This window comes from Bradyrhizobium sp. 215_C5_N1_1, from assembly GCF_052075935.1.
Lineage (GTDB): Bacteria > Pseudomonadota > Alphaproteobacteria > Rhizobiales > Xanthobacteraceae > Bradyrhizobium > Bradyrhizobium barranii.
The window spans coordinates 7,503,794-7,557,939 of sequence record NZ_CP197228.1 but is presented as its reverse complement, the minus strand read 5'-3'; the positions used below and the strand labels follow the sequence as shown (position 1 = coordinate 7,557,939).

Here is a 54,146-nt window from a genome sequence, read left to right as displayed (position 1 = left end):
CAGGTCGCCCTGCTCGGTGAGGATCAGGCCGCGGGCGTGGCGGTGGAACAGCGAGACCGAGAGCTCCTGCTCCAGCGCCGACACTTGGCGGGACACCGCCGATTGCGACAGGCCGAGCTGCTCGCCCGCATGCGTGAAGCTGCCCGCTTCCGCCGCCGCGTGAAACACCTTCAGCTTGTCCCAATCCATATCCGTAAATCCGTCGCGTGTTCGAGGCATGATCTTTATTCCGCTGCAGCGCGCTCGCTGGCGCGCAGGGCCAGGAAACGTTCGGCTTCGAGAGCTGCCATGCAGCCGAGGCCGGCGGCCGTCACGGCCTGACGATAGGTCTCATCGGCGACGTCGCCGGCGGCGAACAGGCCGGGCACCGAGGTGGCGGTCGAGTTCGGGGCAACCTCGACATAGCCCGACCGTTTCAGCTTGACCTGGTCCTTCACGAGCTCGGTCGCCGGCGCGTGCCCGATGGCGATGAAGACACCGTCGGTCTTCACGTTCGTGAGTGCGCCGGTCTTGACGTTCTTCAGTCGCACATGGGTGACCTTGTTCGGGTTCTCGGTGCCGCAGATCTCGTCGACCGCCGAGTCCCAGACCACCTTGATCTTCGGGTGCTTGAACAGACGCTCCTGCAGGATGCGTTCGGCGCGGAAGTGATCGCGGCGATGCACGATGGTGACCTGCGAGGCATGGTTGGTGAGGTACAGGGCTTCCTCGACCGCGGTATTGCCGCCGCCAACCACCACGACTTCCTTGTTGCGGTAGAAGAAGCCGTCGCAGGTGGCGCAGGCCGAGACGCCGCCGCCCTGGAATTTCGTTTCTGACGGCAGCCCGAGCCAGCGCGCCTGGGCGCCGGTGGCGAGGATGACGCTGTCGGCGAGATAGACGTCGCCGCTGTCGCAGGTGAGGCGGAACGGCCGCTGCGTCGTCTCCAGCTTGGTGACCAGGTCGGAGACGATCTTGGTGCCGACATGGACCGCCTGCTTCTCCATCTGCTCCATCAGCCAGGGGCCCTGGATCACGTCGGCGAAGCCCGGATAGTTCTCGACGTCGGTGGTGATGGTGAGCTGGCCGCCCGCCTGGATCCCCTGGATCAGGATCGGCTCGAGCATCGCGCGCGCGGCGTAGATCGCCGCCGTGTAGCCGGCGGGGCCGGAGCCAATAATGACGACCTTTGCATGAACAGTGGCAGACATTTTGACGGACGCCTTTCACGGGGGATCTGCAGCGCGGGTGCGGAACGTGCCGGGAGGCGTCGCGGAAGCGCTGAAATATCAGAGCTAATCTAAGCCTTCTGGTGAGCTATGCAAGAATTGCATTCCCTGTCGGCGGATTTTTCCAACAGGGAACAAAAGTCGATTGCGCTGCACGCGCAATAAAATTGCGCAATTGCTGCGGACTGGCTATGAGGATTGCGTCAAATCCACCAATACAGCCGCAAAGGCCAGGAGTTCCAATCACGTGTCGCGGAACCTAGACGAGATCGACCTGAAAATTCTCACCGAGGTCCAGGCCGACGGTCGAATCACGAATGTCGAGCTGGCCAAGCGCGTCGGCATCTCGCCACCACCTTGCCTCCGCCGCGTCCGGGCGCTGGAGGAGGAGGGCTATATCCACGGCTATCGCGGCCTGCTCGACGCCCGCAAGCTTGGCTTCGACGTCACCGTATTCGCCGCGGTGCACCTGTCCAGCCAGGCCGAGGCGGATTTGCGTGCCTTTGAGGAGTTCGTCCGCGCCGAGCCGCTGGTGCGGGAATGCTGGATGCTCTCGGGCGAGGTCGATTTCATCCTGAAATGTGTCGCGCCAGACATGGCCACCTTCCAGGATTTCGTGACGCACCTCACCGCCGCGCCCCATGTGCGCAACGTGCGGACGTCGCTGGTGCTGCATAATTCGAAATACGAGGCGGCCGTGCCGCTTGATGTGAAGGGAAGAAGGTAAGCCTTCTCCCTCTCCCGGTTCTTGCGGGGAGAGGCACACGGCTCTCGCAATACCCCGAAACAAAAAGGCCGCGCAGGGCGCGGCCTTTTCGAAATATCATCGCGCCTTGCGGCAAATGCTTACCGCCACTCCACCTTGGTGATCTCATACGCCTTGGCGCCGCCGGGGGCGTTGACCTCGACCGTCGAACCCTTCTTCTTGCCGATCAGCGCGCGCGCGAGCGGCGAGGTGATGGAGATGCGGCCCTTCTTGGCGTCGGCCTCGACCTCGCCGACGATCTGCCACACCGTCTTCTTCTCGGTATCCTCGTCGACCAGCGTCACGGTGGCGCCGAACTTGATGGTGTCGCCCGACAGCTTGGAAATATCGATGATGTCGGCGCGCGCGAGCTTGTCCTCGAGCTCGGCGATGCGGCCCTCATTGTGGGACTGCTCTTCCTTCGCGGCATGATATTCCGCGTTCTCCGACAGGTCGCCGTGCGAGCGCGCTTCCGCAATATGCTCGATGATGCGCGGACGGTCCTCGGACTGGCGCTTCTTCAATTCTTCCCCGAGCGCGGCAAAGCCGCCCGCTGTCATCGGAACCTTTTCCATCTCTTCTCTCGTCCTTCGGCCGCGCGCCCCGGCAAGACACAGGGCGCGGCAACCTTGATTCGTCAGTACTTCCGGGGCTGAATATACGGCCACCGGAACGGTTATGTGGGTCTGGCGCCGGAACAGAACAACCACAACGGCCGGACAGTTCCTCCGGCCATTGTGGCTTCATTGCCAGTCACTTAGCGGAAGCGTCGCCGTTGCTAGCGATCAGGTTTCCGAAAAGTAGCTCTGCAGGGTACGAACCTCAAGGTCCCCGCCCAGATAGGCGCGGATGCCCTGCGCGGCCGCCACGGCCCCGGAAAGAGTGGTGTAATACGGCACTTTATGCAAGAGGGCCGCGCGCCGCAGCGAGCGGCTGTCGGCGAGCGCCTGCGGGCCCTCGGTGGTGTTGAGGACGAGCTGGACGTCGCCATTGGTGATGGCATCGACGATGTGCGGCCGTCCCTCAAGCACCTTGTTGACCCTCTCGGTCGGGATGCCCTGATCGGTCAGGAAGCGCGCCGTGCCCGATGTCGCCAGCACCTTGAAGCCGAGCGAATGCAATTCGCGAACGGCCTCGGCGATGCGCGTCTTGTCGCTCTCGCGAACCGAGACGAACACCGTGCCCTTGCGCGGCACCCGCGTGCCGCCGCCGAGCTGACTCTTGGCAAAGGCTATCGCGAAGGAGCTGTCGATGCCCATGACCTCGCCGGTCGAGCGCATCTCGGGGCCGAGCACCGTGTCGACGCCGGGGAAGCGGGCGAACGGAAACACCGATTCCTTCACGCCGACATGCTTGAAGTCCGCCTTCTTCAGCTTGAAGTCGGCGAGCTTCTCGCCGGCCATGATGCGCGCTGCGATCTTGGCGACCGGCGTGCCGACCACCTTGGCGACGAAGGGCACCGTGCGCGAGGCGCGCGGGTTGACTTCGAGCACGTAGATCTCGCCGTCCTTGATCGCGTACTGCACATTCATCAGGCCGACGACGTCGAGGCCGAGCGCCAGCTCACGCGTCTGCCGCTCCAGCTCCTCGATCATCCTGGCATCGAGCGAGTGCGGCGGCAGCGAGCAGGCGCTGTCGCCGGAATGGATGCCGGCTTCCTCGATGTGCTCCATGATGCCGACGATGAAGGTGTCCTTGCCGTCGCAAAGGCAGTCGACGTCGATCTCGGTGGCATCGGACAGATAGCGGTCGAACAGCAGCGGGTTCTTGCCGAGCACGGTGTTGATCTGCCCGGTCTTGTCGTTCGGGTAGCGCGCCTTGACGTCCGCCGGCACCAGCTCCGGCAGCGTGCCGAGCAGATAGTCGCTGAGCTGGTTCTCCTCGCGGATGATCTGCATCGCGCGGCCGCCGAGCACGTAGGACGGGCGCACCACCAGCGGCAGGCCGAGATCGGTTGCGACCAGGCGCGCCTGCTCGACCGAATAGGCGATGCCGTTCTTCGGCTGCTTCAGCCGGAGCTTGTCGAGCACGCGCTTGAAGCGGTCGCGGTCTTCGGCAAGGTCGATGGCGTCGGGCGAGGTGCCGAGGATCGGCACTTCGGCGGCTTCCAGCGCACGCGCCAGCTTCAGCGGGGTCTGGCCGCCGAACTGCACGATCACGCCGTGCAGCGTGCCGTTGGTGCGCTCCTTCGCGATGATCTCCAGCACGTCCTCGGCGGTGAGCGGCTCGAAATAGAGCCGGTCGGCGGTGTCGTAGTCGGTCGACACCGTCTCGGGGTTGCAGTTGACCATGATGGATTCGTAGCCGGCGTCATGCAGTGCGAAGCAGGCGTGACAGCAGCAATAGTCGAACTCGATGCCCTGGCCGATCCGATTGGGCCCGCCGCCGAGGATGATGACCTTCTTCTTGTCCGACGGCGAACTCTCGTCCGCGGGCGCGCCTGCAAACAGCGCCTCATAGGTCGAATACATGTAGGCGGTCGGCGACGCGAACTCGGCCGCGCAGGTGTCGATGCGCTTATAGACAGGGCGGACACCGAGCGCGTGGCGCTTCGCCGTCACGTCAGCTTCCGTCGTCTCGGCGAGCACAGCGAGCCGCGCATCGGAGAAGCCCATGGCTTTGAGCGTGCGCATGCCGAAGGCGTTGCCCGGCAGGCCGTTCTTCCGGACCTTCTCCTCCATGTCGACGATGCCGCGCATCTCGCTGAGGAACCACGGATCGATCTTGCAGGAGTTGAAGATGTCCTCGTTCGACCAGCCGAGCCGCATGGCCTGGGCGACCTGGAGCAGCCGGTTCGGCGTCGGCGTGCCGAGCGCGGCGCGGATCGCGTTCTTGTCGTCGTGCTGGCCTAGCCCCTCGATCTCGATCTCGTCGAGCCCGGTCAGGCCGGTCTCGAGTCCGCGCAGCGCCTTCTGCAGGCTCTCCTGGAAGGTACGGCCGATCGCCATCACTTCGCCGACCGACTTCATCGACGTGGTCAGCGTGGTCGACGCGCCCGGGAATTTCTCGAAGGCGAAGCGCGGAATCTTGGTGACGACGTAGTCGATGGTCGGCTCGAACGAGGCCGGCGTCGCTCCGCCGGTGATGTCGTTGGCGATCTCGTCCAGCGTGTAGCCGACCGCGAGCTTGGCGGCGACCTTTGCGATCGGAAAGCCGGTGGCCTTCGAGGCCAGTGCGGACGACCGCGACACGCGCGGATTCATCTCGATCACGACCATGCGGCCGTCTTCGGGATTGACGCCGAACTGCACGTTGGAGCCGCCGGTCTCGACGCCGATCTCGCGCAGCACCGCCAGCGAGGCGTCGCGCATGATCTGGTATTCCTTGTCGGTCAGCGTCAGCGCCGGCGCGACCGTGATGGAGTCGCCCGTGTGCACGCCCATTGGATCGAGGTTCTCGATCGAGCAGACAATGATGCAATTGTCTTTCTTGTCGCGCACGACCTCCATCTCGTACTCTTTCCAGCCGAGCACGGATTCTTCGATCAGCACTTCGTTGGTCGGAGACGCATCCAGGCCGCGCTCGATGATGTCGAGGAATTCTTCCTTGTTGTAGGCGATGCCGCCGCCGGTGCCGCCCATCGTGAAGGAGGGACGGATGATCGCGGGCAGGCCGATCTCGGACAGTGCCATCAGCGCCTGGCCGAGCGCGTATTCCTGGTAGCGCTTGCGGCGGTCGCTTTCGCCGAGCACCCATTGCCGTTCGTGTTCCTCGAGGGCGGCACCCGACAGCTTCTCGCGTTCGGCCCGGTGCTTGTCGCGGAAGGACTTCTTGAACTCGGACGCGTTGGCGAGCCGCGACTTTGGCGTCTCAAGTCCAATCTTGGTCATGGCCTCGCGGAATAGCTGACGGTCTTCCGCCTTGTCGATCGCATCCGCGGTCGCGCCGATCATCTCGACGTCGAACTTTTCCAGCGTGCCCTGCCGGCGCAGCGACAGCGCGCAGTTCAGCGCGGTCTGTCCGCCCATGGTTGGCAGCAGCGCGAAGCCGCCGGGAATGACGTGACGTTCCTTCTCGATGATCTTGGCGACGATCTCGGGCGTGATCGGCTCGATGTAGGTGGCGTCGGCCAATTCCGGGTCGGTCATGATGGTGGCCGGGTTGGAATTGACGAGGACGATGCGATAGCCCTCCTCCTTCAACGTCTTCACCGCTTGCGTGCCCGAATAGTCGAACTCGCAGGCCTGGCCGATCACGATGGGGCCGGCGCCGATGATCAGGATGGTGGTGATGTCTGTACGTTTGGGCATCAACTCTCGCCGAAGTGGATTTTGGGCACAAAAAAAGGGCGCGCTTGCCGCGCGTCCCCTTGAGCCGAGAGCGCGGGGTCTCCCCTCGCGCGCGGGTGGGTCTTAGACCAGTTTTCGGGGCGGCGAAACCCCGAAAAACGCCCATCAACCGGCAATTTTGACGGGTTTTGGCCGTGCCTGCCAGCCACGGGCGAGATGCACCAGCAGCGAGGCCGCAACGCTCGATCCGCCGATCCAGCCAAGGTCGGTTGGCGAGAGGGTGGCCAGCACCGCGCCGCCCAGGGCCCCGCCGATGGCGAAGCCGAGATACATCGCGGAGGCGTTGAGCGAGAGTGCGATCATCGAGGCCTGCGGCTCGATCCGGATGATGCTGGCGATCTGAGCCGGATAGAACGCCCAGCCCGAGATGCCCCAGAGGAAGATCGCGCCCAGCACCGCATAATGCGCCTGTCCGGGCATCAACTTCAGGACCAGCGAATGCAGGATCAGGGCGCTCGCCATGCCGGCGAGCCCGAGGCCTGCGGTGGCGAGCGTGCCGAGCCGGTCGGCCAGGACACCGCCCAGCATGTTCCCGATGGCGGCGGCGCCGCCGAACACCAGCAGCGCGAGGCTGATCTGCGCGGCGTCGAAGCCGAGGCCGCGCAGCGGGACCGCGAAGTAGGTGAACACAGTGAAGCCGCCGAGCGCCCATAGGATCGTGATCAGAAGCGCGATCACGACATTGCTGTGACGCGCCACCGCCAGCCGTTCGCTGAGCGAGGCGGTGTTGCGCGGCAGGCCGCGGGGCAGGCCAAGCAGCAGGCCGGCAAGCGCAACCGCGCCGATCAGGGCCACCATGGCAAAGGTCGCGCGCCATCCGAGCAGGCTGCCGACGAGATTGCCGAGCGGGACGCCGATCACGGTTGCAACCGTGAGGCCCGAGGTGACCAGCGCCACCGCGCGGCCGCGCCGTTCGGGCGCGGCGACCGCCACCGATACGGCGAGCGCCGTCGGCATGCACAGTCCGGAGCCCAGCGCCATCAGCATGCGGGAGGCCAGCAGCAGGGCGTAGCTGGAAGCCACCGTCGCGACGAGATTTCCGGCAATGAAGGTCGTCAGCGCGAGGGCCAGCACGGTGCGGCGGTCGATATTGTTCAGCGTCACCGCCAGGATCGGCGAACCCACCGCATAGGTGAGGGCGTAGGCGGTGACCAATTGGCCGGCGGCAGGGACGGAAATCGAAAGATCGGCGGCGATCGACGGCAAAAGCCCTGCAATGACAAAGCCTTCGGTACCAATCGCGAAGGCCGCGAGAGCCAGCCAGAACACGCTCATTGGACAATATCCCTATGTTCAACGTTTATTGAACTATTGAATGCAAAGGCTAAGAAGTCAATTGGTTCAAGAACTATTGAACAACGCGGCCAATTTGCTATGATTCCTCACCATGAGCCGCACACCCCTTCATCCCACCCGCGAGCAGATCGAGCTGCCGATGGTTCTGGATTGCCTGAGCGATCCGATCCGGTTGGCCATCGTCTATCAGCTCGCCCAGCAGGAACGTGTCAGCAGCGAACTCTGCTGTGGCGACTTCAGCGGCCTTTCCGGCAAATCCAACCTCGCCTACCACTTCGCCAAGCTGCGCGAATGCGGCCTGATGCTGACGCGCGTGGCGGGCACCAACCGCTTCATGCGGCTCCGCCGCGAGGATCTGGACGCGCGCTTTCCGGGGCTGCTCGATGCTGTGCTCAGCTCCGCAGCCAAGGATGTCGACCGGCTACAGCTGCTGTCGGAGTGCGAAACGGTTGAAATGGATTGAAGTTTGCGAGTTTTCGAGAATTTGCTTTGGGCGGTCCGTCGAAGCGTGCCCGTCTTCGCCCTTCGGGCTTCGCCGAGGCAGCCTTCGCACGATACGGCTTGCCTAGCCGAAGCTGGCGGAGCCAGCGAAGGCTGGAGACCCGGCCTGGATTTGAACCAGGATGAAGAGCGTTGCACCGCCCTCGCGTAGACGCTTCCGCCACCGGGCCGCGGCGATCTTTACCTATCAGCGTGTGACAAGCCACCTCGGGCAGTCATTATGCTTAACGGACCAGAGGCGGCCGCGCGATGAAGGTCATGCGCCAGCGATTATGGCCGATATTGGTGTGGGCGCGCTGGACAGAGAAGCCCGCCGCGGTCAGCTTGGCGACGATCTCGTCCTCGCCATAGCGCTGAAGCCCGATGCGCGTGCGCAGATGACGGTAATCTGACAGCGCGGTGCTGATCAGCCCGATCAGCGCGTCCTTCAGGAAGCCGTGACGCAGGCCGAAGCTGAGCAGCGCCATCACATCCCTGAACATGCCGACATTGGGCTGCAAGATATCTCCGAGCACGAGCTTGCCGGACGGGGTCAGCAATCGCCGGATGTTGACAAGCGCGGCATCGAGCTCGTCCGGCGTCATGTATTGCGCGACCGAGTTCATCACCGCGAGGTCGATCGACTGGTCCTGCATTTTGCGGACGTCGTCGAGGGAGCGGACGCGGATCTTGGTGTTCGGGGCAAATCGCGCGATCAGCCGGCCACGCACGCCGGGGGCGGGCTCGGCGAGAATCAGCTTGCCGCAGGCCGCGGCCACCTGGCTCGCCGACAGCGCCTCGCCGCAGGCATAGTCGAGCACGGTCGCCTCGGGCGATGAGATGTAGCCGATGATGTCCCGCGCGATGATCTGGAAGTGCAAGTCGCGATGCAGCTTGCTGACATAGATCGTATGCGTGGAGTCGTAATAATCGATCCAATCGTCCATGGTATTTCGTAGGTCCCGGCCAAACGGTTCCTGTCAAGGAACCGGCGCTGCCCGCCTTGCGTTAGGGGTGCGACGGCGCGCCGTCAATGTCCGCGTCCTAACAGGAAGGTTTCCCGTGAGCAAAGCCCCCACCAAGGTCTCGCCCGATCTCGATACCCCCACCGATCTGTCGCCCGATGGGGTCAAGAAGGTCTCTGAGGCGCTCAACGTGCTTCTGGCCGATGCGTTCGCGCTCTATCTGAAGACCAAGAATTTCCACTGGCACATCAGCGGCCGGCATTTCCGCGATTATCATCTGCTGCTCGACGAGCAGTCCGACCAGATCTTCGCCACCACCGACCAGCTCGCCGAACGCGTCCGCAAGATCGGCGGCACCACGCTGAAGTCGATCGGCCAGGTCGCCAAGCTCCAGACCATCAAGGACAACAACGAGGACTACGTCCCGCCACGCGAGATGCTGCGCGAGCTGATGCAGGACAACAAGCACGTCGCAAGCGCGATGCGCAAGGCGCACGAGGTCTGCGACGACGCCGGCGATGTCGCCAGCGCCAGCATCCTCGAAAACTTCATCGACGAGACCGAGCGCCGGACGTGGTTCCTGTTCGAGGCCACCCGCCAGGAAGGCGGCAACGAGGCGTAAGGGACATTGCCGTAGGGTGGGCAAAGGCGCGCTTCTTGCGCGCCGTGCCCACCATCCGTCCTTGCGGCTTGAACTGATTGGTGGGCACGCTCCGCTTTGCCCACCCTACGGCGTCGCGCTTATGGCCGGCTCCACAGCCTCATCAACGCCCCGTTCTTGCCCGTCACCGGATCGGCCGGCGGCAGCGCGACCTCGGGAATTGTCTTCAGTGCCCTGGCGTGGTTTTCCGGCGTTGCCCGCGTCACCACCATCTTCGATCCCGGCGGATAGGCCCCGATGATGCAGAAATCGTCGCTCGCACTGATGCACTGATGCCCCGTGCCGGCCGGCAGGATCGCGATGTCGCCCGCCTTGATCTCCAGCTCCTGGCCATGGTCGCCGCCGAAGCGGACGCGGGCACTGCCACGCGCGACGCCGAGCACCTCATGCACCGTCGCGTGATAGTGCAGATAGTCGTAGACGCCGTTGCGCCACGTGCCGCCCCAGCTATTCGCTTCGAACAGGTTTTCGATGGTCGCCTCGGGGCGCCTGGAATCGAGCTTCACCGCATCCCGATAGACCAGGAAGGGAAGGATGTTGTTCGGCACGAGCCCGTCATCTTTGAACACGATGGCGCGTGGCTCGGCATTGTCGCGGACAACGAACATGGCAGGGCTCCTGCGTGAGCGTAGCAGGAATCAACGAGGGGCGTGAGACGACGTTCCTTGCGTCCAGGCGAACCGCAGCGTCGAGCCCGGAACGACAAGAGCCCGGGTCAAGGCCCGGGCTCGATGTCGTCAAGGCAACTGCAGGAGAGCCAGCGTTACGCGCTCTTCTTCTGCCGCATCAGGTCCGCGAAGCGCTGGAACAGATAGTGCGAGTCGCGCGGGCCCGGCGAGGCCTCGGGGTGGTACTGCACCGAGAACACCGGCTTGCCGTCGAGCTGAATGCCGCAATTGGAGCCGTCGAACAGCGAGATGTGGGTCTGCGTCGCGCCCTTCGGCAGCGTCGCCTCGTCCACCGCAAAACCATGGTTCATCGAGGTGATCTCGACCTTGCCGGTGGTCTCGTCCTTCACGGGATGATTGGCGCCGTGATGGCCCTGATGCATCTTCTTGGTCTTGGCGCCGACGGCAAGGCCGAGCATCTGGTGACCGAGGCAGATGCCGAAGGTCGGTGTGCCCGACTTGATCACGTCCCGGATCACCGGCACCGCGTATTTGCCCGTCGCGGCCGGATCGCCAGGGCCGTTGGACAGGAACACGCCGTCCGGCTTCATCGCCAGAATGTCTTCCGATGAGGTCGTCGCTGGCACCACCGTCACCTTGCAGCCGACGCCGGCGAGCAGGCGCAGGATGTTGCGCTTGATGCCGTAGTCGATGGCGACGACGTTGAACTCGGGCTTGTCCTGGCGGCCAAAACCCTTGTCCCACAGCCAGGGCGTCTCGTCCCAGGTGAAGCGCTGGCCCGAGGTGACCATCGGCACGAGGTCCATGCCCTCGAGGCCCGGCCATTCGCGCGCTTCTTCCTTCATGCCATGCAGGTCGAACTCGCCGTTCCTGGCATGCGCGATCACGGCGTTGGGCATGCCCTTGCTGCGGATCAGCGCGGTCAATGCGCGGGTGTCGATGCCGGAAAGGCCGATGATGCCGCGCGCCTTGAGCCAGGCGTCGAGATGCTTGGTGGCGCGGTAGTTCGAGGGATCGGTGATCGCGGTACGCAGGATCACGCCACGCGCACCCGGCGTCGCGGCCATGTTCACCGTCTCGATGTCTTCCTCGTTGGTACCGACATTGCCGATATGCGGGAAGGTGAAGGTGATGAGCTGGCCGGCATAGGAGGGATCGGTGAGGATCTCCTCATAGCCGGTCATCGCGGTGTTGAAGCAGACCTCTCCGACGGCATGGCCTTCGGCGCCGAGACCGAAGCCTTCAAGCACCGTGCCATCGGCGAGCACGAGGAGCGCGGTCGGTTTGTGGTCCGGCCAGGCGGTATCGTTGTCATGTTGTGTCATGAGCCCGGTTCATAGTCCGGGCCGGCGCCGCCGTCAAAGCGGACGAGCGCCGATTCACATGCGTTTTTGCATATTTGACAGGTCCCCTCAGGCACTTAAGCTTGGGAGGATAATTTCCGCCAATTTCCCGGGCTCGCGAGGCAATAATGGACCAGACCACCCCGCTTCTGCTGGTTCCGGGGTTGGCCTCCTCGGCCCGGATCTACGCCCCGGTTGTCCCGGCACTCTGGCGGTTCGGCCCGGTGATGATTGCCAACCATATCCGCGACGACAGCATGGCGGCGATCGCCCGGCGCGTGCTGAGCGAGGCCCCGCCGCGCTTTGCGCTCGCCGGCCACTCCATGGGCGGCTATATCGCGCTCGAGATCATGCGCCAGGCGCCCGAGCGGGTTTTGAAGCTCGCGCTGATCAACACCCAGGCCCGGCCCGATACACCGGAAGCGACCGCGCGCCGCCGCGGCCTGATGGAACGGGCGAGGCGCGGCGAGCTGAGCGCGGCGCGCGAGGAGATGTTTCCCGAGCTGGTGCATCCCTCGCGCCACGACGATGCCGGCATTCGGAAGCTCGTGCACGAGCAGGGCGAGGACGTCGGCGTCGAAGGCTATCTGCGGCAGCAGACCGCGATCATTGCGCGGGTGGATTCACGGCCGACGCTGGCGACGATCAAATGCCCGACGCTGGTGCTGACAGGCGATCAGGACAACACGATTCCGAACGCGTTCTCCAAGGAGATGGCGGAGGGCATAGCGGGCGCGAGGCTGGTGATCCTGGCCAATTGCGGACCTCTGCCGCAGCCGGAGCAGCCCGAGGCGACGACGCGAGCGCTGGTCGAATGGCTGGGAGCCCCGGTTGTCTCGGGGCCGCGAACGGCCTAGATCAGGCGTCGGATATTCGAAGGGATCACGATCATGCTGCGCGACGACATCAACAACGCGGTCAAGGAGGCCATGAAGGCCAAGGAGGAGCGCAAGCTCTCCACGCTGCGCATGGTCAACTCGACCATCAAGAACGCCGACATCGAGGCGCGCGGCAACGGCAAGCCGCCGCTGTCGGACGCCGACCTGCTCGGCGTGTTTCAGAAGATGATCAAGCAGCGCCAGGAGTCGGTCGAGCTCTACGACAAGGGCGGCCGTGCCGAGCTCGCTGCCCAGGAGCGCGAGGAGATCGCGGTGATCTCGGCCTATCTGCCGAAGCAGATGTCGGACGACGAAGTGAAGAAGGTGATCGCGGATGCGATCGTGGAGACGGGCGCTGCCGGCATGAAGGACATGGGTAAGGTGATCGCGGTGTTGCGCGCGAAGTACGCCGGCCAGATGGATTTCGGCAAGGCCAGCGGCCTGGTGAAGGCCGCGCTGACGGGCTAGCTTCTTCCCTCTCCCCTTGCGGGAGAGAGTGCCTCGCGAAGCGAGGCGGGTGAGGGGTCTCTCTCCGCGGGCGACCCTCTCGCAGTAGTTTCCGCGGAGCGAAACCCCTCATCCGGCGCTTCGCGCCACCTTCTCCCGCAAGGGGAGAAGGGGCACCTTTGATGGCGCTGCAATCCGGTCTACTCTCTCCCGCAGAAACAATCGGGGGCAACCGATGACCGGCGCCATCAAACCGTTTCGCATCGCCATCAGCGACGACATTCTCACCGACCTCAAATCCCGCCTCGCCCGCACGCGCTGGCCGGAGGCGGAGCTGGTCGAGGACTGGAGCCAGGGCGCGCCGCTGAAATGGATTCAGGAGATCTGCGCCTACTGGGCCAACAGCTATGACTGGCGCGCCCGCGAGGCAAAGCTCAACCGCTTCGACCAGTTCACCACCGAGATCGACGGGCTCGACATCCACTTCCTGCATGCGCGCTCGAAGGAGCCATCGGCGCTGCCGCTGATCATCACCCATGGCTGGCCAGGGTCGATTGTCGAATTCCAGAAGGTGATCGCGCCGCTGGTCGATCCTGCCGCGCATGGCGGTAATCCTGCGGATGCGTTTCACGTGATCTGCCCGTCGCTGCCGGGCTTTGGCTTCTCCGCCAAGCCAAAGACCACCGGTTGGGGCGTCGACCGCATCGCCGCGACCTGGGCGAAGCTGATGGATCGGCTCGGCTACGCGCGTTACGGCGCGCAGGGTGGCGACTGGGGCTCGGCGGTGACGACATCGCTGGGCGCGCAGGACGCCGAGCATTGCGCCGGCATTCACATCACGCTCGCCTTCAACGCGGCACCGAAGGTCGAGGGCGAGCCGACGGCGGAAGAGAAGAGCGCGCTCGCCGGCCTGAAGCATTATGTCGATCTCGATTCCGGTTATTCCAAGCAGCAATCGACGCGGCCGCAGACGCTCGGCTATGGCCTGACGGATTCGCCAAGCGGGCAGGCGGCCTGGATTTTGGAAAAATTCTGGGCCTGGACCGATTGCGACGGCCATCCTGAAAACATTTTTGACAAGGACGAGCTGCTCGACAACGTCATGCTCTATTGGGCGACGGAGACGGCGACCTCCTCAGCGCGGCTCTACTGGGAGAGTTTTGGCAAACGCCGCACCACGCCTAGGGTCAACGTGCCGACCGGCGTCGCCGTGTTCCCCAAGGAGATCATCACGCCGGTCAGGCGCTGGATGGAGCCGAACTTTCCCAACATCACGCACTGGAGCGAGATGGAGAAGGGCGGGCATTTCGCCGCATTCGAGCAGCCGGAGCTGTATGTTGGCGACGTCAGGAAATTCTTCCAGACGGTGCGCCGTTAGGGGATGCCTCCGCATCGTCATGCCCGGGCTTGTCCCGGGCTCCCACGCGCTTAAACTCAGGTCGAAACAAGAACGTGGATGGCCGGGACACGCCCGGCTGTGACGACGCTGCCGGGAAACGACCATGCTGACCGAAGCCGCAACCTACGACGAGCTCTATCGCAACTTCCGCTGGGACGTCCCGGCGCGCTTCAACATGGCGGAAGCGTGCTGCGACCGCCATGCCGACGGCACGGGCCGCCTCGCGCTGCTCTATGTCGACGAGAACGGCGCAACCACGCGCACCTCGTTCGACGAGGTCGCGGAGATGTCGCGCCGCTTCGCCAATGTGCTGAAGGCCGATGGGCTCGTGCGCGGCGACCGCGTCGCGGTGTTCCTGTCGCAGTCGCTGGAGCTGCCGATCGCGCATATGGCCGCGTTCCGATCCGGGCTGATCTCGATCCCGCTGTTCGCGCTGTTCGGCGAGGACGCGCTGGAATTCCGCCTGTCGAATTCGCAAGCAAGGGCCATCATCACTGATGAGGCGGGCTGGGAGAAGCTCACGAAGATCCGCGATCGGCTGCCCTATCTGCAGGACATCTATGTCACGAGCGGCGCCGTCCATGCCGGTGCAAAACCGTTCTGGTCGGCGATCGAAACCGCGTCCGAGGACTTTGCGACCGTCGACACCTCCGCCGACGACCCCGCCCTGATCATCTACACGTCAGGCACGACGGGCAATCCGAAGGGCGCGCTGCATGCGCATCGCGTCGTGCTCGGCCACCTGCCGAATGTCGAGATGTGCCACAACTTCCTGCCGCGCCCCGGCGATCTGATGTGGACGCCGGCGGACTGGGCGTGGATCGGCGGCCTCGTCAACGGCCTGTTCGCGTTCTGGTATCACGGCATCCCCCTGGTCGGTCACCGTGCGCGAAAGTTCGAGCCGCAGGCGGCGATGCAGATGATGGCCGACCTCGGTGTCCGCAACGTCTTCCTGCCGCCGACCGCGCTGAAGCTGATGCGGCAGGCCGGCGTGAAGCATCCGGACGTCAAGCTGCGCAGCATTTTCACCGGCGGTGAATCGCTCGGCGGCGAGCTGCTCGGCTGGGTGCGCGAGACATTCGGCATCGATGCGCATGAAGTGTTCGGTCAGACCGAGTGCAATCTCGTGATCGGCAGCAACTCCAACCTGTTTCCGATCCGCCCGGGTTCGATGGGCAAGGCGACGCCGGGCTTCGACGTCCGCATCGTCAACGACAAGGGCGAGGAGCTGCCGACGGGGCAGCGCGGCATCATCGGCGTGCGCCAGCCATGCCCGTGCACGATGCTCGAATACTGGCGCAATCCGGACGCGACGGCGAAGAAATATGCCGGCGAATTCCTGCTGACCGGCGATCTCGGTACGCGGGATGAGGACGGCTATTTCTGGTATGTCAGCCGCGAGGACGACGTCATCACCACCGCCGGCTACCGCGTCGGCCCGTCCGAGATCGAGCACACGCTGATGAAGCATCCGTCGGTGGCGATGGCGGCGGTGGTCGGCATCCCCGATTCGATCCGCACCGAATCGATCAAGGCCTGGATCGTGCTGCGTCCCGGCTTCGCGGCAAGCGACACGCTCGCGCGCGAGATCCAGGAGTTCGTGAAGGTGCAACTCGCCGCGCACGAATATCCGCGCTTCGTCGAGTTCGCGGGGACACTGCCGATGACGGCCACGGGCAAGGTGCTGCGGCGCGAGCTGCGGGCGCGAGGTTAGGCTCTTTCAGACAATGGCAAAGACGTCTCAAGCTGCGGGGCTTCACCGCGCCTCACTTCCGAAACTGCACGATCTCGATGCGGCGCTGGAGCTGATGTATTACGGCTGGCGCGGGATGACGCTGGAGGCCGATGAATATCTTGCGAAGCAGGGCCTGTCGCGTCCACACCACCGCATCCTCTACGTGGTGGCGCGCCGTCCCGATATCGCGATCGGCTCGCTGATCGAGATCCTCGGCATCTCCAAGCAAGCCCTGAACCGGCCGCTCAACCTGCTGCTGGAGCGCAAGCTCCTGACGTCGAAGCGGGCACCCGAGCAGCATCGCTCCAAGCTGCTGCGCCTGACGGAGGCCGGGCGACGCATCGAGCAAAAGGCATCGGATCACGAGCGCAAGGTCCTGCGCGAAGCGTTCGACCGTGCCGGGGCTTCGGGTGCGGCGGCATGGATGGCCGTCATGGGGGCGATCGCCGACAACAACTGACGATTCTTGAAGTCAACATAGTTGACATGAGGTGCGAGCTTTGCCACTTTCCCGGCAACGAGCCAGGGGAGGGCTCCGCCATGAGCGGACGGACAATGGATCGCGCAGCCGCCGAGCGCTTCGTCGCGGCATGGTGTGCGAGCTGGTGCCGGGTCGATATCGACGCGGTCGTCGCGCATTTCGCTGACGATGCGCAGATGCGCAGCCCTCTGGCACTATCACTGACCGGTTCTCCGGTCGTCACCGGCGCCGAGAACATCCGCGCTTATTGGCGCGAGGCTTATGGCCACATCGAAAGCGCCGACCTCAAGATCCTGAGCTGGAGCTGGGACGAGGCGATCGCGCGCGTGACGGTGTGGTGGCAGCTCGGCGACACGCGCGCCAGCGAGTTCATGGATTTCGACGATGCGGGCCGTGTGGTGCGCAGCGAAGCCTTCTACGGAAAATGATCATGCACCTTTCGGATTTCGTCCTGCTCCTCAACACACTCTGGTTCGGCGGCGCGTTCATCCAGTTCAGCGTCGCGCAGGGCAATACGCTGAAGATACTCCTGCCGCGCGAAGAGCGCAGCAATCCGATCGCGCCGACGCTGGCGGCCAGCGTGGCGTTCCTGGGCGGGATGAATCTGCCGATCGGGCTTTTGTCGTTCTACCTTCTGGCCGCTCGTCCGGCTTTCTTCCAGCCGATCGAGGCCCAGCTCGCGCTGTTCCTGTTCTTTGCCGCCTGCCACTTCAGCCAGTTCGCCTATAACCTTCCGGTCCTGATGCGCGGTGGGCGCGTCGGGGTGGCCTACTGGCCTGTGCTGAAAGGTCCGATGCTCAGGATCTTCGTCATCGACGCGGCTCTGTTCGTAGCCAATCTCGGCGTAGCGCTCCGGCTGGCGTTCTCTTCCTGATTTCAGCGCGGCGACGCCGACAGGGCGGACCGCAGCATCGCGGCAAGATCCTTCCGCCGGAACGGTTTTGTCAGGATGCGGGCGTCGCCGACCCCGTCGGGCGTCTTGACGGGATTTTGGGTGTAGCCCGAGGTGAAGAGCACCTTGAGCCCGGGCCGCAAGCTGGTCGCTTGCCTGGCAAGCTCCGGCCCGAACATGCCGCCGGGCATCACGACGTCGGTGAGCAGCAGGTCGATGTCGCCGGGGCGGCGCAACAGTTCGAGAGCCGCGGGACCGTTCGACGCCGCGATGACGCGATAGCCGAGGGTCTTCAGCTCGCTCTCGACATAGGCCCGAACCATGTCGTCGTCCTCGACGACAAGAATGGTCTCGCTTCCGTCGGGGGCGACGATCCGTTCCGCGGGTGACGGCTGCTCGTTCGGTGGCGTTGCAAGGCGGGGAAAGAACAGCCTGACGACGCTGCCTTGTCCCGGTTCGGACTGCATCTGCACAACGCCGCCGGATTGCCGCACAAAGCCGTAGACCATGCTCAGGCCGAGCCCGGTGCCCTTGCCGACCTCCTTGGTGGTGAAGAACGGCTCGAACGCCCGGCTCGCCACCTCGGCGGTCATGCCGCTGCCGGTGTCGGTCACGGCCACCATGACGTAGTCGCCCGGCCGCGGTTCGCCGTTGACGTCAAGGTCGGATTCACCGAGCGAGGTGTTGCGCGCCTCGATCGTCAGCTTGCCGCCGAGCGGCATGACGTCGCGCGCGTTGAGCACGAGATTGAGCAGCGCAGTTGTCAGCTCGCCGGGATCGACGCTGGTCAGCCACACATCCGGTTCGAGCGCGAAGGTGCATTCGATGTGCTCGCCCAGGGGCCGGCGCAACAGCTGCTCCATCTCGTGAATCTTCGCGGCGATGTCGATGTCTCGCGGCCTCAGGGGCTGCTTGCGCGCGAAGGCGAGCAGGCTCCGCGTCAGGTCGGAGCCGCGCTCGGCGGCGGTCGCGATGTCGTTGGCGATCCGGTGCAATTCCTCGTTGCCGGCCAGCCTGTCGGCAAGATGCTCGGAGTTGCCGAGAATGACGGTTAGAAGATTGTTGAAATCGTGCGCCACGCCGCCGGTAAGCTGGCCCATGGCTTCCATCTTCTGGGACTGGCTGAGCTTGTGGCTGAGGTCGGCGATGGCGGCGCGTTGCTGCTCGAGCGACTCGGCGGTGTCGTTGAGCAGGGTCATCAATCCGCCCAGTTCGCCGCCCGGGTGGGGAGGCGGAATTCGCGCGCTGAGATCTCCGAGCCCAAGTTTCTTCGCCATGGTGGCGAGACGTCCGACCTGGCGCCCGACGCTCACGGTTGCAAGGATCCAGACGGCCGCGAGCAGCAGCAGCGAGGCCACCGCGAGTATCGCCACATCCTCGTAGAGCCGGCGATTCGCCGCGGCGACCAGTCCGTCCTTGGACCGTCCGACCATGATGTAGAGGCCGGCATCGCGGGTCGAAGGCGAGCGCGCGGCGACAGCCCAGACATGCGTCCGGCCGTCGCGATCGGTCACCTCCTGATACGCCTTCCGGTCCGGCGTTGCAGCGAAGCGGAGCAGATCGGATCCCGCGACCGACGTGCCGACCGGCTCGGTCCATCCTCCGCGGGAGGGGGCGACCAGAACCGTTCCCTTGCTGTCGAGGAGCAGGATCTCCTTCTGGCCGAGCAGCCGCTTGTCGTGAAACTCCGCGAATTTGCGCAGGTTGAAGGATGCGAGCAGGATCAGCTTCAGGGCGCCCGTCTCCGATCGCACCGGATAGGCGATCTGGAGCACCGATAGGCCGGTCAGCCGGCCGAATACCGGCTCGAGCGCGATGCCGCGCGACGCCAGGGCCTGCTTGAAATAGGCGCGATCCCGGAGGTCGAGGGTGCGGTTGGTCCGCAGCGAATCGCAGAACAGGCTACCGTCGGGATCGATGGTCAATATCCCGGTGAACTGTGGGTATTCCTCGCGCACTTCCGACAGGAACGCCGAGCACGCCGCCTTGTCGCGCGTGTCGAGATCGCGTGCACGGGCGAGACCATAGTGAAGCTGGGCGGTGCCCTGGATCTTCTCGTCCAGGTCGCTCGCAATGTCGTCGGCTGTCGCGGTCAGATTGGCCAGGGCCGCGTTGATTTCGCTGCTGCGATTTTGCACGAAACGTAAGCCGACGAGGATGGCCGGCACCAGCATGGCCGCAATGACGAGTATCAGTAGCCGGGTACGCAAGCTCATCGGTCGGGCGGTCCAATTTGGTCGTCGCGCGTGCTGGTTCGAAGATGCAATCTGCGGCACCACCCTCCGCCCAGTCCATAGGCATCGCGCCGAAAAAGCCCTCGCGCGGAAAATTTCGGCCGCGCACATCACGGATGAGTCCCCGGAAGGTTCGCCCGCGAGGCTCTGTCGGGCTGGTGTCGGGCCTCCCGGGATACCGTCATCCCGCAATCAACGCGCGCGTGCGCGCAGGTCGCGAGGGCGCTAATATCGGGATCGCGCGCGACGGAGATCGTGCCGGTGACGAGGAGAGGAGCCGCATGTCGATCTCGGGCAAAGTCGATCCGGTGGTGCGTCCCGTGGCGGCGACCGACATCGCCGAGGCGCTGGTCGAGGGTTTGCGCGATTTCCAGGCGCTGCCGCTCTACGGACTCTGCTTCGGCGCGCTCTACGCAGGCGGCGGCATCGCCATCATGCTCTGCCTCACCGCCTTCGGCATGGTCTATCTCGTCTATCCCCTTGCGGCCGGCTTTGCGCTGATCGGGCCGTTCGTGGCGATCGGCCTCTACGAGGTCAGCCGCCGCCGCGAGCGCGGCGAGCCGGTCTCCTTCGGCGCGATCTGGTCGGCGATACGCGCGCGCAGCGAGATCGGCTGGATGGCCTTCGTCACGCTGTTCGTGTTCGTGATCTGGATGTACCAGGTGCGGCTGCTCATCGCGCTGCTGCTCGGCCTGCACGCCTCGTTCTCTAGCTTGCAGGAATTCATGACGGTGGTGCTGACCACGAATGAGGGCCTGCTGTTCCTCGTCATCGGCAACGCGGTCGGTGCCGCGCTGTCGCTGATCTTGTTCTCGCTGACGGTGGTGTCGTTTCCGCTGCTGCTCGACCGCGAGGTCGATTTCGTCACCGCCATGGTGACGAGCGTGCGTGCGGTGGTGACCAGCCCGCTGCCGATGATCTCGTGGGCCGCGGTGATCGTGATGCTGCTGATCGTCTCGGCGCTGCCGTACTTTCTCGGACTGGTCGTGACGCTGCCCGTGCTCGGGCATGCGACGTGGCATCTCTATCGGCGGCTGGTGGTACCGGTGCCGTAAGAGGGGAGCCGGATGCAACGGAAGCGAGCTATTCGCCCGTTGCCAGGCGGCGAGCGCCGGATGAAGTCAGCTCGAGTTCGCCGAGCCGCCTGATCGCATAACCCAAATTGGCCAGACGTTCGCCGTGCGCGTGCGGAATGTCGCCTTGACCCTTGCCGACCAGGGCCAAGGACGCAAATTCATCGGCGGTGAGCGCTGGGGTGCTGTCTGTCATCAGGCAACCTCGTCGGTCCATACCTTGAAATTGAGCAGGGTATTCGGACCGAAGGTCTGGACGATCGGGACGTCTGCGGCATCGCGCCCCTGCGCAATCAGCACGCGGCCGATCCGCGGCGTATTGTTGCGCGGATCGAACATGTGCCAGCTTCCACCGACGAAAGCCTCGAACCAGGCGGCGAAATCTCCAGCAGGCCACGGTTGTGGGGTGCCGATGTCGCTGAGGTAGCCGGTGCAGTAACGCGCCGGAATGTTCATGCTGCGGCAGAACGCGATGGCGAGATGGGCATAGTCACGGCACACGCCCTTGCCTTCGTCGTAGGCTTCCCGGGCTGTCTTGGTCGCGCGCGCGTGCTCATGGCCGAACGTGATGTGGCGATGAACAAAATCGCAGATGGCCTGGACCCGCGCCCAGCCCGGCGGCGTGTGTTCGAACAACTTCCATGCGATATCCGACAGGCGATCGGTCTCGCAATAGCGGCTGCCGAGCAGATAGACGAGCGTGTCGGCCGGCAGCGCTTCGACGGCGTGCTGAAACGCGTTCGGAAACACCGGGTCGGGCAGGCCGCTGTCGCGAACGACGCCATCGCCGGCAAGACGGAAGGCGCCGGCCGGCGCAACGATGCGGCTGCACCAATTGCCGAAGAGGTCGCGATAGGGATTGATCGCCACCGAAGGTCGGGTGGTCAGCAGGTCGGGCACGACGATATCTGAGGCGCGCGTGAAGTGCGTGCCCAGCACCATGATCATAGGCGTCGGCTGCGGGAACTCGTACAGCATCTCGAACCCGACGCGGAGCTTCATACGAACTTCTTTCTCTTGGCTAAGCTCCCAACATGGCTACGAAGCGATCGAACACAAGGCATTCACGGCCTTATTCGATCGAGAGCGGCATTTGGCGCTTCAAAAGCGCGGCGCGGGCGAGAAAACGATAGCTAATTGCGGCGATTGCGCGCACGGTGCGCCAATGTCGGAAAGAGCGGTCGTCTGTGCGCACACGCTGCGTCACGACGATCCGCGCGCGATTTGAAACGACTGATTCTTCGCACCGGCGGAGCCTTCTCATCGCGACGTCGTAACGGCGATCGTCGCGCCTATTGCCACTTCCCGCGGGCGAGCCGGACGCAGCAGGCGTGCCGCGGACGCCTGAAAGATTCCACCGCGGTTCGATACGAGATCGAACGCCAACCGAAAGCACATGATGCAAACTCTCTCCCCACGGCACGTCAAGACAGACGAAGCGCTCCGGCTCGGCGTGGAGTCAGGCTGGTACGCGATCAAGGTCAGCGGGACCTTCGTCTCGGGCCCGCACGACTCGGAAGGGGATTGCCGTCGCAAGATCGACGAGATTCAACCGCCGGTGAAGAAGAAGCGATAACAGCGCCGATTTCGGCCGCTACGGCGTCTTGATCCCCATCGCCTTCAACGCCGCCAGCATCTGCGCTGGCGGTGTCATTTTGATCTGCGGCGCCTTGCCGGTTTCCAGCAAACTCTTAAGTCCCGACAGGATCGCGGGCCAGCCGGTGCGGCCGCCGGAGAGGATGTCGTCGCCGAGCGCACGGTCGTGGCGTTCGCTCATGGTGAGGCGGACGGCCTCGCCGGCTTGCTCGATCTCGTAGGTGACGAGCGTGGTGCCGAGCTTTGCGACGAGGTCGGGCCAGTTGACGTTCCACGTCACCGTCAGCTTGTTCGGCGGATCGTATTCGAAGACTTCACCGGAGATGTGCTCGGAACCGTCGGGCGCGCGCACGATGAAACTGCCGCCGAGCCTCCGTTCCATCTCCACCGCAAAGCCGGAAAAGTACCTCCTGCTGAACTCGGCCGAGGTCAGCGCTTCCCACACCTTCTCCGGCGTGGAGACGATGTAGATGGTGTAGACCGTCAGCGGCTTGAACTGATCGAGGTTCATTTTGCGTCGAATCCCTTGTTGAGGGCTGCGCGTGGAATGCCGAGCAGCTTGCCGGTCTCGAGCAGGCTCTTGAGCTGGGACAGGATCGCCGGCCAGCCGTTGGAGACGGCGCCGAGATATTTGCCACCCTCGACGAAGCCGTCATGCAACACGGTCAAACGCACGAGCGAGCCGAACGGTTCGATCGTGAAGACGACGCGCGATATCGGCTCGCCGCGCAGCTCTTCGAACTTCTGGTGCTTGAAGCTGTAGGACAGGCGGCGCGGCGGATCGGCCTCCAGAATCTCGCCGGAATCGGTGACCTCGCCGTCGAGCGTGAGCGCGAAGGGTGAGCCGACCTTCCAGTCCGACCTGACCTCGGCGCCGAACCAGTATTGCCTGGTGAATTCGCTCGACGTCAGCGCCTCCCACAGTCTTTCCGGCGTGGTCTCGATATAGCTAACATAGACGAATTGGGGCTTACTCATCGCGCTTCTCCAACTGACGTTTCAACTCGCTGAGCGCGGCGAGCTTGCCGCGCTCGAATTTCCTGATCCAGCGTTCGCCGATCTGATGGATCGGCACCGGATTGAGGTAATGCAGCTTCTCGCGGCCATGCCTGACGGTCGTGACCAGGTTGGCCTCTTCGAGAATGACAAGGTGCTTGGTCACGGCCTGGCGCGTCATCGCGAGGCCCTCGCAGAGTTCGTTCAGCGTCTGGCCGTTCTTGGCGTGAAGCCTGTCCAGCAGCGACCGTCGTGACGCATCGGCGAGCGCTTTGAAGACCTCATCCATGGCGGCGATAATAGGCAACCAAATGGTTGCATGTCAAGATGGTGTCTTTGGCGCCCGGAAATGGCTGTGCTAGCCTCGAAGCTCAGCCAACGCAGATTGGTTCCGGGAGAGCTTTGATGTTCCGTTGCGTCCCACTCGTTGCAGGCCTTGTCCTTTTCGCCTGCAGCACCACGGCCCAGGCACAACAGAAGCAGACCATCGGCGCGCCGCCGGAAGCGTCCAATATGAAGCTGGTCGGCACCAACGACCTGCAGGCGCGCAGCGCGTACCAGCCGACCATCCATCATCAGGGCGATCGCTGGATCGCCTATATCGGCCATCACGGCGGCACCGACGACGTGCCCGCGCCGGTCAACCCGATGACGGGGCAGGCCGAACCGAACGGAACGTCCATCGTCGACGTCACCGATCCCGCGCGTCCAAAATATCTGCGGCATCTGCCGGGCCAGGAAGGCAAGTACGAATCCGGCGGCGCGCAGATGGTACGGGTTTGCGACGGCAAGTCGCTGCCGAAGGGCGATCCCAATGCGGTCTACATGCTCCGCACCTTCGGCAGCGAGGCGCATGAGATCTGGAACGTCGCCGATCCCGCCAATCCCGTGCTCGTTACCCGCATCGGCGGGCTGAAGGACACCCACAAGAGCTGGTGGGAGTGCGACACCGGCATAGCCTTTCTCGTCTCCGGCGCGCCGGACTGGCGCACGCGGCGCATGACGCAGGTCTACGACCTCAGCGATCCCGCGCATCCGCAGAAAATCCGCGACTTTGGCCTGCCCGGCCAGGAGCCCGGCTCGACCGGCGCCGTGCCGACCGAATTGCACGGGCCGATCTCGACCGGACCCGACGGCAATCGCGTGTTCTTCGGCTACGGGACCAACAAGGGCGGCATTTTGCAGATCGTCGATCGCGACAAGTTGCTGAACGGGCCGAAGGAGCCGATGCCGGACAATCTGCGCTATCCCGAGATTTCGCGCATGCCGATGTCCGCCTTCAACGGCGCGCATACGACGTTCCCGATGCTCGACATGCCCGTCGCCGAATTCGCCGAGGACAAGGACGGCAAGACCCGCGACATCGTCATGATCGTCGACGAGGCGATCTTGAACGAATGCGGCGAGGCGCGGCAGATGGTGTGGTTCGCCGACGTCACCACCGAGACGCGGCCGATGATGATCTCGAGCTACACCGTGCCGGAGGCGGGCGGACAGTTCTGCCAACGCGGCGGCCGCTTCGGCTCGCACTCCTCGAACGAGAGCATGGCGCCGGTCTATTACAAGAAGATGGCCTTCATCGCCTTCTTCAATGCGGGCGTGCGCGCGCTCGACATCCGCGATCCCTATCATCCGAAGGAGGTCGGCTATTTCATCCCCGCGATCACGCCGGCCACCGACAAGCGCTGCATTCCCGTCGAGGGCGGCGAGCGTTGCAAGGTCGCGATCCAGACCAACAATGTCGAGACGGACGATCGCGGCTACATCTACATCGTCGACCGCGCCAACACCGGTCTGCATATCCTCGAACTGACCGGACCGGCGCGCGCGGCCGCCGGCCTGCCGAGGAACTGACGATGCGGCGCGGGGCGGCGATTGCGGCCGTGGCCATCGCGCTCGGTGCATCCGGCGTCGGGGCCTATCGGCTTGCGCCGGCGCCGGCGGCGGAATCGGCGGGCTGGCGCGAAATCGCATGGCCGTTCCCGCGCGACGGCTGGCCCGCCGGCCGCGCGTTCCGCTGCGACGGTGTCTGCGCGGGCACCCTGCTCTACGTGCGCGCCAAGCGCGGCTTCTGCAATTGCGACCGCGGCGTCGCCGACGATGATGAGGTCGATCGCGTTGCCGACATCGATCTGATCACCCCGCGCTTTGCCGCCGTCGCGCCGGGTGAGGAAGTGGGACTTGGCGAGATGCGTGGTCGTGCCAGGCGCTATGATCTCGATATGGCCGACGGCGTCCGTCATGCCGCGATCGGCATCGCCGTCTCGCGCCGCTGCGATCTCTTCGTCGCTGCGGCCCAGGGGCGTGGCGAAGCAGGCGCCGTGCAGCGCGCAGCGCTGGCGTTCCTGGAGACGCCGGAGATGAAGCTATGGGCGACCGCGGCGCTGGACGGACAGTGAGTGTCATGCATTAATGCGCCAAACCGCTCTCAGCGAGTCCTCCCCATGATGTCCATGCAAGCCTATTTCGCCTTCGTCGCCGCCTGCATTGCGCTGGCCTTGCTGCCGGGGCCGATCGTCACCCTCGTCGTCGCCAACGGCCTGCGTCACGGCACGCGCGCGGCGTTGACCAATGTCGCGGGCGCGCAGGCCGGGCTTGCCATCGTCATCGGCATCGTCGCGGTCGGCCTGACCTCGCTGATGGCGACCATGGGTTACTGGTTCGACTGGGTGCGCTTTGCCGGCGCCGCCTATCTGATCTGGCTCGGCATCAAGCTGATCTGGGCGCCGGTCGAAGGCCTCAATGTCGACGAGCCGCCGGCGCCGCCGCGCGGCGGGTTCTTCCTGCAAGGCTTCCTTGTGCTGCTGTCGAACCCGAAAGTGCTGATCTTCTTCGGCGCCTTCATTCCGCAGTTCATGGACATGAACCGCGATCACTTCCCGCAAGTCGCGCTGCTGGGCGCCACGTTCATGGTCACCGCGGCGATGACGGATGCGCTCTACGCTCTCGCCGCGGGGCGCGCGCGAAAATTCTTTTCGGCCCGCCGGACGCGGCTGATGTCGCGCATCTCCGGCGGCTTCATGATCGGCGGCGGTATCTGGCTGGCGCTGACACGGGCAAAATAACCTCCCTCGTACCGGTTCGCGCTTGAACCCTTCGCGGCGGCGATGCGTCCAATCGGGCATTGCCGCTGACGAAGGAATTTGGCCGTGCCCGATCTGCCCTGGTTCGTCTATGCGATGCTGTTCGCACCGCTCGGGCTGTTACTGGTCGCCGCCGTCGTGAAGACCTGGCAGGCGCGCGAGGCGCGAAGCTGGCCGCAGGCATCGGGCAAGGTCGTCCGCTCGGTCGCCGAGGTGCGCGAGGTCAGGGTGTCCGACAGCGACCGCGAGGAAGGCTATCGGCTCGAGAGCCGCAATTTTGCGAACGTGACTTACGAATATCCGGTCGGCAGCCGCAAGCTGAGCTGTAACCGCATCTCGATCGGCGAGGACCTCGGCAATTTCGAGGTCGCCGAGAAGCTCGCAAAATATCCCGCCGGCAGTGTCGTCACCGTCTATTACAATCCGCGCCATCCCGATCAGGCCGTGCTCGAGCGCGACCTGCCCAAGGGGCTGTGGGGCTGCCTCGGCATCGGCACGGCGATCGCGTTTGGCATCGTGTTCGGCTCGGCGTTCGGTCTCAACCAGACTTATGCCTACCTTGCGCACCACATCGGGCGGCCCGATCTCGCCGGCCTCGTCGTCGGCTTCGGCGCGTTCGGCTTCGTCATCGCGCTGATGGGTTATGGAGTGCGGCGGCAGGCGTTGAAGGCGGCGCGCTGGCCGGTGGTGCCGGGCACGATCAAGCTGTCGGGGATCGAGCAATATCACGAGGCCAGCGAGCCGGGCGAGCGCCGCGGCACCGAGATGTTCGGCAAGCGCGTGACCTACACCTATCGCTATCAGAATATCAGCTACACCAATGAATGCGCGCGCGTCTCGGCCGGGACGCAGTCCGGGTCCGACGAGATGTTGAAGAAGCTGATGTCGCGCTACAAGCACGGCGCGACCGTCGAGGTGCGCGTCAATCCCGACAACCCGGCCGAGGCAACGCTCGATACAAGCGGCCCCGTCCGCATCGCCTGGCTGCTGTGGGGGATCGCTGCGATTTTCGCTGCGCTCGCGGTGTTCGTCGCGACGCGGGGCGGATGAGCCTGAGACAGTTGCTCAGCAGCTTCGTCGTACTCCGCTGCGTTCCCTCCCCCGCAAGGGGGGAGGGAACGCAGCGTGCCCTACACCAACAGCTCCGCCTTCAACTCCAGCTCGATCTCCGCAAAAATCCTCGCCAGCCGCTCCGCCCATTGCTGCTGGCCGGACTGATCCGCGATCAGATCCTGGCGGATCTCGATGCCGGTGTTGACGAGACCGCGGGCTTCGCCGTGGACGGGGATGGTGTAGTCGCTGAGGTCGCTCACCGCATAGGGCTCGTTGTCGCCGACGACGAGATCGCCTTCAGCGCGCAAATGCTTCAGCAGCAGCTGCGGCAGCACGGTGTCGCGGTTATACAGCGCGGCGATGTGCCAGGGCCGGGCGACGCCGGCATAAACCGGCGTGAAGCTGTGCAGCGACACCAGCACCGCCGGCCGCGTGTCGTGCAGGCGGCGGTCGATCGCGGCATCGATGCGGCGGTGATAGGGCTCGAAGATCTCGCGCCGCCGCGCCGCGCGCTCGCCCTCTGAGATGCCCTCGTTGCGCGGGATCGCGGTCGCCTCGGATATCACGGGAATCGAGCTTGCTACGCCGGGCGAGCGGTTGCAGTCGATCACCAGCCGCGAATAGCGCTGCGCGATCAGATGCGCATCGAGCATTTTTGCCAGCCGCTCGGCGACGCCGGCAATGCCGATGTCCCAGGCGATGTGCCGCGTCAGCTCGCTTTCCGCGACGCCGAGGTCGCCGAGCGCGCGCGGCAGAATCCGTCCGTAATGATCCGAGGTGAGCAGGAAAGGCGATGCCCCATCCGCATTGACCTCATGCACCGGCGGAATGTCCCCCGCGCCGAGCAGTTGATCGGTCGCGTCGGCCGTGTTCAAGTCCATCCTGATTGCCTATGGAAAAAGCAGGTACCGTCCAAATTGGGCAGCAATCGCTTGCAGGTCGGTCCACCCAAAATCATCATGATCGCCAGACGATGCCGTTGCCGGCGATTCATCACAAGACCAAATCTCGCTTGCCCCCGGGACTTCGCTCGGACGTGGAAATGTGCGGCTGTCGTTTCGCTCGATTGACGGCTATAGACACCCCATGACCTCCGATCGTCTTTTCGTCTACGGCACCCTGATGCGCGGCTTCGACCATCCGATGGCGCGGCTGCTTGCAGGGCATGCGGACTTTTTGGGTGACGCGACGTGTCGCGGGCGGCTCGTTCTCGTGAAGCATTATCCCGGATTGCTGCTGTCGAACGCGGCCTCCGATGTCGTCCATGGTGAGCTTTTTCAATTGCGCGTGCCCGATGAGCTCCTGCGCGAGCTCGACATGTACGAGGCCTGCGGCGAGGGCTTTCCGGAGCCGACCGAATATCTGCGCAAGCTGATCGACGTGACGCTGCCTGATGGCACCACGGAGAAGGCCTGGACTTACGTCTACAATTGGCCCGTCACCGATCTGCCGCGCATCGAGTCCGGGCGCTTTCTCGAGCACTAGGCGCGGATGCGGACTTCACCTCTCCCGCGCAAGCGGAGCGAGGGATCGCACCTTCATCGTGGCCGGCGTTCGATCACTAAGCCGACAGCACTTCCTTCACCAGGCGCACGTCGATCTCGTGCTCGACGTAGCTCCACTCCTCGGTCTGCCTCAGCATCGCCACCAGCTCCTCGAACAGCGAGGCATCGGGGGGCGCGAACTCGAACCATGTCAGGAAGTCGAAGGGACCGCCGAGATCGCGGCTGTGATAGAGCTGCCGCGCGATGGCGGGCAGGAAACGAAGAGTGCTGGCGATGTGGTGCGACTTGTCCTCGAAGATCTTGCGGCGCTCTTCCTGCGTCAGCTCCCACCACGCCTCCGATTTGCGGATCGGAATCAGCGCCGCGGAAGTGGCCTCTAACCGGCCGAGCTCGGCCTGCACCGCGGTGAGCTGCTGCTTCTCGGCGCGCTCAGTGTAGCGCGTCGTGCTCGCAACGCCGACCAGCCGCCACGCATTGCGAGAGGGCACCAGGGGCAATGAAATCGCCTCGCTGTCGGTCACCGACAGCGCCGGCACGAAGGGCAGGGGCTCGCCCACCACGGGTGAAATCGAGGTCACACGCCAGCCCCCGCTGTGGCCGCCGCGAAACATCCTGAACATGGCCTATGGAAGCGCGGAACCGGTCCGGGTTCAAGTCTTTCCGCGGTCATTCCGGGCTCGATGCTTCGCATCGCCCCGGAATGACGCCTGTGCATAGGTCGAATAACCCGGATAAGCCGGACAAACCTGACTTTTGGGCAGGCCGCGCCTATATCCGTAACCCTTCGCCCGACTTACGTTGATTCGCGCCAGACCCAGAGCCCATGCGCTTCACGCCCCAGTTCCTCGACGAGCTTCGTGCCCGGCTTTCGGTCTCCGAAGTCGTGGGCAAGCGCGTGAAGCTGAAGAAGGCCGGGCGGGAATGGAAGGGGCTGTCGCCGTTCCAGCAGGAGAAGACGCCCTCCTTCTACGTCAACGACCAGAAGGGATTTTACCACGACTTCTCCTCCGGCAAGCACGGCGACATCATCACCTTCGTGATGGAGACCGACGGCCTCCCGTTCGCGGAGGCCGTGGAGCGGCTCGCCAACATGGCGGGGCTGGCGCTGCCGGCGGTAACGCCGGATGCGGCGCGGCACGAGCAGCGGCGCCGCACGCTGCATGACGTGATGGAGCTCGCTGCAAAATTCTTCGCCGAGACGCTCGCCTCGCGCGCCGGCGCCAAGGCGCGCGGCTATCTCGCTGACCGTGCGATCTCGCCGGCGACGCAAGTGCAGTTCCGCCTCGGCTATGCGCCGCCGCCACCCGAGCGCTTCGCGCTGAAGGAGCATCTCGGCAAGCTCGGCGTCTCCGTCGAGGACATGATCGAGACCGGCCTGCTCGTAGCCGGCAACGACATTCCCGTGCCCTACGATCGCTTCCGCGATCGCGTGATGTTCCCGATCACGGATCTGCGTGGCCGCGTCATCGCCTTCGGCGGGCGCGCGCTGGAAAAGGACGTTCCGGCAAAATATCTAAATTCGCCGGAGACGCCGCTCTTCCACAAGGGCGACAATCTCTACAATCACCAGACCGCGCGCAAAGCCACCCACGATGGCAGCGCGCTGATCGTGGTCGAAGGCTATGTCGACGTCATCGCCATGGTGACGGCAGGCTTTGTAGGTGCCGTGGCGCCACTCGGCACCGCGCTGACCGAAAACCAGCTCGCGCTGCTCTGGAAGATGGCGGACGAGCCGATCCTCTGCTTCGACGGCGATCGCGCCGGACAGAAGGCGGCTTACCGTGCCGCCGACCTCGCCTTGCCGTTTCTTGCGCCGGGCAAGAGCCTGCGTTTTGCGCTGCTGCCGGAAGGTCAGGATCCCGACGATCTCGCCCGCTCGGGCGGCCGCGGTGCGATCGAGGATGTGATCGCGGCGGCGAAGCCGCTCGCCGAGATGATTTGGTCGCGCGAGCTCGAAGGCGGCAACTTTGCCACGCCCGAACGCCGCGCCGCGCTCGAGGCGCGCGTCAAGGAGCTGTCCAACGGCATCCGCGACGAGGTGGTGCGGCGCTATTATCGCGACGATTTTGCCGAGCGGCTTCGGCGTACCTTCGCGCCTGAAGGCGGCCGCGGCGGATTTGCCGGCCGGGGCAATTTTCAGGGCAATTCCGGCCGCTCCTTCCAGCCGCGCAACGGGGGGCAGGCGAATCGATTCGGGGGGCAGGGATTCGGCAGCCAAGGGCGGCGTGGGGGCCCCGGTCCCGCCTTTATTCCCTCCGGCCCCTACCAGGCGGCGAGCCCCCAGCTGGCGGCCAGCCCGATCATGAAGGGCCAGCGCAGCGCCATATCCCGGCGCGAAGCCCTGATTCTGCAAATCCTGATCAACCACCCCTGGCTGCTGCACGACCACCTTGAGGAGGTCGCCGCCCTGGAGCTGGCCCATCCCGAGGCCCATAAGCTCCGGGCCGGCATCATCGCCGCCTTTGCCAACGACCACCACCACTCGCCGGACCCCGGCGAGCTGGCCGAGAAGATGCGAGCCGACATCGAGAAGGGTGGATTTTCACAGCTTCTTCAAAGGGTTGAGAACGGTATCACGACCGCGGCGGTGTGGGGTGCCCGCGAGGGCGCCGCCCGGGACGACGTTCTCTCCACCTGGCACCAGCTCGTTGCCTTGCATCGGCAATACCATTCACTACTTAGAGAACTGAAGGACGCCGAGCTGGCCTTGGGGGAGGACCCCAGCGAGGCCAATTTGGCGTGGCTGCGTGACGTCAAGGCTCGGATAGGAGAAGTCGACGGTACCGAGGCCCTGATCGAGGGTTTTGGCGAGCTGTCGGGCCGGTTCCAGAAGAGCGTGTGATGAAAGAATCATGCGGACGGCCGGGACCGGAACCGCTAAAAGACTCGCCAAATCCAAGGTTTGGCGGCAAAAACAGGGTTAATCGAGGCTTAACGGTCTTGTAGCACTTTGGCCACCAGGCGGCCGCAGGCAGAACAGACGCGTCAGGAATAAATCCGCGCAATCGCTGTTGGCACTACACCTGCATCCGCTGCGACAAAGAGGCTCACGAAGCGTTAGGCAAATCCGGCGAGAGAGAAGGTCGGGGTGGCGAGAGATATCCGCGCCGCCCTTTCCGTGTCGCGATCTGACGAAGCGAGAGCGTCGAACAACAGGTTCAAGTGAATTCAGGCGGGCGGGCCGTTCGGCCTTCTGCATGAAGCGCGTTTAGGAGCAATGGATGGCCACCAAGGCAAAGACGCTGCAGGCGAAGGACAAAGAGAAAGACGACAAGGCAGCGGACGCGCCGGAGAAGGACTCCCAGGACGCGCCGTCGCCGTTGCTCGATCTGTCCGACGCGGCCGTGAAGAAGATGATTAAGCAGGCCAAGAAGCGCGGCTTCGTGACCTTCGATCAGCTCAACGAAGTTTTGCCGTCCGACCAGACCTCCCCCGAGCAGATCGAGGACATCATGTCCATGCTCTCGGACATGGGCATCAACGTCACCGAAGCCGACGATAGCGACGGCGAGGAGGACAAGGACGAGGGCGGCGAGGACGAGACCGACAACGAGCTCGTCGAGGTCACCCAGAAGGCCGTCACCGAGGTCAAGAAGAGCGAGCCGGGCGAGCGCACCGACGACCCCGTGCGCATGTATCTGCGCGAGATGGGCACGGTCGAGCTCCTGTCCCGCGAAGGCGAAATCGCGATTGCGAAGCGCATCGAGGCCGGCCGCGAGGCCATGATCGCAGGCCTCTGCGAAAGCCCGCTGACCTTCCAGGCCATCATCATCTGGCGCGACGAGCTCAACGAAGGCAAGATCTTCCTTCGCGACATCATCGATCTCGAAGCGACCTATGCCGGGCCCGACGCCAAGGGCGGCATGAACACCGCGATGATCGGCGGTCCGACCGGCGAGAACGGCGAAGCGTCCGCCGAAGGCGGCGAAGCCGTTGTCGTGAACGGAGCTGCGCCGGCGCATGTCGCGCCGCCCGCCGCGCCGCCGTCGCCGACCCCGTTCCGCGCCGCGCCTGCGCCCGGCAATGCCGGCGAAGGCGAGAAGGATCCGGGCGAAGCCGCCGCCGAAGCCGACATGGACGAGGACGACGAGTTCGAGAACCAGATGTCGCTCGCGGCCATCGAGGCCGAGCTCAAGCCGAAGGTCGTCGAGATCTTCGACAAGATCGCCGACAGCTACAAGAAGCTGCGCAAGCTTCAGGAGCAGGACATCCAGAACCAGCTCGAGAGCACCTCGCACGGGCCCTCGCTGTCGCCGCACCAGGAACGCAAATACCGCAAGCTGAAGGACGAGATCATCGTCGAGGTGAAGTCGCTGCGCCTGAACCAGGCGCGTATCGACTCACTGGTCGAGCAGCTCTACGACATCAACAAGCGCCTCGTGTCGCACGAGGGCCGCCTGATGCGCCTTGCCGACAGCCATGGCGTCGCGCGTGAGGACTTCCTGCGCAACTACACCGGCTCGGAGCTCGACCCGCGCTGGCTCAACCGCGTCTCGAAGCTCTCAGCCAAGGGCTGGAAGAACTTCGTCCATATCGAGAAGGACCGGATCAAGGACCTCCGTCACGAGGTGCACCAGCTCGCCGCGCTCACCGGCCTCGAGATCGTCGAGTTCCGCAAGATCGTGCACTCCGTGCAGAAGGGCGAGCGCGAGGCCCGCCAGGCCAAGAAGGAGATGGTGGAAGCCAACCTCCGTCTCGTGATCTCGATCGCCAAGAAGTATACCAACCGCGGCCTGCAGTTCCTCGACCTGATCCAGGAAGGCAACATCGGCCTGATGAAGGCGGTCGACAAGTTCGAGTATCGCCGCGGCTACAAGTTCTCGACCTACGCCACGTGGTGGATCCGGCAGGCGATCACCCGCTCGATTGCCGACCAGGCGCGCACCATCCGCATCCCCGTGCACATGATCGAGACGATCAACAAGATCGTGCGTACCTCGCGCCAGATGCTCAACGAGATCGGCCGCGAGCCGACCCCGGAAGAGCTCGCCGAGAAGCTCGGCATGCCCTTGGAGAAGGTCCGCAAGGTCCTCAAGATCGCCAAGGAGCCGCTGTCGCTGGAGACGCCGGTCGGTGACGAAGAGGATTCACATCTCGGCGATTTCATCGAGGACAAGAACGCGATCCTGCCGATCGACGCCGCAATCCAGTCGAACCTGCGCGAGACCACGACGCGTGTCCTGGCGTCGCTGACGCCGCGCGAAGAGCGCGTGCTGCGCATGCGCTTCGGCATCGGCATGAACACCGACCACACGCTGGAAGAAGTCGGCCAGCAGTTCTCGGTGACCCGCGAACGTATCCGTCAGATCGAAGCGAAGGCGCTGCGCAAGCTGAAGCATCCGTCGCGGTCAAGGAAGCTGCGGTCGTTCCTGGATAACTAATTCGGATCGTCGTGCCCGGGCCTGATCCGGGCATTCATCCAAACGCAAACGGCGGGCCGAAAGCCCGCCGTTTTCTATTTGTACTGACGCTTCGCAAGTCGGGCGGAGCCTACTTCTTCTTCGCGCCGACCCGGTCGAGGGTCTTGATTGCCAGCGGCGGGCGGCCGGACTTTTCAGCGATCTCGCGGTCCTGCTCCATGATGAAGCCGCGCGCGGGCTCGTCGCCGTCCAGGCCTCCGAGCAGCTCCGCAGGCACGCGCCGGTTGGAGCGTTGGGAGCCGTCTTCGTAGAAGACGTTGAAAAAGGCAAACTCGCCCTTGGGATTGGTTCCAGGTTTTTTGGCCATGGCGGGCTTGTCGTCGATCAGGACGCTATAGTCAAATGACTTTGGCGGGTTTTCCGGTGGTCACACGGACCTGTCGCGGCGGTATCGGCTGCGCAATCGATCGATGAAGTCCGTTTGCGGGATGTTCGGATGCATCCGGCGCTTCGTAAAATCCGATGCGACCCCTCGCTCAATAAACGGCGGGCCGCAAAGCCCGCCGTTTATTTTTGGTCTTCAGCGTCGCCCGGGGCTGGCGGGGCGACAACCTAGACTAGAAGACTATAACTTGCGCCATAACGTGGCAAGGCAAATCGTTGACGCTGTGATGTCGCATCGAGCGCGTCAGATATGCGCCGGTCGCGACATCTGGTTTCGATGCACATCAAAGCAATTGTTTGGATGGCCAAATCACTTTGTTCATATTTCCCGCTCTCGCAACGCAACGAGAGGTGCGTGCTTTGTAAAAAAGCGCGTTCGCCTGCACGTCTTCCGTCCGCGTGCACAGGTTGTGTTCCATTGTGCGAACGAGTTCCATGTCCACGGTTGCACATCTCACTGCGTACACGTGACGAGTTCCGCTACGACGAACCACTTCTCCACCGACAACGCCATTCAAGAGATACTCAGCGTGCAGGTGGGAAGATGAGTGAGGCCGTCACGGTGCTACCAGCTCCACGCGCCGGTTGAGCGCGCGGCCGGCGTCCGTAGCGTTGGAACCGACTGGTGCCAGCAATCCGACGCCGGCGGTGCGCAGCCGCGTCTGCGCGATCCGAAAGCTTTTCACGAGTTCGGCTGCGACCGCTTCGGCGCGGCGCTTCGAGAGATCGAGATTGTATTCGTAAGCGCCCTGGCCGTCGGTGTGACCGACGATGAAGACGTTGAGCTGCGGCTGACTCGTCAGCAGCTTTGCGATCTGCTCCAGCGTCGGGCGGCTCTCCGGCTTCAGAACCGCCTTGTCGGTATCGAAATAGATGCCGTAGAGCGCGATGTGGCCGGTCTCGCCAAGGCCCTTCGCCATCGCGGCAGCATCGACCATCTTGTTCGCGATGGCGCCGAGCTCGGCGACCGTGACCTGCGCGGTGATGTCCTGGTTGTTCTGGCTGACGATGACGCTGGCATAGGTCTCGCGTCCGCCCTCGCTCTTGCGGCCAGAAAAATAGCGGTAGTTGAAACCGTCGACCCACATCTGCGGGACCGGCAGCGTGTCGATGCTTTCCGTGAAGGGAATGGCGCCGCAGGCGTCGGTGTCGCAGGCGAGTAAGGTCTCGAAGCCCGCTTTCGCAAGCTGCGTCTCGAAATTGCGCGACACTTCCAGGATCGAGGGGCCGGGATTGGTGCGATAGGCGATGCGGAAGATTCGGCCTTCGAGCCGCCGCGCATCGGCCGGCTGGCCGTCCCTAAAGGCGGCCGCCTGCATCCGTGCGGCGTCAAAATCCTTCGTCACGTAGCCGGTGATGACGCTGCCGGTGAAGCGGCCGATGCCGGGATAGTCGCGGCTGCCTGCGACATCGCGGGTCTGCGCGGCGGCGGCGGTGGCGGTGAAGGAGAGCAGGGCGAGGACAGCGAGCATCCGGTGCGGAATGGGCATGGTCATCTCGATCGGTTGGGGACGGGGCGAGCGCAATTCATTTGTCGCTCCCAAGATGCGATCGGTTCTGGTGAGGATCTGCCGCTTTGACGCGAATCCGGTTCCCGGGCATGATCCACATCCGCTGCGCACATTTTTAGGAGTTTCTCGCATGTCGAGATACTCCCTGGCTACCGCTTTCGTCGTCTGGCTGCCGGTTGGATCGGCAAACGCGACGGGGCGAGAGTGAATTTCGCGGTACAGCCTTCGGACGCATCTGGGACAGCAAGATTGCGCCGCGCCAAGCTGAGGTCGACTCTTGCGGACTAGCGCGGCACTTCGAGATAAGCGCAAGCGGCTGCAATCACCTTACGGCCAGCGTGAAGCAAGCTTCGATCTCGCTAAGTATACTTTCAGTTTCTCGAGCCGATCTTGGAAAAGCGTTTGCCTCGTGGGCGAACCGGTTTCGCGCGACGCGGACGTTTTGTCCAAAACGGCGAGCATTGGCTGCATTCAAATACCCAGGTTGTCCATACGGGATGCTCTCGAGTTGCCGGAAGATTGGGCCCAGCGAATGACCAGGCGAAATTCCGTGACTTCGGACAACTTCCTTAAGGGCAGTTTCAAGTGATCTGATCGCGTGCAGTAATTGCAAGAGGTTCTTGCGTTTTTCCGGATTGATGCGCGCGACTGCGGCAAGCTCCTGCAGTTCTTGGTCGACATGATTGAAGATGTTTGAACCAATTCGGGTGCGAGCACTCTTTGCGATTGCGCGCAAGGTATTTACTCTGCGAAGTGAACTCATGACCTTCGTCCTTGGCGCATTCGTTTCGCAAACCGAGGAAGTTCGCTGCGAAGCTCGGCAAGCACAAAAGCCCATCCGCCAAACGCGGCAGAAAGAATCAGCTTTTCTGAATCTCGAGGTCTGGCCGGCCAATCTTCAATCACCGCTATTCCTAATGGTTCTCTCGCGGCGAATGGAATCCCGCCGTCCAATGAAAAATAGTAATTGGCTTGTTCATACACGAGATCGTTCACCGTCGATGAGTCAACGTCGGCATCCGATAATTCTGACAAGTCGACCTGCTGCTCCGTCGAGGCGGAATTTCTATCTATCTGCGGTCGTCGCTTGCTGTGTCTTATCGCAGATCTGATCGGGCGCCTAAGTTCTGAGACTTTTTCGTCAAATGCCGCGCTGAATGGTCGGTTTGTCAGTCGACTACTCAGTCGCATCACAGCCATTGCATTTGCGAAACGTATCTGGGCGTCGCCAGAAATGTCTGGCGGGACATCCTTATGATGGCCAAAAGCAGTCACGTCCGTAATCATTTCGGAAATTCCTGCCCGATTGTTCCATTCCAGAATATTTGCAAAATCGTTCGCGAAAGAGTTGGCAATCGAGTAGTCCTTTTCTTCAGCTACTAGTATGCAGCGAACATAAGGAGGTAAAGCCAGACGACTAAGTATAAAGCGCGCTTTGAGTAGACCTTGGTTTGTTCGCTCCGCGGCTAGAGGCATAAAGACGGCAGTCGTCGCTCTCTCTCCCGCAACAAGGAGATCCGGGCCACGAAGTAACAGAGGATGGTCGGGATTGGGTACAACTAGGAATTCATTTGGTAGCTCCCGACGCAACAACTGGGTGAGCGTCTTTCTCCGATAATAAATGTTGGCCATGCCGGTCCGCGCGGAGTTCTTGTGTTCAACCAAAAATAGAATCTAAGCAATGCTCCACTGGTCTGACAACCGATTTCTGCTATCAACTGCCGACGCCTTCTGAGATTCTCGTGGAAAGATGTGGCTTTGACGATCCTATTTCCTGCAGGATTAAGGCTCGCGCGAAAATTTGAAAGGACACTTAGGGCATGTGGCGGTTTGGGCTAATCTGTCTGTTTGGGTCTGTCCTCTGTCTGGCCGGCGGATCGGCGCAGGCCGCGCGCTGCGGCGGCGACTTCAACAGCTTCGTCGCCAGCATGAGCTCGGAAGCGCAAGGAGCCGGCGTCTCGGCGAGCGTGACCAGCGCGGCCTTCAGCGGCATCGCCCAGGACGGCGCCGTGCTCGCCTTCGACCGGCGCCAGCGCTACACCTTCAACAAGAGCTTCGAGCAGTATGTCTCGACCCGCGTCGGCCCCGGCCGCATCAATGGCGGCAAGGCACTGTTGCAGCGTCACGCGGCGCTGCTCTCGCGCATCGAGCGGCAGTTCGGCGTGCCCCGCTATATCCTGGTCGCGATCTGGGGGCTGGAGAGCGATTTCGGCAAAGGCGACATCGGCAAGCTGCCGGTGATCCGCACGCTCGCCACGCTCGCGCATGATTGCCGCCGCACCGAGCTGTTCCAGGGCGAGCTGCTCGCCGCGCTCAAGATCGTGCAGCGCGGCGACCTGCCGCTGCGCGACCTCATTGGCGCCTATGCCGGCGAGATCGGCCAGACCCAGTTCCTGCCGTCGTCCTACATCAAATACGGCGTCGATTTCGACGGCGACGGCCACGTCGACCTGCGCCACAGCGTGCCCGACGTACTCGCCTCGACCGCGAACCTGCTTCACACCAGCGGCTTCAAGATGGGCCAGCCCTACGGCGAAGGCACCGCCAATTTCGAGGCGATGCGGGAGTGGAACAGGGCGGTGATCTACCGCAAGACGATCGGCTATTTTGCGGACCGGCTGGCGGGGCAGTGACCACATACTCGGTGTCATCGCCCGCCTTGTGCGCACTTGCGCACTGGGGCGGGCGATCCAGTATTCCAGAGGAGGCGCGGCTAGAACCGAGAAGCCGCGGCGTACTGGATGCCCCGGTCAAGCCGGGGCATGACAGCGGTGGTGTGGCGACAGCGGAGCACGCAGCGGCGATGCCGTCGCGTCACGCCTACTTCGCCGTCCCCTTCGCCATCTTCTCCAGCTTGCGCTGCAACGGCGCCCAATAGGTGCCCGGGCGGAAGCGCTGCAAAATGTCCATGAAGCGGGCGTCGTTGCCGATCAGGATGCGGGGCTGGTTGTTCTCGATGCCCTTGATGATGCGCAGCGCGGCGTCTTTCGGCGTGGTCTTTGCCGCGTTCTCGAACCGCTCGATCGATTGCGCGCGGCGCGCATTGTCGGTGACGCCGACCCCGGTGCGCGAATTGCGCGCGATGGCAGTGGCGACGCCACCGGGATGCACCACCGACAGTTTTACGGGGCTGCCCGCGACCGCAAGCTCGTGCCGCACGCTCTCGGAAAAGCCGCGCACCGCGAACTTGGCGGCGGCATAGGCCGACTGTCCCGGCGGCGCGATGATGCCGAAGATCGAGGAGACGTTGACGATGTGCGCCTCTGCCAGCGTCTTCAGATGCGGCAGGAAAGCGCGCGTGCCGTGCACCACGCCCCAGAAATTGATGTCGAACAGCCACTCCATCTGCGCCTGGTCGATCTCCTCGAACGTCCCCATCAGCGCCACGCCGGCATTGTTGATGACGATGCCGAGCGCGGGATGTGCCGCGATCGCATCACGCGCGAACTCTGCGATGTCGCCGGGCTCGCTGACGTCGACGCGATGCACGCTGACCTTGCGTGCGGCACCGATCTCGGCGGCGAGCGTCTTCAATCCGGCCTCGTCGCGATCGGCGAGCGCGAGATCGCAGCCGCGATTGCCGAGCTCGATTGCCAGCGCGCGCCCGATGCCGCTCGCCGCTCCCGTGATTGCGGCGGCACCGCGAATGGCAGTCATGATGTCCCCCCGTCAAGCCGGTCGTGTGGAACTATGATCTACATTTTTCATGATGGAACTGAACCACCGGCGAACTGGCTCCTTAACATAGGTTACGCAAGCAAGCACTGGAGCGGCCCCATGGGACAGGCAGAACCATTTCGCGCGACGGCGCTGATCGTCGAAGACGACGTCATGCAACGGGAGATGCTCAGTCTTCTGCTGGAGGAGAGCGGCTACCAGGTCATCCAGTGCGATAGCGCCGAGGCTGCCCAACGGGTGCTCGACAGAAGCGCCGGCGCGCTCTGTCTGATGCTGACGGACGTTCAGCTTGCGGGGCACATGACCGGGGTCGAGCTCGCGCACGTCGCCAAGGACCGCAATCCAAAGCTCGACATCGTCGTCACCTCCGGCCGCCCCTTGGCGCAGCCCTTGCCCGATGGCGCGAAATTCTGGGCCAAGCCATGGGCGCCGCTCGACGTGCTCCGCGAAGCCGAGCTCGCGCAGCCGTCCTGATGGTCGATGCGGGGGCTCGCTTTCTTGCCGTGAGGCACGGTGATAGGGTCTGCCCATGACCTTTTCCTTCCTGCTCACCTCGCTCATCGTCGTCGCCTCGCCCGGCACCGGCGTGCTTTACACCCTGGCTGCGGCGCTGACACGCGGCTCGCGCGCGAGCGTCGCTGCCGCCTTCGGCTGCACGCTCGGGATCGTGCCGCACATGATAGCTGCGATGCTCGGGCTTGCCGCGGTGCTGCATACCAGCGCGCTTGCCTTTGCCGCGCTGAAATGGGGCGGCGTCGCCTATCTGCTCTACATGTCCTGGCAGGCGCTGCGTGAGACCGGGGCGCTGGCGGTCGATGGCGAGATCAGGGAGCGGTCGAGCCGCCGCGTCATCGTCACTGGCTTCCTGATCAACATCCTCAATCCGAAACTGTCGATCTTCTTCCTGGCCTTCCTGCCGCAGTTCATCGCGGTGGACGAAGCCCATGTGCTGGCGCGGATGCTGGAATTGAGCGGCGCCTTCATGGCGATGACCTTTGCGGTGTTCGTCCTCTACGGCCTCTGTGCGGCGTCGGTACGCGAGCGCGTCATCTCCCGCCCACGTGTCATGGCCTGGCTGCGCCGCAGCTTCGCCACCGGCTTCGCCGCGCTCGGCGCCAAGCTTGCGTTTGCGGAGCGGTAGGCTTCGCCTTCACCTCTCCCCGCTTGCGGGGAGACGCCGCAGCTGAGTGCGGCCAATAAAAAAAGCGGGCCTTGCGCCCGCCATCTCCAAACTCTCTCGACCTTTTACCCGACGCCCGGGCGGAGCGAGGCTCCACCCGGGCAAAGAACATGCTGGCTACTTCTTCTTCGCGGCCTTCTTGGCCTTTTTCTTCGTCGCCTTCTTCGCCTTCTTCGCTTTCTTAGCCATAGTATCCTCTCAAGGGTTCATGGTTAAACGCGACACGAGGGATGCTCGGCGGAGGGCCAGCCTCGCAACATCCTCGACCACAAACTCAGCAGATTCGCGGGCGGCTGCCCCGTGCTGTCACATCTGTGTCATTACGTTATCCACAGCTCAGATGCATTTTCGGGTGATTTTTGCCCGCGAATCCGCATCGCAATGCGCATCGGCGTGGCCGCGCAGGGAGGCCGCGACATGCCTAACGATCCGATAATCGCGGCGCACTGTTCATGAATCCAAAACCAAGGGCGAGCTTTCGCAGATCGCAGTGAGGTTCCGTTAAGTGCAATCCGCGCATTCTTCCCCGCAAGAACGCGGGGAAGGGTCATGGACGAACGGCTGCCAGAGACGGGGGGGGCGACGCTGCGCGTGCCGCACGCGCCATGCTGAACGTACCGACACTCTGGACGGTCTTCGTCGTCAACTTCCTGGCGCTTGGCCTGATCTGGGCCTACGTGACGCGCTCCTATCCGAAATTTGCAGCGGCGCGATTCTGGATGGCATCGTCGTTCGTCGGCGCCGCCGGCGCGATGACAGCCCTGGTCCGCCTGTTCGTCGCCTCTCCCCTGCCGCTTCTTGTCGGCGCTGCCGGTATCATCGCGGCGAGCTGCCTCGCCGCCATGGGCATTCAGCGCTTCTATGACCGGCCGGTCTCATGGCGCGTCATGGCCGCAACGGGGGTGCTAAGCCTCGCCGGCGTCGTGTTCTTCATGGTCGGCTTCGAGCACATGCAGCTGCGCATGCTCAGCTACACGCTCGGCCAGGCCTTGCCGCTGGTGCTGGCGCTGCGTCTGCTCCTGGCGCCGCCGGAAGGCCGCGTCAGCCCGGGTGCGCGGCTGTCCGGCATCGTCATCCTCACCATCATCGGGATCTTTGCGGTTCGCACGCTGGGCAATCTGCTCGGCCACGATTTCTCGGCGCGCGCCGGCGGTCAGGCTCATGGCGTCATGGTGCTGGGCCTCCTGTTCCTGTCGATGACGCTCAATTTCGGCTTCCTGCTGATGGCGATGGATCGCCTGCGCAACGAGGTCGCCGACCTCGCGCTGCTTGACGATCTCACGGGCGTCGCCAACCGGCGCCATTTGTTGCAGCGCCTGTCCGAGGAATGCGCCCGGTCTGAGCGCAGCGGCGAGCCGTTCTCGCTGCTGGTGATCGATCTCGACGGCTTCAAGGCCATCAATGACTCCCATGGTCACGCCGCGGGCGATGCCTGCTTGCGGCACTTCACCCTGATGGCGCAAACGCGGCTGCGGCCGGGCGACATGCTGGCCCGCACCGGTGGCGACGAGTTCTGCGTCGTGCTGCCGTCCTCGTCCCTGCGCGAGGCTGCCGCGATCGCCCGCCGCGTGCTCGAGGTCTGCCGCCAGGACGCCGCGGCCTGTACAACCAGGGACATCCCGATCGCGATCTCGATCGGCGTTGCCGAATGGGACCGCGGCATCGGCCAGTTTCCGGACCGCCTCATCGCCCATGCCGACCACGCCCTCTATGCCGCCAAGAAAAACGGCAAGAACGACTTTGCCGTCTACGATCCGGCTCCGCCGCTCTCGCCTGAGCGGCCCGGGCTCGGCGAGGCCACGCGCAAATTCGCATAAAGCCTGCTAGGATTGGGTCCGCCTTGGACCCGTATGATGATATTCCGCCTGCTCGCGACTTTTCTCGCCGCCCTTCTTCTGCTCACCCCAGCCGCCGCAACGGACGCCGAACTCGCGAAGATCGCGCGCGTCTCCGGCACGCCTGACATTCCCGGCCTGAAAATGGTCTGGCTCGCGCCATGGGGCGATGTCCGCGACGCCCATCCCTGGCGCAACATCATCGTGCACCAGACCGAGGGGCCGACAGGCTCGGCGCGCGGCGGCGCGGCGGAGCAGTCGAAGAACCCGACGCGCCGCGGCGTCACCGTGTGGGTCGAGACCGACGGCACGGTCTATTGGGCGGTCGCCGAGAACCTGGTGCCGACCCATGGCGACGGCGCCAACCGTAACGACAACAAGTACATCGACAACAGATCGACCTATCGCCAGGTCGTGCGCGACAACTCGATCGGCGTCGAGTTCGCCGGCAACTATCCGGATGTCACCACAGGCCCGACCGAGGCGCAGGTCGCGGCATGGAAGATCCTCGTGAAGGTGCTGCGCGCGCGCTACGGCATCCCGCTCGACCACGTCTATGCGCACAACTGGATCGACTACAAGGACGCCCGCTATTGCGAAGGCTGTTGGCTCGCGACGCTGGCGCGGACTTGGGGGGAGTGACGAGCAGGCGCGTCCGGCAACCGAAGGCCGAAACCTCCGGTGCCGGACGGCCATCGAGAGCGATCGCTATCGGCTCTCATCGCCATCCTAAGTCCACCGGTCTTCCCGGGCTCAGGGGAATGCCGTGGGAAGATCGGCGGAAGGCTTCGTGACGATCTGGTGCGCGTCGCGCCAGATCACTTCGCGCTGGCGTGAGGTTGTAATCGTGCGCACCGGCAGGCCGCCCTCCTCGAGCAGCCAAGCGCAGTAGCGCGCGCAGCTGACAGCCTCGCGGGCTTGAGGATCGAACCAGCAAATGCCCCAGATCGAATCGCGCCGCTTGAAGTGACGCGCGATGCGTCCAGGAAGCGGCAGATGCTGCGCGAACCAATTGAACTGGTCCGAGAGCTCATGCCGGATCCAGTCCGGACAGTTGTTTCGCTGGACATACCAGGACGCACGAAAGAAGCCGCTCTCCACGCGACTGTGCGGGTGGATGAGCGGTGTAACGAACCGCAAATGCATGACGACACGGCGCGACGCCTTGTTGCGTCGCGCCCCTCGCAGCCAGATGCAATGAATGGAGAACAGCGCGCGAAGCGGCGTTCAGCTTATGACCGATTGCCGATCAAAGAGTTCGGCGGTCAGAACGTATCGATCTACTTTTCATGCCGCCTCCCTTGGTTGCGCTGAACAACAAAGGCGCGATAGCGCGCCGGGCGGCAGCACATACATCAGCAATCGTCCTGCGGCAAGCGTGATCGACAAGGACGATTGAGCGGGAAGCATTCATGACGCGCTCCGGAATGACGAGCTAAACCGGCTGCGCCATCCAGCCGAACAGCCGTCGCATCAATCCCGGCCGCCGTGGCAATTCCGGCGGGCCGTCCGACGCCAGCACGCGTTTGAAGAAGTAGTCCAGGAACACCATGTCGTTCGGCTCGGTGACGGTGAATTGTTCGTCGCCGAAGAACACGCTGTAATTATAGAAGAACGGGCCCATGAGCGGGATCGTCGCGGTCGAGGCATAGTCCTTGGAGATGACGAACTCTGCGGGATCGAGCCCGTGCTCGCGCATCGCCTGCTCGACCAGCGGCAGCTTGCGCATGAACTGGGCGGAGAAGCCGCCGACGGTGGATTGCAGGATGATCGACACGGTTGGTGTCCGTTCAGTTGAGGCCGCCGGCCCGATCATTCTGGGTCGGTCGACCGGACGCGCGGGTTCAAGGCAAGCCCGGTTCTACGTCGGCCAGGGGAAGGAGACTGTGACGGCGGTCTCACTTGGCAGGACCTTCCGCCACAACCACCGCTGTCATCGCCCGGTTCAACCGGGCGATCCAGTATTCCAGGGGCCTGCGTTCGAGATCTCGCTGCCGGTACCGGTTCAAGCCGGGGCATGACAGCGAGTGCGGCGCGCTTCGCATCGCGCAGAGAAAGCACGGCGGATCACTCAAACAGAGCATCGCCACAAACAAAAAGCCGGCGTTGCCGCCGGCTTTCTGTCTCTTGTCGATCCGCCAATATCTACCGCGAGAAGAGCCCGCTTAATGCGCGGCTTCCAGCGCGGCCTGTTCCGCCCGTGCGATCGTGCCCTTGACCGCGGCCTGCACCTTTTCGAAGGCGCGGACTTCGATCTGGCGGACGCGCTCGCGCGACACGCCGAACTCGGCGGCAAGGTCTTCCAGCGTCATCGGCTCATCGGCGAGGCGGCGCGCCTCGAAGATGCGGCGTTCGCGCGGGTTGAGCACGCCCATGGCGCCGTTCAGCGCGTCACGGCGTTCGTCATACTCCTCGTGCTCGGCCAGCATGGCTTCCTGGTTGGGCGTGTTGTCGACCAGCCAGTCCTGCCATTCGCCGGCTTCGCCGTCATCGCGGATCGGAGCGTTGAGCGACGCGTCACCACCGAGGCGACGGTTCATGTCGATCACGTCCTGATCGGTGACGCCGAGGCGCTTGGCAATGATCTTCACCTGGTCGGGGCGGAGATCGCCCTCGTCCAGCGCGTTGATCTTGCTCTTCGCCTTGCGCAGGTTGAAGAACAGCTTCTTCTGGTTCGCGGTGGTGCCCATCTTCACGAGCGACCAGGAACGCAGGATGTACTCTTGAATCGACGCCTTGATCCACCACATCGCGTAGGTGGCGAGACGGAACCCCTTTTCGGGTTCGAAACGCTTCACCGCTTGCATGAGGCCGACATTGCCTTCCGAGACGACCTCGGAGATCGGCAGGCCGTAGCCGCGATAGCCCATGGCGATCTTGGCCACGAGGCGGAGATGGCTGGTGACGAGTTGGTGCGCCGCGTCGCGATCGTCATGCTCACGCCAACGCTTGGCGAGCATGTATTCCTGCTGGGGTTCCAGCATCGGGAACTTGCGGATCTCGGCGAGGTAGCGAGAAAGGCCGGATTCTCCATTGAGGACCGGCAAAGCAGCGGTACGGGCCATGATGAAGCCCTCCAAGGTTCAGGCCCCCGATAGCGGCGGGCCAGGCAGACGACCGCTGTGTTAAAGCCGGCCGTAGCTGCGATGTTCCGTTGGTCATTTCCAACGCAAGCGCAATATACCCCAAGGGGGGTCAAAAAGGGAAGGATTGCTGACGTCACGTCCCCGTGTGGCAGCTATAACTTTTTGTAATGTAACGCTTTTCCAAGGTGGCCTGCGTCATAGCGCCGCTTTCAGAGCGCCCTGAAGGAGAAGCAAATCCTTCGGCAGAGGCGCTTCCCAGTGGAGTAATTCTCCGGTTCTCGGGTGCTCCAATACCAGCAAATAGGCATGCAGGGCCTGCCGTCCAAGCGTGGCCAGAGTCGCCTGCGACTCCGGGCCGAGGTGGTTCGCCTTGGTCTTGAAGTGCGGGCCATAGACGGCGTCGCCCATCAGGGGATGGCCAATATGGGCGAGGTGGACGCGGATCTGGTGGGTGCGTCCGGTCTCGAGCTCGCAGGCGAGCAGGGAGGCGATCGGCTTGCCGTCACGCCCCGCAAAACTCTCCAGAAGCTCCCAATGCGTCACCGCCTCGCGGCCGCCCTGGCGCACCGCCATCTTCTCGCGCGCATACGGGTGGCGGTCGATCGGCGCATCGACGGTGCCGCGGTGGCGTCCCGGCAGCCCCCAGGCGAAGGCCATGTAGCCGCGGCGCATCGCGCCCGTCCGGCCGTGGTCGGCGAATTGCGCGGTGAGCGAGGCATGGGCGAGGTCGTTCTTGGCGACTACCATCAGCCCGGTCGTGTCCTTGTCGAGCCGGTGCACGATGCCGGGCCGGCGTACCCCGCCGATGCCGGAGAGCGAGCCGCCGCAATGGGCGATCAGCGCGTTGACCAGCGTGCCGGTCTCGTGCCCGGCCGCGGGGTGCACGACGAGGCCCTTCGGCTTGTTGAGGACGACGATGTCGTCGTCCTCGAACACGATATCGAGGGCGATATCCTCACCCTTGGGCTCCGGCGGGGCCGCCTCCGGCACGTCGATTGTGATCGTATCGCCGGATGTGACGTGATAAGCGGGGTCGCGGATCGCGGCGTCCTTGAGGCTCACCGCGCCCGCCAAAATCAGGGCTTTCAGCCTCGATCGCGACAGGTCGGTGAGGTGCGCCGCCAGCACGCGGTCAAGCCGAGCCGAGCCCTCGTCGCCGGCGACGACAACTTCCAACCTTTGCGCAGAGCCTGAGCTATCCATGACGACGTCTGATACCGCTGTTCCCGAACCGAGCCCCGAGCAGGCCGCGCTGTTCGCGCGGGTGCGGCGGATGATGCTGATCGCGGGGTTGACCACGGCGCTGGCAATCTGCGCCGTCCTGATCGCGGTGGGCTACCGCCTTTTCAAGTCGGAGGGAAGGGCGTCCGAAATGGCCGGCGACGTCACCGCCGCCCTGCCCAAGGGCGCCAGGATCGTCTCGACCGGGGTCGCCGGCGACCGCCTCGTGGTCACGCTGGACGTTGGCGGGGTCATCGAGATCCGCACTTTCGACGCCCACACCCTGAAGCCGGCCGGAAAGCTGAAATTTGCCAATGAGCCGTAGGGCTGGCCGCGGCTGTTGATCGTTCTCCGGTCCAGTTTGTCTTGCCGCGCAACTTCTGATTTAGCTCTCGGGCTTGGGAAGTTGGGCTGGGACTGGGAATGGGACGTATCAAGTCGCGCGTCGTCGCAATTGCACTCGTTGTCGGGTCGTACGGATGCGCTGGATTTGCGGCGCTCGCAGAGCCGGCCAAGCAGCCCACAGCGCCAGCCAGGCAGGCTGGACTTGCCGCGCCGGCCAAACAACCCGCGGCGCAGGCCAAGCCAACGGGCTCGCGGAACGCACGGCTCTATTTCTTGCGCGAGAAGGGCATTTTCGGCGCGATGGGCGGAATGGCGGCCTCGTCGGAAATCCTGATCGACGGCAAGTCCGTCGGTAAGGTCGACATGGGGACGTTCTTCTTCGTCGACCGGCCGCCGGGCGTCCACAAGATCGCTTCCCACATGAAGATGTCGATGACGGACTATGAGGTCGAGGTCCCCGTCGAGGCCGGCAAGACGTATTATTTCGGCGTCGGGACGCAGCGGACAGGCGCCATCGGCCAGGACCTGCTCAACCAGGCCGTCGCCGGCAGCAGCGGCCAGCAGATCCGCTCCTCATCGCCGTTCAAATCCGCCTTTGCGGGCGCGGGCCTGTTCCGCCTTGAGCCGGCCGCGGGCGCTGCGGCGATCGAGAAACTGAAGCAGCCGTGAGTGTTCCCGGCGGTTTCGTAGGGCGCGCGGCGGCCCGCCGCGCAATTAAGCCTAAGCCGCATTGACCGTGCATATCCGGGGTTCTCGCCCCCGATCGAGGCTTGCCGCCGACAAAATTCGCGGCTATGTCCTGTCCCTCACGCTCCCTTCGTCTAGCGGTTAGGACGCGGCCCTCTCAAGGCTGAAACAGGGGTTCGATTCCCCTAGGGAGCGCCATTGCCTTGAAGCTACCTTCCCTTGATCTCGATTTGATTGTTCCCCCCGCTGGGTGAGCGCTTGTGGCATTGGCGATCAACGTTCGAGCCGATAACAATTCAGCAAGTGAGATCGAGCGGCTGTGGGATCAGGTCGTAGCGTTCGAAGTCGAGCCCTCGATGCGCGCCCTTGGCTATCGGCCACATTTTACATTTGCGATCTACGACTCGCCTGCGATCGACGAAAAGATAGCATGGGCCGCCATGCTGGCGGCCGTTGCTGGCGAAGCGCAATTTCGCATCGAGTTCAAACGGATTCGTTGGTTCGCAGGCTCGCCTCTCGTTCTCTGGGCGGAGCCGAGCTCCAATGAGGCGCTAACCCGCATCCACAGCTCGGTCAGCGCCGCAATCGACCCGGCGCATTGCCGCCCTCATTACCGGCCCGGGGCATGGACGCCGCATTGTACGCTCGGCTTGCGCATCGCCGATGAGCGGCGTGATGACGCGATTGCTTTTGCGCGATCGTTTGATCGAAGCATGGAAGTGCTGTTCGACGTGGCAGATTGCGTTACCTTTCCGCCGGTTCAGGTAATCGCTGAGCAGCGATTGCCCCCGTAGTCGATGGCACGGCCACGGCGGGCAAGGTCGGTAGCTTCGACGCCAAGTCGCTAGCAAACATGTTGCAGGCGAAGGCGCGATCACTGCGCCTGCAATCGCTTCAGGTCGGCAATGGCGGCACGATACTCTCGAAACGAGGTCGGGCATCCGTCTCGCGCGGCTGCAAACTCGTTCCGGGCCGCCACTGTATCTTTGCTCTTGAGCTGAGCGATCCCAGCGTAATAGTGTGCCTCGCAAGTTTGATCTGAATTCCTGGCCGAAGCCAGGGCTGCGGCGGGCGTGATCCGGCCGACAAGCAATTCGCCGACGGTTCTCGGCCAATCCCTGAGCTGGCCCTTGTCGAGTGCAGCGGACAGCGCGATGCCGGCATCGGCAGATCGTCCCTGCATCCGCGCCACCGATCCCCAAATCACGCCGTAGCCATCGGGATCGGAAAACCGCGCCTCCCGGTCGTAGTCCGAAGCGGCATCCCTGAAATCGCCTCTCCGATAGTACGCATCTCCCCGGGCCGCGTAGTAGTCAGTCGCGACGCGATCGGCCTCCGGACGACTCACCTCCTGGTCTTTGGCAAAGGTGGTGTTCTTGTCGGGTCCAAGCCTGATGGCATCGGTGAAATCCCGGATCGCCTCGTCCAGCCTGTCCTCGGACATATAAATCTGCCCGCGAATGAACCGGCTTGCGGCACCTGAGGGATCAAGATTGATGGCCTCGGTGAGCGAAGCGATTGCGCGTGTGGTGTCGCCCTTTTTGGCCAAGGTCAGTCCCAGCTCGTGATGAGCGTAGTTGTTCTTCGGGTTGAGCCTGACCGCCTCGGTGAAGTCGGCTTCAGCCGCATCCATGTTGCCGAGTGCAAAATTTCCGAAGCCATGCTTGAGCAATGCCATGGATCTTGCACCGGGAGGTAGTCTGGCGTCCTGGGAGAGGCTGCTGCACGCTGCCATCATGCGCGGGACATCGGTGCTGTCCTGACAATCGTTCAGGTCTTGTGGGGTGGCCGCAAACGCGCTTGCCGCCGAGACGACGATGGAGATGATCAAAGCTGCCCTGCAGCTGATGCGCAGGCCCTGATTTGACATTGCAGACATTTCGCTCCCTTGCACGACACACTTGGCCGATGATCCCGACGCAGGCAACGCGACCTGCCGCGACGACAACCTTATAGAGATCTTTTCCATCATTCTACCGGAGGTTTGTTGGGCCGTTGCCCTTCGGGCAAGGCACGCCGCGAGGTCGCGAGCGCATGCAGCATCGGCATCAGTGCCGGTAGTCGTTCTCCCCAAAATCTGCACTATGCGCTCCGCGCCTCCGGAGCTTCTGCAGGGCTTTCGGAGGTTCTGGCAATAGCATGCGGAGTGACGACATGAGCGGTTTGGTGATCTCTGGCGGCCGGGTGGTGGATCCCGCGAGCGGAATGGACGCCATCGGTGATGTAGCGGTGATGGACGGCAAGATCGCCGGCGTCGGCACGGGCCTCGGCGGCGCCGAGCGGGTGATCGACGCGACGGGGCTCGTGGTCGCGCCGGGCTTCATCGACCTGCACGCGCATGGCCAGTCGATCCCGGCCGACCGCATGCAGGCGTTCGACGGCGTGACGACGACGCTTGATCTCGAGGCCGGCGTGCTGCCGGTCGCCTCCTGGTATGAGCGCCAGGCGCGGAAGGGACGCGTGCTGAACTACGGCGCCGCCACCAACTGGGCCTTTGCGCGCATCGGCGCGATGACCGGCTCGAATGCGGAGAGCTCGCTGGAAGCGTTCGGCAACGCCATGCGCGATCGCCGCTGGATGGACAACGTCGCCAGCGATGCGGAGGTCGCCGGCATCCTCGAGCGTCTTTCGCGCGGCCTGAACGAGGGCGGCATCGGCATCGGCATCCTGAACGCCTATGCGCCGGGCGCCGGCGTGCAGGAGCTGACCGCGGTCTGCCAGCTCGCGGCCAGGCAGGACGTGCCGACCTTCACCCACGTCGCCTACATGTCGCGCGTCGACCCCGAAAGCGCCGCGGAAGCCTATATCCGCCTGATCGGCTATGCCGGCGCCACCGGCGCGCACATGCACATCTGCCATTTCAACTCGTCGAGCAAGACGGATATCGAACGCTGCCGCGTGCTGGTCGAAAAGGCGCAGGCGCAGGGCTTGCCCATCACGGTCGAAGCCTATCCCTACGGTACCGGCTCGACCGTGCTGGCCGCGGCCTTCTTCAGTGATCCCCAGTTCGTCGAGCGCAACGGCACCGGTTACGATTCAGTGCAGCGCGTGACCGACGGTCACCGCTTCCGCGATCGCGAGGAGCTGCTGAAGGCGCAAGCCGAAGAGCCGTCCTCGCTGGTGCTCTGGCACATCCTCGATACCGACAACAATGCGCATCATCGCGATCTGCTCGATATGTCGGTGCTGTATCCCGGCGGCGCGATCGCGTCCGATGCGATGCCGTGGACGACGTCGGACGGCAAGACCTACACCGGCGATGCCTGGCCGCTGCCGGATGACGCCACCTCGCATCCGCGCTCGGCCGGCTGCTTCACGAAGTTCATCCGCGAATGGGTGCGCGAGCGCAAGGCCGTGTCGCTGCTCGAAGGCGTGCGCAAATGCGCGCTGATCCCCGCAGAGATCCTTTCGCAAAGCACGCCCGCGATGCGGGCCAAGGGCCGCCTTGCCAAGGACGCCGATGCCGACATCGTCGTGTTCGACTACGAGAAGCTCTCGGACCGCGCGACCTTCACGGCGATGAACCGCCCCTCGGACGGCGTGCGGCATCTGATCGTCAGCGGCCAGCCGCTGATCAGCGATGGCGTGCTGGACGTGGCGGCGCGGCCCGGCCGCCCCGTGCGTCGCCCCGTCGTCGAGGGCTGATCCCATGCCGGTCCCCATTCTCCTGGTGACGGGCTTTCTGGGGGCGGGCAAGACCACGGTCGTCAACCATCTGCTGGCGAACGCGGAGGGACGGCGTATCGCGGCAATCGTCAACGATTTCGGCGCGATCAACATCGACGCGGAGTTGATCGCGGGCGCGAGCGACGGCGTGGTCAGCCTCGCCAATGGCTGCATCTGCTGCTCGCTCGAAGGCGATCTCCTGCGCACGCTCTCGACGCTGCTTCGGCGCGATCCGAAGCCCGAATATATCGTCATCGAGACCAGCGGCGTCGCCGATCCCGCCGACATCGTCCGCAACCTGATGGACCCCGTGATCCTGCGCGAGGCGCCGCTGGAAACGGTGCTCTGCGTGATGGATGCGGCGACGCTACCTGCGGCCCTGGATGATGCGCTGATGCGGTCGCAGCTGCGCGCCGCCGATATCGTGGCGCTGAGCAAGCTCGATCTGGCGGACGAGAGCGCAGGCGCCCGCATGCGCGAAGCCATCCGCGCGCAGCGTGTCCCCGCCGTGGTGGTCGATGCCAGGCACGGCGAGATTCCGTCCGCGCTGTTGTTCCCCGCGGCTGTTGATCGCGCGCCCGCGCCGCGCGACCCTGGACCACGACGGCCGTCCGAGGAGCGCTTCGAGACGCTGAGCTGGACCTCGGATCAGCCGCTGTCGCTGCAGCGCCTGCAGCCGGCGATCGGCCGCCTGGCGCCAAAGCTTGCGCGCGCAAAAGGCCTGTTCGAGACCGTCGAGCAACCCGGGCGCCAGATGGTGTTTCAGTTCGCCGCCGGCCGCGCGACGCTCGCGACGGGCGGTGCACCGGCGGAAGGCGTGCCGCGATCGCGGATCGTCTTCATCACCGAGCTCGGTGTGCTCTCGAAGGCCGAGCTCGACGGGATCATGGCGGCGTGCGTTGCGGGTGGGTGAAGCAAGCGATCACGCCAGAAGCACGCCCCTCACTTCACGCGAATTGCGCGATGCCGTTTCCGACGGACCAGTTCTCCGCGGGGGCATCGAGCACGTTGACGAACACGTCCTCCGGCCGGATGCCCGGGTTTTCGCCGAGTAGGTCTGCGATCCGCCGGTACAGCACCATCTTCTGCTCCGCCGTGCGCGAAGCGAACACGGTGATCTGGATCAGCACGGCGTCGTCGCTGCGTTTGACGCCATAGGCATTGCCGCAGCGGAAGTTCGAGGCGTCATGCTCGCTGATGGTCATGAACTCGTCGCCCTCGGGCACGTTCAGTGCCTCGCGCATGGCGCGGTACAAACCATCGAGGATCGCCTGCCGATAGGCTTCCGGTTTGCCGGCGCGCATCGAGATGTGAAGGAGAGGCATGGGCGGGTCCCTTTTGGCATGCGAGCCCGATCGGCCAGGGCGCACGCAAGCGCCGGCCGTTGGGCCCATTGACGGAACGGGCTATCAATCCCAATTAGTTTTTGACACGATGTCGAGAAAACACGTTATTGACATCGTGTCAAATATTTTTGCCGTACCGAGGAGCAGGATTTGAGGCCGCGCGAATTCGACCACGACGACGTCCTGCGTATCGCGTTCGACCAGTTCTGGCGCAAGGGCGTGCGCGGCACGTCGCTGTCGGACATCGCGCGCGATGCCGGTGTTCAGCGCGGCAGCCTCTACAATGCCTTCGGCAGCAAGGAGGCGCTGTTCCTCCAGGCCTATGAGCGTTATGCGGGCGATTATCTCCTCGCCCTGCAAAAGGCGCTCGGCGCGGGCTCACTGCGAAAACGCCTTACCGCGTTCTTCGACCTGACCATCACCAACTTCCGCTCGGGCTCGCCGCCGCGGGGATGTCCGACCACGCGCGGATTGATGGAGCTCGGCGCGGCCGAAGGGGAGGGCTTGGATGAAGACGCGCGTCAGGCCTTTGCGGGCCTCATCTCGCGCATCACCATGCTGGTTCAAGAGACGTTGGCGGCAGGCGCAGAGCGCGGCGAGTTCAATGGCAATCCCGCGGCCGCAGCGCTGCATATCATCACGGTGACGCGCGGCCTTGGCGTGCTCGAACGTGCCTTCGGCGACGAGCCGCAGCTGCGCAAGATCGCGGCTCACACCATCGATCTCGTGCTTGGCAAGAAGGGCGGTTAGGCCAGGCCGCAAAACGACGACCCCAGCGGTGGTGATCCCTGGGGCCGTC

57 protein-coding genes and 2 tRNA genes (1 of these 59 cut by a window edge) are annotated in these 54,146 nt (G+C 64.1%); 31 read left to right on the top strand and 28 right to left on the bottom strand.

Features of this window, described 5'->3' with window-relative positions; translation table 11 throughout:
- Nucleotides 1-219, bottom strand: partial view of a LysR family transcriptional regulator gene (locus AB7G19_RS36150; protein ID WP_027534296.1) — the 5' end (the start) only. The gene continues 705 nt to the left of window position 1, outside the view; 219 of the gene's 924 nt are visible here — the first part of the coding sequence; the start codon lies at nt 217-219; its stop codon lies beyond the left edge, outside the window.
- Nucleotides 220-224: 5 nt separating this feature from the next.
- A complete protein-coding gene (gene trxB / locus AB7G19_RS36145; RefSeq protein ID WP_028150669.1) occupies nt 225-1,190 on the bottom strand; it encodes a thioredoxin-disulfide reductase in 966 nt (321 codons plus the stop codon).
- 265 nt (nt 1,191-1,455) lie between these two features.
- Between trxB and AB7G19_RS36140 the strand changes: the two genes are divergently transcribed.
- Complete coding sequence (locus AB7G19_RS36140) at nt 1,456-1,935, top strand: Lrp/AsnC family transcriptional regulator (RefSeq protein ID WP_028150670.1); 480 nt, start codon at nt 1,456-1,458, stop codon at nt 1,933-1,935.
- Between the two features lie 119 nt (nt 1,936-2,054).
- On the opposite strand, the gene greA is transcribed toward AB7G19_RS36140, so the two are convergent.
- From greA to AB7G19_RS36125, 3 genes are all read right to left on the bottom strand, one after another.
- Nucleotides 2,055-2,528: a transcription elongation factor GreA gene (greA, locus tag AB7G19_RS36135; RefSeq protein ID WP_007596674.1), complete on the bottom strand. Its 474-nt coding sequence runs from the start codon at nt 2,526-2,528 to the stop codon at nt 2,055-2,057.
- 210 nt (nt 2,529-2,738) lie between these two features.
- Nucleotides 2,739-6,203: a carbamoyl-phosphate synthase large subunit gene (gene carB, locus AB7G19_RS36130; protein WP_441268760.1), complete on the bottom strand. Its 3,465-nt coding sequence runs from the start codon at nt 6,201-6,203 to the stop codon at nt 2,739-2,741.
- A gap of 144 nt (nt 6,204-6,347) precedes the next feature.
- Nucleotides 6,348-7,517, bottom strand: a complete 1,170-nt coding sequence (locus AB7G19_RS36125; RefSeq protein WP_085400419.1) for an MFS transporter — start codon at nt 7,515-7,517, stop codon at nt 6,348-6,350.
- A gap of 112 nt (nt 7,518-7,629) precedes the next feature.
- On the opposite strand from AB7G19_RS36125, the gene AB7G19_RS36120 reads away from it, so the two are divergent.
- Nucleotides 7,630-8,001, top strand: a complete 372-nt coding sequence (locus AB7G19_RS36120; protein ID WP_135215185.1) for an ArsR/SmtB family transcription factor — start codon at nt 7,630-7,632, stop codon at nt 7,999-8,001.
- A 132-nt stretch (nt 8,002-8,133) separates the two neighbouring features.
- Here the strand turns inward: AB7G19_RS36120 and AB7G19_RS36115 are convergent.
- Nucleotides 8,134-8,209: transfer RNA gene (locus AB7G19_RS36115), tRNA-OTHER, on the bottom strand.
- Nucleotides 8,210-8,263: 54 nt separating this feature from the next.
- Nucleotides 8,264-8,965: a class I SAM-dependent methyltransferase gene (locus AB7G19_RS36110; protein ID WP_085400422.1), complete on the bottom strand. Its 702-nt coding sequence runs from the start codon at nt 8,963-8,965 to the stop codon at nt 8,264-8,266.
- Between the two features lie 115 nt (nt 8,966-9,080).
- Between AB7G19_RS36110 and AB7G19_RS36105 the strand changes: the two genes are divergently transcribed.
- On the top strand, nt 9,081-9,605 hold the full coding sequence (locus tag AB7G19_RS36105) for a Dps family protein (protein WP_063985503.1): 525 nt from the start codon (nt 9,081-9,083) through the stop codon (nt 9,603-9,605).
- A gap of 119 nt (nt 9,606-9,724) precedes the next feature.
- Here the strand turns inward: AB7G19_RS36105 and AB7G19_RS36100 are convergent, their stop codons facing one another.
- Both AB7G19_RS36100 and carA read right to left on the bottom strand, forming a co-directional pair.
- A complete protein-coding gene (locus tag AB7G19_RS36100; protein ID WP_085400424.1) occupies nt 9,725-10,252 on the bottom strand; it encodes a cupin domain-containing protein in 528 nt (175 codons plus the stop codon).
- Between the two features lie 155 nt (nt 10,253-10,407).
- Complete coding sequence (gene carA, locus AB7G19_RS36095; protein WP_063985501.1) at nt 10,408-11,598, bottom strand: glutamine-hydrolyzing carbamoyl-phosphate synthase small subunit; 1,191 nt, start codon at nt 11,596-11,598, stop codon at nt 10,408-10,410.
- A 146-nt stretch (nt 11,599-11,744) separates the two neighbouring features.
- On the opposite strand from carA, the gene AB7G19_RS36090 reads away from it, so the two are divergent.
- The 7 genes from AB7G19_RS36090 (at nt 11,745) to AB7G19_RS36060 (ending at nt 17,430) form a co-directional block, all read left to right on the top strand.
- Nucleotides 11,745-12,473: an alpha/beta fold hydrolase gene (locus AB7G19_RS36090; protein ID WP_441268759.1), complete on the top strand. Its 729-nt coding sequence runs from the start codon at nt 11,745-11,747 to the stop codon at nt 12,471-12,473.
- Between the two features lie 33 nt (nt 12,474-12,506).
- Nucleotides 12,507-12,962, top strand: a complete 456-nt coding sequence (locus AB7G19_RS36085; RefSeq protein WP_085400427.1) for a GatB/YqeY domain-containing protein — start codon at nt 12,507-12,509, stop codon at nt 12,960-12,962.
- Nucleotides 12,963-13,176: 214 nt separating this feature from the next.
- The gene (locus AB7G19_RS36080) at nt 13,177-14,319 is read left to right on the top strand and encodes an epoxide hydrolase family protein (protein ID WP_085400429.1); all 1,143 of its coding nucleotides are present in this window, start codon (nt 13,177-13,179) and stop codon (nt 14,317-14,319) included.
- A gap of 124 nt (nt 14,320-14,443) precedes the next feature.
- Nucleotides 14,444-16,054 (top strand): acyl-CoA synthetase, encoded by a 1,611-nt coding sequence (locus AB7G19_RS36075; protein WP_441268758.1) that lies wholly within the window; start codon nt 14,444-14,446, stop codon nt 16,052-16,054.
- A gap of 13 nt (nt 16,055-16,067) precedes the next feature.
- On the top strand, nt 16,068-16,535 hold the full coding sequence (locus tag AB7G19_RS36070) for a MarR family winged helix-turn-helix transcriptional regulator (protein WP_028159428.1): 468 nt from the start codon (nt 16,068-16,070) through the stop codon (nt 16,533-16,535).
- Nucleotides 16,536-16,615: 80 nt separating this feature from the next.
- Nucleotides 16,616-16,984: a YybH family protein gene (locus AB7G19_RS36065; RefSeq protein WP_085400432.1), complete on the top strand. Its 369-nt coding sequence runs from the start codon at nt 16,616-16,618 to the stop codon at nt 16,982-16,984.
- Between the two features lie 2 nt (nt 16,985-16,986).
- Nucleotides 16,987-17,430: a hypothetical protein gene (locus AB7G19_RS36060; protein WP_028159430.1), complete on the top strand. Its 444-nt coding sequence runs from the start codon at nt 16,987-16,989 to the stop codon at nt 17,428-17,430.
- Nucleotides 17,431-17,432: 2 nt separating this feature from the next.
- Here AB7G19_RS36060 and AB7G19_RS36055 read toward each other — a convergent pair whose 3' ends face one another.
- Nucleotides 17,433-19,664: an ATP-binding protein gene (locus AB7G19_RS36055; protein WP_085400434.1), complete on the bottom strand. Its 2,232-nt coding sequence runs from the start codon at nt 19,662-19,664 to the stop codon at nt 17,433-17,435.
- Between the two features lie 299 nt (nt 19,665-19,963).
- On the opposite strand from AB7G19_RS36055, the gene AB7G19_RS36050 reads away from it, so the two are divergent.
- Entirely contained in the window at nt 19,964-20,737 is a 774-nt protein-coding gene (locus AB7G19_RS36050; protein ID WP_085400435.1) for a DUF2189 domain-containing protein, read from the top strand.
- Nucleotides 20,738-20,765: 28 nt separating this feature from the next.
- Here AB7G19_RS36050 and AB7G19_RS36045 read toward each other — a convergent pair whose 3' ends face one another.
- Together AB7G19_RS36045 and AB7G19_RS36040 are read right to left on the bottom strand one after the other, a co-directional pair.
- A complete protein-coding gene (locus AB7G19_RS36045; RefSeq protein WP_085400437.1) occupies nt 20,766-20,951 on the bottom strand; it encodes a hypothetical protein in 186 nt (61 codons plus the stop codon).
- The gene (locus tag AB7G19_RS36040; protein ID WP_085400438.1) at nt 20,951-21,757 is read right to left on the bottom strand and encodes a transglutaminase-like domain-containing protein; all 807 of its coding nucleotides are present in this window, start codon (nt 21,755-21,757) and stop codon (nt 20,951-20,953) included. The genes AB7G19_RS36045 and AB7G19_RS36040 overlap by 1 nt, the downstream gene beginning before the upstream one ends.
- 394 nt (nt 21,758-22,151) lie before the next feature.
- On the opposite strand from AB7G19_RS36040, the gene AB7G19_RS36035 reads away from it, so the two are divergent.
- Nucleotides 22,152-22,331 carry a hypothetical protein gene (locus AB7G19_RS36035; RefSeq protein ID WP_063985493.1) on the top strand — a complete coding sequence of 60 codons (180 nt, stop codon included), beginning with the start codon at nt 22,152-22,154 and terminating at the stop codon, nt 22,329-22,331.
- An 18-nt stretch (nt 22,332-22,349) separates the two neighbouring features.
- Here the strand turns inward: AB7G19_RS36035 and AB7G19_RS36030 are convergent, their stop codons facing one another.
- From AB7G19_RS36030 to AB7G19_RS36020, 3 genes are read right to left on the bottom strand one after another with little or no spacing between them, the layout of a single operon-like run.
- Nucleotides 22,350-22,862, bottom strand: a complete 513-nt coding sequence (locus AB7G19_RS36030) for an SRPBCC family protein (RefSeq protein ID WP_085400442.1) — start codon at nt 22,860-22,862, stop codon at nt 22,350-22,352.
- Complete coding sequence (locus AB7G19_RS36025; protein WP_085400444.1) at nt 22,859-23,329, bottom strand: SRPBCC family protein; 471 nt, start codon at nt 23,327-23,329, stop codon at nt 22,859-22,861. Before AB7G19_RS36025 ends, AB7G19_RS36030 begins: the two co-directional genes overlap by 4 nt.
- Complete coding sequence (locus AB7G19_RS36020) at nt 23,322-23,636, bottom strand: ArsR/SmtB family transcription factor (protein WP_085400445.1); 315 nt, start codon at nt 23,634-23,636, stop codon at nt 23,322-23,324. Before AB7G19_RS36020 ends, AB7G19_RS36025 begins: the two co-directional genes overlap by 8 nt.
- A gap of 116 nt (nt 23,637-23,752) precedes the next feature.
- Here AB7G19_RS36020 and AB7G19_RS36015 point away from each other — a divergent pair, with 116 nt between their 5' ends.
- From AB7G19_RS36015 to AB7G19_RS36000, 4 genes are all read left to right on the top strand, one after another.
- Nucleotides 23,753-25,201 carry an LVIVD repeat-containing protein gene (locus tag AB7G19_RS36015; protein ID WP_085400447.1) on the top strand — a complete coding sequence of 483 codons (1,449 nt, stop codon included), beginning with the start codon at nt 23,753-23,755 and terminating at the stop codon, nt 25,199-25,201.
- 2 nt (nt 25,202-25,203) lie between these two features.
- A complete protein-coding gene (locus AB7G19_RS36010; RefSeq protein WP_085400449.1) occupies nt 25,204-25,746 on the top strand; it encodes a hypothetical protein in 543 nt (180 codons plus the stop codon).
- 45 nt (nt 25,747-25,791) lie between these two features.
- Nucleotides 25,792-26,412: a LysE family translocator gene (locus AB7G19_RS36005; protein WP_081369126.1), complete on the top strand. Its 621-nt coding sequence runs from the start codon at nt 25,792-25,794 to the stop codon at nt 26,410-26,412.
- Between the two features lie 84 nt (nt 26,413-26,496).
- Nucleotides 26,497-27,480, top strand: coding sequence for a DUF3592 domain-containing protein (locus AB7G19_RS36000; RefSeq protein WP_085400488.1), 984 nt, complete (start codon nt 26,497-26,499; stop codon nt 27,478-27,480).
- Nucleotides 27,481-27,560: 80 nt separating this feature from the next.
- On the opposite strand, the gene AB7G19_RS35995 is transcribed toward AB7G19_RS36000, so the two are convergent.
- Nucleotides 27,561-28,364 (bottom strand): N-formylglutamate amidohydrolase, encoded by an 804-nt coding sequence (locus tag AB7G19_RS35995; RefSeq protein WP_135215187.1) that lies wholly within the window; start codon nt 28,362-28,364, stop codon nt 27,561-27,563.
- A 205-nt stretch (nt 28,365-28,569) separates the two neighbouring features.
- On the opposite strand from AB7G19_RS35995, the gene AB7G19_RS35990 reads away from it, so the two are divergent.
- Nucleotides 28,570-28,968, top strand: coding sequence for a gamma-glutamylcyclotransferase family protein (locus tag AB7G19_RS35990; protein WP_028150696.1), 399 nt, complete (start codon nt 28,570-28,572; stop codon nt 28,966-28,968).
- 76 nt (nt 28,969-29,044) lie between these two features.
- On the opposite strand, the gene AB7G19_RS35985 is transcribed toward AB7G19_RS35990, so the two are convergent.
- A complete protein-coding gene (locus tag AB7G19_RS35985) occupies nt 29,045-29,608 on the bottom strand; it encodes a chlorite dismutase family protein (RefSeq protein WP_085400452.1) in 564 nt (187 codons plus the stop codon).
- A 203-nt stretch (nt 29,609-29,811) separates the two neighbouring features.
- Between AB7G19_RS35985 and dnaG the strand changes: the two genes are divergently transcribed.
- Both dnaG and rpoD read left to right on the top strand, forming a co-directional pair.
- Nucleotides 29,812-31,830, top strand: coding sequence for a DNA primase (gene dnaG / locus AB7G19_RS35980; protein ID WP_085400453.1), 2,019 nt, complete (start codon nt 29,812-29,814; stop codon nt 31,828-31,830).
- A gap of 379 nt (nt 31,831-32,209) precedes the next feature.
- Nucleotides 32,210-34,369, top strand: coding sequence for an RNA polymerase sigma factor RpoD (gene rpoD, locus AB7G19_RS35975; RefSeq protein ID WP_038942760.1), 2,160 nt, complete (start codon nt 32,210-32,212; stop codon nt 34,367-34,369).
- Between the two features lie 109 nt (nt 34,370-34,478).
- On the opposite strand, the gene AB7G19_RS35970 is transcribed toward rpoD, so the two are convergent.
- The 4 genes from AB7G19_RS35970 to AB7G19_RS35955 all read right to left on the bottom strand — a co-directional run bounded on the left by AB7G19_RS35970 (nt 34,479) and on the right by AB7G19_RS35955 (nt 37,935).
- Nucleotides 34,479-34,715 (bottom strand): hypothetical protein, encoded by a 237-nt coding sequence (locus tag AB7G19_RS35970; RefSeq protein ID WP_028150700.1) that lies wholly within the window; start codon nt 34,713-34,715, stop codon nt 34,479-34,481.
- Nucleotides 34,716-35,349: 634 nt separating this feature from the next.
- Nucleotides 35,350-36,282, bottom strand: coding sequence for an OmpA family protein (locus tag AB7G19_RS35965; RefSeq protein WP_434057393.1), 933 nt, complete (start codon nt 36,280-36,282; stop codon nt 35,350-35,352).
- 343 nt (nt 36,283-36,625) lie between these two features.
- Nucleotides 36,626-37,066 (bottom strand): hypothetical protein, encoded by a 441-nt coding sequence (locus AB7G19_RS35960; RefSeq protein WP_135215188.1) that lies wholly within the window; start codon nt 37,064-37,066, stop codon nt 36,626-36,628.
- Entirely contained in the window at nt 37,063-37,935 is an 873-nt protein-coding gene (locus AB7G19_RS35955; RefSeq protein ID WP_144030688.1) for a hypothetical protein, read from the bottom strand. The genes AB7G19_RS35960 and AB7G19_RS35955 overlap by 4 nt, the downstream gene beginning before the upstream one ends.
- A 188-nt stretch (nt 37,936-38,123) precedes the next feature.
- Between AB7G19_RS35955 and AB7G19_RS35950 the strand changes: the two genes are divergently transcribed.
- Nucleotides 38,124-38,936, top strand: coding sequence for a lytic murein transglycosylase (locus tag AB7G19_RS35950; protein WP_085400458.1), 813 nt, complete (start codon nt 38,124-38,126; stop codon nt 38,934-38,936).
- 187 nt (nt 38,937-39,123) lie between these two features.
- Here AB7G19_RS35950 and AB7G19_RS35945 read toward each other — a convergent pair whose 3' ends face one another.
- Nucleotides 39,124-39,960 (bottom strand): SDR family NAD(P)-dependent oxidoreductase, encoded by an 837-nt coding sequence (locus tag AB7G19_RS35945; RefSeq protein WP_085400459.1) that lies wholly within the window; start codon nt 39,958-39,960, stop codon nt 39,124-39,126.
- A 120-nt stretch (nt 39,961-40,080) separates the two neighbouring features.
- Here AB7G19_RS35945 and AB7G19_RS35940 point away from each other — a divergent pair, with 120 nt between their 5' ends.
- The 4 genes from AB7G19_RS35940 to AB7G19_RS35925 all read left to right on the top strand — a co-directional run bounded on the left by AB7G19_RS35940 (nt 40,081) and on the right by AB7G19_RS35925 (nt 43,638).
- Nucleotides 40,081-40,455 (top strand): response regulator, encoded by a 375-nt coding sequence (locus tag AB7G19_RS35940; protein WP_085400461.1) that lies wholly within the window; start codon nt 40,081-40,083, stop codon nt 40,453-40,455.
- Nucleotides 40,456-40,510: 55 nt separating this feature from the next.
- The gene (locus tag AB7G19_RS35935) at nt 40,511-41,122 is read left to right on the top strand and encodes a LysE family translocator (RefSeq protein WP_085400463.1); all 612 of its coding nucleotides are present in this window, start codon (nt 40,511-40,513) and stop codon (nt 41,120-41,122) included.
- A gap of 644 nt (nt 41,123-41,766) precedes the next feature.
- Nucleotides 41,767-42,978 carry a GGDEF domain-containing protein gene (locus AB7G19_RS35930; RefSeq protein ID WP_085400465.1) on the top strand — a complete coding sequence of 404 codons (1,212 nt, stop codon included), beginning with the start codon at nt 41,767-41,769 and terminating at the stop codon, nt 42,976-42,978.
- Nucleotides 42,979-43,011: 33 nt separating this feature from the next.
- Nucleotides 43,012-43,638 (top strand): peptidoglycan recognition protein family protein, encoded by a 627-nt coding sequence (locus AB7G19_RS35925; RefSeq protein ID WP_085400466.1) that lies wholly within the window; start codon nt 43,012-43,014, stop codon nt 43,636-43,638.
- A gap of 111 nt (nt 43,639-43,749) precedes the next feature.
- Here the strand turns inward: AB7G19_RS35925 and AB7G19_RS35920 are convergent, their stop codons facing one another.
- From AB7G19_RS35920 to AB7G19_RS35905, 4 genes are all read right to left on the bottom strand, one after another.
- Nucleotides 43,750-44,142 (bottom strand): hypothetical protein, encoded by a 393-nt coding sequence (locus AB7G19_RS35920; RefSeq protein WP_441268757.1) that lies wholly within the window; start codon nt 44,140-44,142, stop codon nt 43,750-43,752.
- A gap of 289 nt (nt 44,143-44,431) precedes the next feature.
- Complete coding sequence (locus tag AB7G19_RS35915; protein ID WP_063985480.1) at nt 44,432-44,773, bottom strand: hypothetical protein; 342 nt, start codon at nt 44,771-44,773, stop codon at nt 44,432-44,434.
- A gap of 388 nt (nt 44,774-45,161) precedes the next feature.
- A complete protein-coding gene (gene rpoH / locus AB7G19_RS35910; RefSeq protein ID WP_014492123.1) occupies nt 45,162-46,061 on the bottom strand; it encodes an RNA polymerase sigma factor RpoH in 900 nt (299 codons plus the stop codon).
- A 216-nt stretch (nt 46,062-46,277) separates the two neighbouring features.
- Nucleotides 46,278-47,285 carry an RluA family pseudouridine synthase gene (locus AB7G19_RS35905; RefSeq protein ID WP_063985479.1) on the bottom strand — a complete coding sequence of 336 codons (1,008 nt, stop codon included), beginning with the start codon at nt 47,283-47,285 and terminating at the stop codon, nt 46,278-46,280.
- On the opposite strand from AB7G19_RS35905, the gene AB7G19_RS35900 reads away from it, so the two are divergent.
- The 4 genes from AB7G19_RS35900 (at nt 47,284) to AB7G19_RS35885 (ending at nt 49,129) form a co-directional block, all read left to right on the top strand.
- On the top strand, nt 47,284-47,628 hold the full coding sequence (locus tag AB7G19_RS35900) for a hypothetical protein (protein ID WP_063985478.1): 345 nt from the start codon (nt 47,284-47,286) through the stop codon (nt 47,626-47,628). The two genes, AB7G19_RS35905 and AB7G19_RS35900, sit on opposite strands and share 2 nt — an antisense overlap.
- 98 nt (nt 47,629-47,726) lie before the next feature.
- Nucleotides 47,727-48,317 (top strand): DUF2846 domain-containing protein, encoded by a 591-nt coding sequence (locus AB7G19_RS35895; protein WP_085400470.1) that lies wholly within the window; start codon nt 47,727-47,729, stop codon nt 48,315-48,317.
- A gap of 141 nt (nt 48,318-48,458) precedes the next feature.
- Nucleotides 48,459-48,533: transfer RNA gene (locus tag AB7G19_RS35890), tRNA-Glu, on the top strand.
- A gap of 62 nt (nt 48,534-48,595) precedes the next feature.
- Nucleotides 48,596-49,129, top strand: coding sequence for a 2'-5' RNA ligase family protein (locus AB7G19_RS35885; protein WP_085400472.1), 534 nt, complete (start codon nt 48,596-48,598; stop codon nt 49,127-49,129).
- Nucleotides 49,130-49,209: 80 nt separating this feature from the next.
- Here AB7G19_RS35885 and AB7G19_RS35880 read toward each other — a convergent pair whose 3' ends face one another.
- Nucleotides 49,210-50,205 carry a tetratricopeptide repeat protein gene (locus AB7G19_RS35880; protein WP_161495799.1) on the bottom strand — a complete coding sequence of 332 codons (996 nt, stop codon included), beginning with the start codon at nt 50,203-50,205 and terminating at the stop codon, nt 49,210-49,212.
- Nucleotides 50,206-50,489: 284 nt separating this feature from the next.
- Here AB7G19_RS35880 and AB7G19_RS35875 point away from each other — a divergent pair, with 284 nt between their 5' ends.
- The gene (locus AB7G19_RS35875; RefSeq protein WP_244623205.1) at nt 50,490-51,980 is read left to right on the top strand and encodes an amidohydrolase family protein; all 1,491 of its coding nucleotides are present in this window, start codon (nt 50,490-50,492) and stop codon (nt 51,978-51,980) included.
- 4 nt (nt 51,981-51,984) lie between these two features.
- The gene (locus AB7G19_RS35870) at nt 51,985-52,914 is read left to right on the top strand and encodes a CobW family GTP-binding protein (RefSeq protein ID WP_085400477.1); all 930 of its coding nucleotides are present in this window, start codon (nt 51,985-51,987) and stop codon (nt 52,912-52,914) included.
- Between the two features lie 34 nt (nt 52,915-52,948).
- On the opposite strand, the gene AB7G19_RS35865 is transcribed toward AB7G19_RS35870, so the two are convergent.
- Nucleotides 52,949-53,326 (bottom strand): tautomerase family protein, encoded by a 378-nt coding sequence (locus tag AB7G19_RS35865; RefSeq protein ID WP_085400479.1) that lies wholly within the window; start codon nt 53,324-53,326, stop codon nt 52,949-52,951.
- 171 nt (nt 53,327-53,497) lie between these two features.
- Here AB7G19_RS35865 and AB7G19_RS35860 point away from each other — a divergent pair, with 171 nt between their 5' ends.
- Nucleotides 53,498-54,097 (top strand): TetR/AcrR family transcriptional regulator, encoded by a 600-nt coding sequence (locus AB7G19_RS35860; protein ID WP_063985470.1) that lies wholly within the window; start codon nt 53,498-53,500, stop codon nt 54,095-54,097.
- Nucleotides 54,098-54,146: the final 49 nt, after the last annotated feature.

Excerpts from the sequence above, each read along its gene's own strand:
- trxB (WP_028150669.1), bottom strand. The coding sequence starts at position 1,190 with ATGTCTGCCACTGTTCATGCAAAGGTCGTCATTATTGGCTCCGGCCCC.
- greA (WP_007596674.1), bottom strand. The coding sequence starts at position 2,528 with ATGGAAAAGGTTCCGATGACAGCGGGCGGCTTTGCCGCGCTCGGGGAA.
- carB (WP_441268760.1), bottom strand. The coding sequence starts at position 6,203 with ATGCCCAAACGTACAGACATCACCACCATCCTGATCATCGGCGCCGGC.
- AB7G19_RS36125 (WP_085400419.1), bottom strand. The coding sequence starts at position 7,517 with ATGAGCGTGTTCTGGCTGGCTCTCGCGGCCTTCGCGATTGGTACCGAA.
- AB7G19_RS36120 (WP_135215185.1), top strand. The coding sequence starts at position 7,630 with ATGAGCCGCACACCCCTTCATCCCACCCGCGAGCAGATCGAGCTGCCG.
- AB7G19_RS36110 (WP_085400422.1), bottom strand. The coding sequence starts at position 8,965 with ATGGACGATTGGATCGATTATTACGACTCCACGCATACGATCTATGTC.
- AB7G19_RS36100 (WP_085400424.1), bottom strand. The coding sequence starts at position 10,252 with ATGTTCGTTGTCCGCGACAATGCCGAGCCACGCGCCATCGTGTTCAAA.
- carA (WP_063985501.1), bottom strand. The coding sequence starts at position 11,598 with ATGACACAACATGACAACGATACCGCCTGGCCGGACCACAAACCGACC.
- AB7G19_RS36090 (WP_441268759.1), top strand. The coding sequence starts at position 11,745 with ATGGACCAGACCACCCCGCTTCTGCTGGTTCCGGGGTTGGCCTCCTCG.
- AB7G19_RS36085 (WP_085400427.1), top strand. The coding sequence starts at position 12,507 with ATGCTGCGCGACGACATCAACAACGCGGTCAAGGAGGCCATGAAGGCC.
- AB7G19_RS36080 (WP_085400429.1), top strand. The coding sequence starts at position 13,177 with ATGACCGGCGCCATCAAACCGTTTCGCATCGCCATCAGCGACGACATT.
- AB7G19_RS36075 (WP_441268758.1), top strand. The coding sequence starts at position 14,444 with ATGCTGACCGAAGCCGCAACCTACGACGAGCTCTATCGCAACTTCCGC.
- AB7G19_RS36070 (WP_028159428.1), top strand. The coding sequence starts at position 16,068 with ATGGCAAAGACGTCTCAAGCTGCGGGGCTTCACCGCGCCTCACTTCCG.
- AB7G19_RS36065 (WP_085400432.1), top strand. The coding sequence starts at position 16,616 with ATGAGCGGACGGACAATGGATCGCGCAGCCGCCGAGCGCTTCGTCGCG.
- AB7G19_RS36060 (WP_028159430.1), top strand. The coding sequence starts at position 16,987 with ATGCACCTTTCGGATTTCGTCCTGCTCCTCAACACACTCTGGTTCGGC.
- AB7G19_RS36055 (WP_085400434.1), bottom strand. The coding sequence starts at position 19,664 with ATGAGCTTGCGTACCCGGCTACTGATACTCGTCATTGCGGCCATGCTG.
- AB7G19_RS36050 (WP_085400435.1), top strand. The coding sequence starts at position 19,964 with ATGTCGATCTCGGGCAAAGTCGATCCGGTGGTGCGTCCCGTGGCGGCG.
- AB7G19_RS36045 (WP_085400437.1), bottom strand. The coding sequence starts at position 20,951 with ATGACAGACAGCACCCCAGCGCTCACCGCCGATGAATTTGCGTCCTTG.
- AB7G19_RS36040 (WP_085400438.1), bottom strand. The coding sequence starts at position 21,757 with ATGAAGCTCCGCGTCGGGTTCGAGATGCTGTACGAGTTCCCGCAGCCG.
- AB7G19_RS36035 (WP_063985493.1), top strand. The coding sequence starts at position 22,152 with ATGATGCAAACTCTCTCCCCACGGCACGTCAAGACAGACGAAGCGCTC.
- AB7G19_RS36030 (WP_085400442.1), bottom strand. The coding sequence starts at position 22,862 with ATGAACCTCGATCAGTTCAAGCCGCTGACGGTCTACACCATCTACATC.
- AB7G19_RS36025 (WP_085400444.1), bottom strand. The coding sequence starts at position 23,329 with ATGAGTAAGCCCCAATTCGTCTATGTTAGCTATATCGAGACCACGCCG.
- AB7G19_RS36020 (WP_085400445.1), bottom strand. The coding sequence starts at position 23,636 with ATGGATGAGGTCTTCAAAGCGCTCGCCGATGCGTCACGACGGTCGCTG.
- AB7G19_RS36015 (WP_085400447.1), top strand. The coding sequence starts at position 23,753 with ATGTTCCGTTGCGTCCCACTCGTTGCAGGCCTTGTCCTTTTCGCCTGC.
- AB7G19_RS36010 (WP_085400449.1), top strand. The coding sequence starts at position 25,204 with ATGCGGCGCGGGGCGGCGATTGCGGCCGTGGCCATCGCGCTCGGTGCA.
- AB7G19_RS36005 (WP_081369126.1), top strand. The coding sequence starts at position 25,792 with ATGATGTCCATGCAAGCCTATTTCGCCTTCGTCGCCGCCTGCATTGCG.
- AB7G19_RS35995 (WP_135215187.1), bottom strand. The coding sequence starts at position 28,364 with ATGGACTTGAACACGGCCGACGCGACCGATCAACTGCTCGGCGCGGGG.
- AB7G19_RS35990 (WP_028150696.1), top strand. The coding sequence starts at position 28,570 with ATGACCTCCGATCGTCTTTTCGTCTACGGCACCCTGATGCGCGGCTTC.
- AB7G19_RS35985 (WP_085400452.1), bottom strand. The coding sequence starts at position 29,608 with ATGTTCAGGATGTTTCGCGGCGGCCACAGCGGGGGCTGGCGTGTGACC.
- dnaG (WP_085400453.1), top strand. The coding sequence starts at position 29,812 with ATGCGCTTCACGCCCCAGTTCCTCGACGAGCTTCGTGCCCGGCTTTCG.
- rpoD (WP_038942760.1), top strand. The coding sequence starts at position 32,210 with ATGGCCACCAAGGCAAAGACGCTGCAGGCGAAGGACAAAGAGAAAGAC.
- AB7G19_RS35970 (WP_028150700.1), bottom strand. The coding sequence starts at position 34,715 with ATGGCCAAAAAACCTGGAACCAATCCCAAGGGCGAGTTTGCCTTTTTC.
- AB7G19_RS35965 (WP_434057393.1), bottom strand. The coding sequence starts at position 36,282 with ATGCCCATTCCGCACCGGATGCTCGCTGTCCTCGCCCTGCTCTCCTTC.
- AB7G19_RS35960 (WP_135215188.1), bottom strand. The coding sequence starts at position 37,066 with ATGAGTTCACTTCGCAGAGTAAATACCTTGCGCGCAATCGCAAAGAGT.
- AB7G19_RS35955 (WP_144030688.1), bottom strand. The coding sequence starts at position 37,935 with ATGGCCAACATTTATTATCGGAGAAAGACGCTCACCCAGTTGTTGCGT.
- AB7G19_RS35950 (WP_085400458.1), top strand. The coding sequence starts at position 38,124 with ATGTGGCGGTTTGGGCTAATCTGTCTGTTTGGGTCTGTCCTCTGTCTG.
- AB7G19_RS35945 (WP_085400459.1), bottom strand. The coding sequence starts at position 39,960 with ATGACTGCCATTCGCGGTGCCGCCGCAATCACGGGAGCGGCGAGCGGC.
- AB7G19_RS35940 (WP_085400461.1), top strand. The coding sequence starts at position 40,081 with ATGGGACAGGCAGAACCATTTCGCGCGACGGCGCTGATCGTCGAAGAC.
- AB7G19_RS35935 (WP_085400463.1), top strand. The coding sequence starts at position 40,511 with ATGACCTTTTCCTTCCTGCTCACCTCGCTCATCGTCGTCGCCTCGCCC.
- AB7G19_RS35930 (WP_085400465.1), top strand. The coding sequence starts at position 41,767 with ATGCTGAACGTACCGACACTCTGGACGGTCTTCGTCGTCAACTTCCTG.
- AB7G19_RS35925 (WP_085400466.1), top strand. The coding sequence starts at position 43,012 with ATGATGATATTCCGCCTGCTCGCGACTTTTCTCGCCGCCCTTCTTCTG.
- AB7G19_RS35920 (WP_441268757.1), bottom strand. The coding sequence starts at position 44,142 with ATGCATTTGCGGTTCGTTACACCGCTCATCCACCCGCACAGTCGCGTG.
- rpoH (WP_014492123.1), bottom strand. The coding sequence starts at position 46,061 with ATGGCCCGTACCGCTGCTTTGCCGGTCCTCAATGGAGAATCCGGCCTT.
- AB7G19_RS35900 (WP_063985478.1), top strand. The coding sequence starts at position 47,284 with ATGACGACGTCTGATACCGCTGTTCCCGAACCGAGCCCCGAGCAGGCC.
- AB7G19_RS35905 (WP_063985479.1), bottom strand. The coding sequence starts at position 47,285 with ATGGATAGCTCAGGCTCTGCGCAAAGGTTGGAAGTTGTCGTCGCCGGC.
- AB7G19_RS35895 (WP_085400470.1), top strand. The coding sequence starts at position 47,727 with ATGGGACGTATCAAGTCGCGCGTCGTCGCAATTGCACTCGTTGTCGGG.
- AB7G19_RS35880 (WP_161495799.1), bottom strand. The coding sequence starts at position 50,205 with ATGTCAAATCAGGGCCTGCGCATCAGCTGCAGGGCAGCTTTGATCATC.
- AB7G19_RS35875 (WP_244623205.1), top strand. The coding sequence starts at position 50,490 with ATGAGCGGTTTGGTGATCTCTGGCGGCCGGGTGGTGGATCCCGCGAGC.
- AB7G19_RS35870 (WP_085400477.1), top strand. The coding sequence starts at position 51,985 with ATGCCGGTCCCCATTCTCCTGGTGACGGGCTTTCTGGGGGCGGGCAAG.
- AB7G19_RS35865 (WP_085400479.1), bottom strand. The coding sequence starts at position 53,326 with ATGCCTCTCCTTCACATCTCGATGCGCGCCGGCAAACCGGAAGCCTAT.